The 55,984-nt window shown below is 59.3% G+C and carries 55 protein-coding genes and 1 pseudogene (2 of these 56 cut by a window edge); 25 read left to right on the top strand and 31 right to left on the bottom strand.

The features are described from left to right. Together ACIF4X_RS06350 and pdxH are read left to right on the top strand one after the other, a co-directional pair. Positions 1-392, top strand: partial view of an OmpA family protein gene (locus tag ACIF4X_RS06350; protein ID WP_397481417.1) — the final stretch only. It extends 715 nt beyond the left edge of the window; only the last 392 of its 1,107 coding nucleotides appear in the window; its start codon lies beyond the left edge, outside the window; it ends in the stop codon at positions 390-392. A 24-nt stretch (positions 393-416) separates the two neighbouring features. Next, positions 417-1,064 (top strand): pyridoxamine 5'-phosphate oxidase, encoded by a 648-nt coding sequence (gene pdxH, locus ACIF4X_RS06355; RefSeq protein WP_016986574.1) that lies wholly within the window; start codon positions 417-419, stop codon positions 1,062-1,064. 5 nt (positions 1,065-1,069) lie between these two features. On the opposite strand, the gene ACIF4X_RS06360 is transcribed toward pdxH, so the two are convergent. Then, positions 1,070-1,306, bottom strand: coding sequence for a hypothetical protein (locus ACIF4X_RS06360; RefSeq protein ID WP_397481418.1), 237 nt, complete (start codon positions 1,304-1,306; stop codon positions 1,070-1,072). A gap of 180 nt (positions 1,307-1,486) precedes the next feature. Between ACIF4X_RS06360 and ACIF4X_RS06365 the strand changes: the two genes are divergently transcribed. Next, positions 1,487-1,951 (top strand): glycine zipper 2TM domain-containing protein, encoded by a 465-nt coding sequence (locus ACIF4X_RS06365; RefSeq protein ID WP_008086349.1) that lies wholly within the window; start codon positions 1,487-1,489, stop codon positions 1,949-1,951. A 61-nt stretch (positions 1,952-2,012) separates the two neighbouring features. On the opposite strand, the gene ACIF4X_RS06370 is transcribed toward ACIF4X_RS06365, so the two are convergent. The 6 genes from ACIF4X_RS06370 to nhaA all read right to left on the bottom strand — a co-directional run bounded on the left by ACIF4X_RS06370 (position 2,013) and on the right by nhaA (position 6,187). Then, positions 2,013-2,270 (bottom strand): hypothetical protein, encoded by a 258-nt coding sequence (locus ACIF4X_RS06370; protein ID WP_397481419.1) that lies wholly within the window; start codon positions 2,268-2,270, stop codon positions 2,013-2,015. Further along, positions 2,267-2,497: a hypothetical protein gene (locus ACIF4X_RS06375; protein ID WP_397481420.1), complete on the bottom strand. Its 231-nt coding sequence runs from the start codon at positions 2,495-2,497 to the stop codon at positions 2,267-2,269. Before ACIF4X_RS06375 ends, ACIF4X_RS06370 begins: the two co-directional genes overlap by 4 nt. After that, positions 2,494-3,681 (bottom strand): colicin E3/pyocin S6 family cytotoxin, encoded by a 1,188-nt coding sequence (locus ACIF4X_RS06380; RefSeq protein ID WP_397481421.1) that lies wholly within the window; start codon positions 3,679-3,681, stop codon positions 2,494-2,496. Before ACIF4X_RS06380 ends, ACIF4X_RS06375 begins: the two co-directional genes overlap by 4 nt. A 189-nt stretch (positions 3,682-3,870) precedes the next feature. After that, the gene (locus ACIF4X_RS06385) at positions 3,871-4,611 is read right to left on the bottom strand and encodes a zeta toxin family protein (RefSeq protein WP_397481422.1); all 741 of its coding nucleotides are present in this window, start codon (positions 4,609-4,611) and stop codon (positions 3,871-3,873) included. Further along, positions 4,608-4,877, bottom strand: a complete 270-nt coding sequence (locus tag ACIF4X_RS06390) for a hypothetical protein (protein WP_093438738.1) — start codon at positions 4,875-4,877, stop codon at positions 4,608-4,610. The genes ACIF4X_RS06385 and ACIF4X_RS06390 overlap by 4 nt, the downstream gene beginning before the upstream one ends. Before the next feature lie 122 nt (positions 4,878-4,999). Further along, entirely contained in the window at positions 5,000-6,187 is a 1,188-nt protein-coding gene (gene nhaA, locus ACIF4X_RS06395) for a Na+/H+ antiporter NhaA (protein ID WP_397481423.1), read from the bottom strand. 250 nt (positions 6,188-6,437) lie between these two features. On the opposite strand from nhaA, the gene ACIF4X_RS06400 reads away from it, so the two are divergent. Further along, positions 6,438-7,532: a PLP-dependent cysteine synthase family protein gene (locus ACIF4X_RS06400; RefSeq protein WP_397481424.1), complete on the top strand. Its 1,095-nt coding sequence runs from the start codon at positions 6,438-6,440 to the stop codon at positions 7,530-7,532. A gap of 133 nt (positions 7,533-7,665) precedes the next feature. On the opposite strand, the gene ACIF4X_RS06405 is transcribed toward ACIF4X_RS06400, so the two are convergent. From ACIF4X_RS06405 to ACIF4X_RS06415, 3 genes are all read right to left on the bottom strand, one after another. Further along, complete coding sequence (locus ACIF4X_RS06405; RefSeq protein ID WP_397481425.1) at positions 7,666-9,279, bottom strand: NAD(P)/FAD-dependent oxidoreductase; 1,614 nt, start codon at positions 9,277-9,279, stop codon at positions 7,666-7,668. Positions 9,280-9,376: 97 nt separating this feature from the next. Beyond that, positions 9,377-10,030: a COG3650 family protein gene (locus ACIF4X_RS06410; RefSeq protein WP_397481426.1), complete on the bottom strand. Its 654-nt coding sequence runs from the start codon at positions 10,028-10,030 to the stop codon at positions 9,377-9,379. Positions 10,031-10,089: 59 nt separating this feature from the next. After that, a complete protein-coding gene (locus tag ACIF4X_RS06415) occupies positions 10,090-10,689 on the bottom strand; it encodes a short chain dehydrogenase (RefSeq protein WP_397481427.1) in 600 nt (199 codons plus the stop codon). A 104-nt stretch (positions 10,690-10,793) separates the two neighbouring features. Between ACIF4X_RS06415 and ACIF4X_RS06420 the strand changes: the two genes are divergently transcribed. Next, positions 10,794-11,708 (top strand): LysR family transcriptional regulator, encoded by a 915-nt coding sequence (locus tag ACIF4X_RS06420; protein WP_064119785.1) that lies wholly within the window; start codon positions 10,794-10,796, stop codon positions 11,706-11,708. Positions 11,709-11,719: 11 nt separating this feature from the next. On the opposite strand, the gene ACIF4X_RS06425 is transcribed toward ACIF4X_RS06420, so the two are convergent. From ACIF4X_RS06425 to ACIF4X_RS06440, 4 genes are read right to left on the bottom strand one after another with little or no spacing between them, the layout of a single operon-like run. Next, positions 11,720-12,196, bottom strand: a complete 477-nt coding sequence (locus ACIF4X_RS06425; RefSeq protein WP_397481428.1) for a DoxX family protein — start codon at positions 12,194-12,196, stop codon at positions 11,720-11,722. After that, positions 12,193-12,951 (bottom strand): DUF2063 domain-containing protein, encoded by a 759-nt coding sequence (locus tag ACIF4X_RS06430; protein WP_397481429.1) that lies wholly within the window; start codon positions 12,949-12,951, stop codon positions 12,193-12,195. Before ACIF4X_RS06430 ends, ACIF4X_RS06425 begins: the two co-directional genes overlap by 4 nt. Next, positions 12,948-13,835, bottom strand: coding sequence for a DUF692 domain-containing protein (locus ACIF4X_RS06435; RefSeq protein WP_397481430.1), 888 nt, complete (start codon positions 13,833-13,835; stop codon positions 12,948-12,950). Before ACIF4X_RS06435 ends, ACIF4X_RS06430 begins: the two co-directional genes overlap by 4 nt. 25 nt (positions 13,836-13,860) lie before the next feature. Further along, complete coding sequence (locus ACIF4X_RS06440) at positions 13,861-14,166, bottom strand: DUF2282 domain-containing protein (RefSeq protein ID WP_007918537.1); 306 nt, start codon at positions 14,164-14,166, stop codon at positions 13,861-13,863. A gap of 305 nt (positions 14,167-14,471) precedes the next feature. On the opposite strand from ACIF4X_RS06440, the gene ACIF4X_RS06445 reads away from it, so the two are divergent. Both ACIF4X_RS06445 and ACIF4X_RS06450 read left to right on the top strand, forming a co-directional pair. Then, a complete protein-coding gene (locus ACIF4X_RS06445) occupies positions 14,472-15,767 on the top strand; it encodes a DUF2599 domain-containing protein (RefSeq protein WP_397481431.1) in 1,296 nt (431 codons plus the stop codon). A gap of 33 nt (positions 15,768-15,800) precedes the next feature. Further along, positions 15,801-17,036 (top strand): DUF2599 domain-containing protein, encoded by a 1,236-nt coding sequence (locus ACIF4X_RS06450; RefSeq protein ID WP_397481432.1) that lies wholly within the window; start codon positions 15,801-15,803, stop codon positions 17,034-17,036. Positions 17,037-17,225: 189 nt separating this feature from the next. Here the strand turns inward: ACIF4X_RS06450 and ACIF4X_RS06455 are convergent. The 5 genes and pseudogenes from ACIF4X_RS06455 to ACIF4X_RS06475 all read right to left on the bottom strand — a co-directional run bounded on the left by ACIF4X_RS06455 (position 17,226) and on the right by ACIF4X_RS06475 (position 22,225). Then, positions 17,226-17,927, bottom strand: a pseudogene (locus ACIF4X_RS06455) (ABC transporter ATP-binding protein). Further along, positions 17,927-18,694: a high-affinity branched-chain amino acid ABC transporter ATP-binding protein LivG gene (livG, locus tag ACIF4X_RS06460; protein WP_077571419.1), complete on the bottom strand. Its 768-nt coding sequence runs from the start codon at positions 18,692-18,694 to the stop codon at positions 17,927-17,929. Before livG ends, ACIF4X_RS06455 begins: the two are co-directional and overlap by 1 nt. Beyond that, positions 18,691-19,947 (bottom strand): high-affinity branched-chain amino acid ABC transporter permease LivM, encoded by a 1,257-nt coding sequence (locus tag ACIF4X_RS06465; protein WP_397481433.1) that lies wholly within the window; start codon positions 19,945-19,947, stop codon positions 18,691-18,693. The genes livG and ACIF4X_RS06465 overlap by 4 nt, the downstream gene beginning before the upstream one ends. Next, entirely contained in the window at positions 19,944-20,867 is a 924-nt protein-coding gene (livH, locus tag ACIF4X_RS06470; protein ID WP_034154997.1) for a high-affinity branched-chain amino acid ABC transporter permease LivH, read from the bottom strand. The genes ACIF4X_RS06465 and livH overlap by 4 nt, the downstream gene beginning before the upstream one ends. 230 nt (positions 20,868-21,097) lie before the next feature. Further along, complete coding sequence (locus ACIF4X_RS06475; protein ID WP_034154998.1) at positions 21,098-22,225, bottom strand: branched-chain amino acid ABC transporter substrate-binding protein; 1,128 nt, start codon at positions 22,223-22,225, stop codon at positions 21,098-21,100. 352 nt (positions 22,226-22,577) lie between these two features. Here ACIF4X_RS06475 and ACIF4X_RS06480 point away from each other — a divergent pair, with 352 nt between their 5' ends. Beyond that, the gene (locus ACIF4X_RS06480; RefSeq protein ID WP_397481434.1) at positions 22,578-22,898 is read left to right on the top strand and encodes a DUF2288 domain-containing protein; all 321 of its coding nucleotides are present in this window, start codon (positions 22,578-22,580) and stop codon (positions 22,896-22,898) included. Between the two features lie 303 nt (positions 22,899-23,201). On the opposite strand, the gene ACIF4X_RS06485 is transcribed toward ACIF4X_RS06480, so the two are convergent. Then, entirely contained in the window at positions 23,202-25,400 is a 2,199-nt protein-coding gene (locus ACIF4X_RS06485) for a hypothetical protein (RefSeq protein ID WP_007918508.1), read from the bottom strand. Positions 25,401-25,596: 196 nt separating this feature from the next. Between ACIF4X_RS06485 and ACIF4X_RS06490 the strand changes: the two genes are divergently transcribed. Further along, positions 25,597-26,493 carry an NAD(P)-dependent oxidoreductase gene (locus tag ACIF4X_RS06490; protein ID WP_397481435.1) on the top strand — a complete coding sequence of 299 codons (897 nt, stop codon included), beginning with the start codon at positions 25,597-25,599 and terminating at the stop codon, positions 26,491-26,493. On the opposite strand, the gene ACIF4X_RS06495 is transcribed toward ACIF4X_RS06490, so the two are convergent. Continuing rightward, on the bottom strand, positions 26,384-28,666 hold the full coding sequence (locus tag ACIF4X_RS06495; protein ID WP_397481436.1) for a putative bifunctional diguanylate cyclase/phosphodiesterase: 2,283 nt from the start codon (positions 28,664-28,666) through the stop codon (positions 26,384-26,386). The genes ACIF4X_RS06490 and ACIF4X_RS06495 overlap by 110 nt on opposite strands. A gap of 149 nt (positions 28,667-28,815) precedes the next feature. Beyond that, positions 28,816-29,184, bottom strand: a complete 369-nt coding sequence (locus ACIF4X_RS06500; RefSeq protein ID WP_064119770.1) for a YkgJ family cysteine cluster protein — start codon at positions 29,182-29,184, stop codon at positions 28,816-28,818. 301 nt (positions 29,185-29,485) lie between these two features. Between ACIF4X_RS06500 and ACIF4X_RS06505 the strand changes: the two genes are divergently transcribed. Continuing rightward, the gene (locus tag ACIF4X_RS06505; RefSeq protein WP_397481437.1) at positions 29,486-30,835 is read left to right on the top strand and encodes a spinster family MFS transporter; all 1,350 of its coding nucleotides are present in this window, start codon (positions 29,486-29,488) and stop codon (positions 30,833-30,835) included. A gap of 246 nt (positions 30,836-31,081) precedes the next feature. On the opposite strand, the gene rapA is transcribed toward ACIF4X_RS06505, so the two are convergent. Next, positions 31,082-33,928, bottom strand: a complete 2,847-nt coding sequence (rapA, locus tag ACIF4X_RS06510; protein WP_397481438.1) for an RNA polymerase-associated protein RapA — start codon at positions 33,926-33,928, stop codon at positions 31,082-31,084. 252 nt (positions 33,929-34,180) lie between these two features. Here rapA and ACIF4X_RS06515 point away from each other — a divergent pair, with 252 nt between their 5' ends. Beyond that, entirely contained in the window at positions 34,181-34,522 is a 342-nt protein-coding gene (locus tag ACIF4X_RS06515) for an aspartate-semialdehyde dehydrogenase (protein ID WP_397481439.1), read from the top strand. On the opposite strand, the gene ACIF4X_RS06520 is transcribed toward ACIF4X_RS06515, so the two are convergent. The 3 genes from ACIF4X_RS06520 to ACIF4X_RS06530 all read right to left on the bottom strand — a co-directional run bounded on the left by ACIF4X_RS06520 (position 34,492) and on the right by ACIF4X_RS06530 (position 37,126). After that, a complete protein-coding gene (locus ACIF4X_RS06520) occupies positions 34,492-35,703 on the bottom strand; it encodes an aminotransferase class V-fold PLP-dependent enzyme (protein ID WP_397481440.1) in 1,212 nt (403 codons plus the stop codon). The two genes, ACIF4X_RS06515 and ACIF4X_RS06520, sit on opposite strands and share 31 nt — an antisense overlap. Beyond that, complete coding sequence (locus ACIF4X_RS06525) at positions 35,700-36,170, bottom strand: RidA family protein (protein WP_397481441.1); 471 nt, start codon at positions 36,168-36,170, stop codon at positions 35,700-35,702. The genes ACIF4X_RS06520 and ACIF4X_RS06525 overlap by 4 nt, the downstream gene beginning before the upstream one ends. Positions 36,171-36,259: 89 nt before the next feature. Next, positions 36,260-37,126, bottom strand: a complete 867-nt coding sequence (locus ACIF4X_RS06530) for a LysR substrate-binding domain-containing protein (RefSeq protein ID WP_397481442.1) — start codon at positions 37,124-37,126, stop codon at positions 36,260-36,262. 182 nt (positions 37,127-37,308) lie between these two features. On the opposite strand from ACIF4X_RS06530, the gene ACIF4X_RS06535 reads away from it, so the two are divergent. Both ACIF4X_RS06535 and ccoM read left to right on the top strand, forming a co-directional pair. Beyond that, positions 37,309-37,470, top strand: coding sequence for a hypothetical protein (locus tag ACIF4X_RS06535; RefSeq protein ID WP_397481443.1), 162 nt, complete (start codon positions 37,309-37,311; stop codon positions 37,468-37,470). Positions 37,471-37,615: 145 nt separating this feature from the next. Further along, on the top strand, positions 37,616-37,729 hold the full coding sequence (gene ccoM, locus ACIF4X_RS06540) for a cytochrome c oxidase subunit CcoM (RefSeq protein WP_003222396.1): 114 nt from the start codon (positions 37,616-37,618) through the stop codon (positions 37,727-37,729). A 1,024-nt stretch (positions 37,730-38,753) separates the two neighbouring features. On the opposite strand, the gene ACIF4X_RS06545 is transcribed toward ccoM, so the two are convergent. Continuing rightward, positions 38,754-40,229, bottom strand: a complete 1,476-nt coding sequence (locus ACIF4X_RS06545; protein WP_397481444.1) for an inorganic phosphate transporter — start codon at positions 40,227-40,229, stop codon at positions 38,754-38,756. Between the two features lie 374 nt (positions 40,230-40,603). Further along, the gene (locus ACIF4X_RS06550) at positions 40,604-40,804 is read right to left on the bottom strand and encodes a hypothetical protein (protein WP_008080067.1); all 201 of its coding nucleotides are present in this window, start codon (positions 40,802-40,804) and stop codon (positions 40,604-40,606) included. A 204-nt stretch (positions 40,805-41,008) separates the two neighbouring features. On the opposite strand from ACIF4X_RS06550, the gene ACIF4X_RS06555 reads away from it, so the two are divergent. The 12 genes from ACIF4X_RS06555 (at position 41,009) to pcaC (ending at position 52,475) form a co-directional block, all read left to right on the top strand. After that, complete coding sequence (locus tag ACIF4X_RS06555; protein WP_397481445.1) at positions 41,009-41,182, top strand: hypothetical protein; 174 nt, start codon at positions 41,009-41,011, stop codon at positions 41,180-41,182. 275 nt (positions 41,183-41,457) lie between these two features. Next, positions 41,458-42,300, top strand: a complete 843-nt coding sequence (pcaR, locus tag ACIF4X_RS06560) for a pca regulon transcriptional regulator PcaR (RefSeq protein WP_007917109.1) — start codon at positions 41,458-41,460, stop codon at positions 42,298-42,300. Positions 42,301-42,594: 294 nt separating this feature from the next. Next, entirely contained in the window at positions 42,595-43,941 is a 1,347-nt protein-coding gene (locus tag ACIF4X_RS06565) for an MFS transporter (protein WP_194933816.1), read from the top strand. A 262-nt stretch (positions 43,942-44,203) separates the two neighbouring features. Next, the gene (locus ACIF4X_RS06570) at positions 44,204-45,061 is read left to right on the top strand and encodes a CoA transferase subunit A (protein WP_141129393.1); all 858 of its coding nucleotides are present in this window, start codon (positions 44,204-44,206) and stop codon (positions 45,059-45,061) included. Then, positions 45,061-45,840 (top strand): CoA-transferase subunit beta, encoded by a 780-nt coding sequence (locus ACIF4X_RS06575; RefSeq protein WP_397481446.1) that lies wholly within the window; start codon positions 45,061-45,063, stop codon positions 45,838-45,840. The genes ACIF4X_RS06570 and ACIF4X_RS06575 overlap by 1 nt, the downstream gene beginning before the upstream one ends. Then, positions 45,837-47,042, top strand: a complete 1,206-nt coding sequence (gene pcaF / locus ACIF4X_RS06580) for a 3-oxoadipyl-CoA thiolase (RefSeq protein ID WP_397481447.1) — start codon at positions 45,837-45,839, stop codon at positions 47,040-47,042. Before ACIF4X_RS06575 ends, pcaF begins: the two co-directional genes overlap by 4 nt. Positions 47,043-47,078: 36 nt before the next feature. Then, complete coding sequence (pcaH, locus tag ACIF4X_RS06585; protein ID WP_397481448.1) at positions 47,079-47,783, top strand: protocatechuate 3,4-dioxygenase subunit beta; 705 nt, start codon at positions 47,079-47,081, stop codon at positions 47,781-47,783. Between the two features lies 1 nt (position 47,784). Further along, a complete protein-coding gene (gene pcaG / locus ACIF4X_RS06590; protein WP_397481449.1) occupies positions 47,785-48,351 on the top strand; it encodes a protocatechuate 3,4-dioxygenase subunit alpha in 567 nt (188 codons plus the stop codon). A 210-nt stretch (positions 48,352-48,561) separates the two neighbouring features. Further along, a complete protein-coding gene (locus ACIF4X_RS06595; protein ID WP_095049154.1) occupies positions 48,562-49,857 on the top strand; it encodes an MFS family transporter in 1,296 nt (431 codons plus the stop codon). Between the two features lie 46 nt (positions 49,858-49,903). After that, complete coding sequence (locus ACIF4X_RS06600) at positions 49,904-51,268, top strand: 3-carboxy-cis,cis-muconate cycloisomerase (protein WP_397481450.1); 1,365 nt, start codon at positions 49,904-49,906, stop codon at positions 51,266-51,268. A gap of 12 nt (positions 51,269-51,280) precedes the next feature. Beyond that, entirely contained in the window at positions 51,281-52,072 is a 792-nt protein-coding gene (gene pcaD / locus ACIF4X_RS06605; protein ID WP_397481451.1) for a 3-oxoadipate enol-lactonase, read from the top strand. A 10-nt stretch (positions 52,073-52,082) separates the two neighbouring features. After that, positions 52,083-52,475 carry a 4-carboxymuconolactone decarboxylase gene (gene pcaC / locus ACIF4X_RS06610; RefSeq protein WP_397481452.1) on the top strand — a complete coding sequence of 131 codons (393 nt, stop codon included), beginning with the start codon at positions 52,083-52,085 and terminating at the stop codon, positions 52,473-52,475. A 130-nt stretch (positions 52,476-52,605) separates the two neighbouring features. Here pcaC and ACIF4X_RS06615 read toward each other — a convergent pair whose 3' ends face one another. From ACIF4X_RS06615 to emhC, 3 genes are all read right to left on the bottom strand, one after another. Continuing rightward, complete coding sequence (locus ACIF4X_RS06615; protein ID WP_397481453.1) at positions 52,606-53,412, bottom strand: methyltransferase domain-containing protein; 807 nt, start codon at positions 53,410-53,412, stop codon at positions 52,606-52,608. A gap of 268 nt (positions 53,413-53,680) precedes the next feature. Then, on the bottom strand, positions 53,681-54,940 hold the full coding sequence (locus ACIF4X_RS06620) for an OprD family porin (protein ID WP_397481454.1): 1,260 nt from the start codon (positions 54,938-54,940) through the stop codon (positions 53,681-53,683). A 377-nt stretch (positions 54,941-55,317) separates the two neighbouring features. Beyond that, a protein-coding gene (gene emhC, locus ACIF4X_RS06625; protein ID WP_397481455.1) for an efflux RND transporter outer membrane subunit EmhC crosses the window boundary here: on the bottom strand, positions 55,318-55,984 show its 3' end. 794 nt of this gene lie beyond the right edge of the window; 667 of the gene's 1,461 nt are visible here — the last part of the coding sequence; its start codon lies off the right edge, out of view; it ends in the stop codon at positions 55,318-55,320.

A 55,984-nucleotide genomic window follows, 5' to 3' on the forward strand; every position in this document is an offset into this window, starting at 1 on the left:
GCGATCGCCTGATGTTGCGCGGCATGGGTTCCGAAGCCCCGCGTGCAGCCAACGACAGCGTTGAAGGCCGTGCTCTGAACCGTCGTGTCGAACTGCTGGTGACCCCACAAAACACCATGGTTGCCCTGCTGAGCAAATACAACATGCCAGCACCGAAGCCAGTGACCATGGTTGCGGCGCAAGACGTCAAGCCAGTCGCCAAACCGGTGACCCCGGCTCCTGCGGCGAAAAAGGCCGCTGTGCCGGCAACCAAAAAGGCTCCGGCCAAGAAAGCCGCTGCCAAAGCACCAGCTAAAAAGGCCCCGGCCAAGGCTCCAGCGAAGAAAACCACACCAGCCAAAGCCGCCGCGACCGACAAGAAAGTCGCCGCGACCGATACCACCAAGAAGTGATCCGCTAACGAAAAGGAATGCGCCATGACCCAGGCTCTGGCAGATATGCGTCGTGATTACACCCGGGATGGTCTGACCGAGGCGCAAGCCCCGGCCGAGCCGTTTGCGTTGTTCCACCAGTGGTTCGCCGACGCGGTGAAAACCGAACAGGCGCCGGTGGAAGCCAACGCCATGACCCTGGCCACGGTCGACCAGGATGGGCGGCCGCACTGCCGCATTCTGCTGCTCAAGGGCCTGGACGAGCAGGGCTTTACCTTCTTCACCAATTACGACAGCGCCAAGGGCCAGCATCTGGCGGCCAACCCGTTCGCCGCCATGACCTTCTTCTGGCCAACCCTCGAACGTCAGGTGCGCATCGAAGGGCGGGTGGTGAAGGTCACGCCTGCGGAGTCCGATGCGTATTATCAGGTGCGTCCGCTGGGCAGCCGTCTCGGTGCCTGGGCATCACCGCAGAGCCGGGTGATCAACGGGCGCGGTGAACTGGAAGATTTGCTCAAGGCCACCGAGCAGCGTTTCTCCGACACGCAACCCGACTGCCCTGAACACTGGGGCGGTTACCGCTTGCTGCCGGAGCGCATCGAATTCTGGCAGGGCCGTCCGAGCCGTCTGCACGATCGCCTCAACTACCGTGTGCAGGGCGCCGACTGGATTCTTGAACGTCTGGCACCCTGAGCAGTCTACCGAGCGGGATAGCCTGCCGCAGCGGTCTCGAGCCACTTCGGCAGATCCCGGCGCTTGATTTTCTGGGTCTGAGCGTTCGCCAACTGTTCGAGCATGAAGGCGCGTTTGTCTTCGTCCTTTCCGGCCAGCGACAACGCCAGATCCCGATCCATCCAGCGCTTGATCCGTACGTACAACCACCCATGGAAGTACAAACCGGCGGCAGTGGTGACGACGATGATGAAGTAATCCATGAAAATCCTTGGTGTCGGTGGCGCAGATTTGCCAATTTGGCGCTACTGTAGGGGCTATGTCAGGGAAACCTTGCAGGCGTCTGTACCGCGCCTGAATGAAAGCCAATTTATCCGGGCTGCGTCGTGACAGGCGTCAAGCAGCGGAGTTTAATGAATATATGTTCCTTTGGAGTTGATGCTATGCGTAAGTCTGTTCTGCTGGTTGCTTCCTTTTCCACGATGGCGATGTTGCTTACCGGCTGCCAATCGAGCCTGACCGGTGACTCCTACTCCCGTGACGAAGCGCGTCGCGTGCAGACGATTCGCATGGGCACCATCGAATCCCTGCGCCCGGTCAAAATCGAAGGCACCAAAACCCCGATCGGCGGTATCGCCGGTGCAGCGGTGGGTGGCGTCGGCGGTAGCGCCATCGGTGGCGGCAAGGGCAGCATCGTTGCTGCGGTCATCGGTGCGGTGGCGGGTGGTCTGATCGGTTCGGCGACTGAAGAAGGTCTGACCCGTACTCAAGGTGTGGAAATCACCGTGCGTGAAGACGACGGCAGCATGCGTGCCTATGTGCAGCAGGTTCAGGAGAATGAAGTGTTCCGCGTTGGCGAGCGCGTGCGCATCTCCACCGTTGGCGGGACCAGCCGCGTTTCGCACTAAGCGGAATGCAGGGTAAAGAAAACCCCGATCAGGTGACTGGTCGGGGTTTTTTTTAGGATATTTACTCGCTTCCATAACAACCCATTTGAAAATTGTATTTAGAGTCGTAGAAAGATCGACCGATTAAGGTTTCCAATTGCTTTATCTGCTCCTGGTCGAGGTCATAACCAAAGATTTCGTCTTCGGGATTGACCCAATGCATGATTACTCTGAGCCGCTCAATGTTTCCATCGGGAACGGGGATCTCGAAAACTAACCGAGCTGTGCGTTTATTAAATGCCTCGACGGTGTGGTTCAGCTTGAAGTTGCCATAAGTCATTCGATGCATACCAACTGAATTATATGAGTTGCGTCCAAGAGCTTTTCTCCAGTCCAGTCCTCCAAAATTTTGATCTGCTCTTCGTCTAAATCAGAGCCATCGAACTCATCTTCAGGTTGTTGCCAGTTCATCAGCGCCTTCAATGCTTCCTCGTGATGCGCCGCGATCTCTACGGTCAGGAGCAAATTCTCAGTCTTTCGATCGAATACCTCTATTACATGCTTCATTTTTCTACTCTCCTTGTGGAATCGGCAGGCTTTGTTTGTTTCCCTGTTTTCGGGTCGTATTCTCCAAGATGTTTTCCTTGCTTGGTGTATATCTCAACCTTGCCATGCTGAGAGTCCCATTCGTAAATTTTCCCCGATGCATCTTTCCAACGTCTTCGCTTTTTTCCTCCACCGCGAACGGAGGTTTTCAGTGGTGCAGGTTTCACGTCTGGAAAGGCCGGCAGCGAAACAGGTGCGGGGTGGTATTTGAAATCTTTAGGAACGTTTAAGACTATATATACCGGCTGAACCAACGAGCCAGGTGGAAAAACCAGAATAAAATCCCGATACTCCGGCGGATAAACCGGATTAACCAGAATCCCGTCCGCCGCTTTCGTCGGCGGATACACCCAGATATTCGGCGCTTGCGGTGCAGCTTCCAGCGCGGGAGTACCAAGGATGTCCGAGCCATCCACGGCAGGCGTCCAGATCAGTTCTACACCTTCGCCCAAGTCAGCAATGAACTGGCTGCCACGCAACTTGAACTGCACGACATCAACCATTTCCCAATCGCGATTCTTGCCGGTGTAGAAGCCGTAACCTTTCAGGCTGCCGTCGGCCTGTTGTTCGATCCTCAGTCGAACACGCGTTCGCGCCTGTTCAAGTCCGCGCAACTGCTCGTCGGTATACAGCGCACTGTCGCCAAGATTCGATGGCATAAACAACGCAACCAAACCAACCAAAGGCGCAACAGCCGCGCTGGGTACCACGGCGGGCAGTGCTTCAAACACCGATCCCGCCAGAGCCAGACTGCCAAATCCGGCCGGAATAGCGGTTGCGCCGATTTTCTTGAGAGGAACTGCGCCGTTTTCATCAGCCTCACGAGCGCCCAGCAAGATCAGCTCGCCGTAATCCTTCAGGCTGTCGGTCGGCACCATCCCCGAAGGACTCGAGTAATCGATAATCGCATCCGGCAATTTGCAGGACTTGGCGAATACGCAGCCAGCGCGAACGGGATCGGCTTTTTTGACCGCCACCTCACGGCTGCGCTCGAAAGCCTCCTGCCGCGCCAGCATGGCGTCGTAAGCGTTTTGTCTGGCGTCGCGCTCGGCCAGTTCCGTGGCTGTCATGTAGCGGTAGGTCACGTGATGCCCGTCGCCTTGCGGTGCATTTTGAACCCGAGGAATGTCCTTGTTGCCAGCCACTGATCGTCCTTTCGTTCATCCATCGTCAGCCCTTCGCAAAGGGCTGCGCAACGTTAACGAAGCAGGAAAATGATGGCTGTAGGACGCGTCGCTAAAGACGTGCGGATTGTTCGACGGATGCTGATCTGTAGATAGGCTGTTGTTCGAGACTCAGAGGACTGAGCCCGCAGGAAAAATTTGTTCAGCGCACTACAGTAATTTGTCGAGCACGAACTCTTTGAACCAAGGAGGCTGAGTATCTGATTTTATTTCAATCAGCTCGCCATCAGTGATCTCCGCAATCTGCGTGAGGCCTTGGTTACCTTCATCCGAGTTATCGAATATGTACGCTCTGTTCGACGTCAGGATGGCATCAGATAGAAGCTCCAAAGATCTCCAGTACCGCGCTTCTATTTTTTCAGGGGGAACGCTGTGCCCGCCTTGTGATACTCGATAGGCAACCCTGGCAATGTTGATCTGGGGATCGGCTGTAGCGACGTAGTAAACATAAACCCGGTAACCGGAAGCATGAGCTTCGGCGAGCAGTTTGACCTTGTCAGAGGACGACATGACAGTTTCAAACGTAAAGCTGATTCGCTCTTTGATCAAAGATCTTCGTATGAAGTCGGAAAGGGTTGATGCGACGTACGAGTCGATTACAGTATTTGCGAAGCTAAGCCGTTCACCGTCGATTGTCAGGGAATCCAGCTTTGCCAATGAGTGAGGGGATTTCTTGAGTAGAGCGTGCTCACGAAAGAATTCGAAGATGTGTTCTTTGTGAGCTTCGATGCGATAGGAGGTGAAGTCAAAATACCCTGTATCTTTGATTGAACGTTCTATGTCATCAGGATTTATGTAGTTTCCCAGCAAATGCGCGGGAACCAGTCGATTGAAGGTGCTTTTTCCTGACCCGTTCGGGCCGGCGAATATCCGTATTCTCGGTGTGCTCAAGAATTAACCTGTTTCGAGGATTTGTTGATGTGCAGGCGGGTGCCGCTTTTCAGGTTTCCGTAGGTACCGATTGTGCGCAAAACAACGGAACTCTTCTCTGTCACTTCAAACAGCTGACCATCTTTAGCAACGAGCACAGCAGCGCCATTGGCGAGCGCCATCTTGTAGGCGTTGCTGAATGCCTTCAGAGCGATGTCCGGAATCCGAGACTCCTGTATGGAAATCTGATCGTCCGTCATTGGGCGTTTTTCTGCTTTACGTGACATGGATGACTCCAGAATCGCTGCTGAGAAGGTGCGGCTGTCGGCTAAAGATATAGCACACTTGCAAGGTTCAGAGCCAAACCCCTCTGGATAGAAGGGCTTCGACTTTTGTAGAAAAATGCGTCTCAAGCGTTTTGCAGAGTATTGCGGCGACTCGCCGCCGCCGTCACCGCATAACCAATCAGCGCCGCCAGAATCGACCCGGTCAAAATCCCCATTCGGTCCATCCCGGCGTAATCACTCACGCCCGGCTCAAACGCCAGCGAACCAACGAACAGGCTCATGGTGAAGCCGATCCCGCAAAGAATCGCCACGCCCATGACCTGGCCCCAGTTGGCGCCTTGGGGCAGGGTGGCGATGCCGATCTTCACGGCCAGCCAGGTCAGGCCGAATACACCGACGGTCTTGCCCAGCAGCAGGCCTACCGCAATGCCCATTGGCACGTGGTGAGTGAAGCTTTCGACGGTAACACCGCTGAGCGACAGGCCGGCGTTGGCGAAGGCGAACAGCGGCAGAATGCCGTAGGCCACCCACGGATGCAGCGCATGTTCGAGGGTCAGCAGTGGCGACGGCTCGGCGTTTTTCGTGCGCAATGGAATGCAGAAGGCCAACGTCACGCCAGCCAGCGTGGCGTGGACACCGCTCTTGAGGACGCAAACCCACAGGATCAATCCGATGATCATGTACGGCCCAAGCTTGACCACCCCGAGCCGGTTCATCGCCACCAGCGCCGCGATGCACGCTGCCGCCAGGCCCAGCGACAGGGTCGACAGTTCGCCGGAATAGAAGATCGCGATGATCACGATGGCACCAAGGTCATCAATGATCGCCAGGGTCATCAGGAACAGTTTCAGTGACACCGGCACGCGCTTGCCGAGCAAGGCCAGTACGCCGAGGGCGAAGGCGATGTCGGTCGCGGTCGGAATCGCCCAGCCATCAAGGGCTGCCGGGTTGTCACGGTTGAGGAACCAGTAGATCAGCGCCGGTACCAGCATACCGCCGATCGCAGCCGCACCGGGCAGGACGATCTGCGACGGCTTGGACAATTGGCCGTCGAGGACTTCGCGCTTCACTTCCAGGCCGATGAGCAGGAAGAACATCGCCATCAGACCGTCGTTGATCCACAGCAGCAGGGGTTTGGCGATTTTCAACGCACCGATCTGCGCCACCACCGGAGTGTCGAGCAGGCCGGTGTACAGCCACGACAGTGGCGAGTTGTTGATAATCAAAGCCAGGATGGCTGCGGCGATCAATAACAGACCGCTGGCAGCTTCCAACTGAAAGAAACGCGTGAGAGTGCTACGCAGAGGCAAGGTCGCTCTCCATCGATAAAGTCAAAAGGTGGGACACCCTAACCCGTACTGTTAGTTGTTAAAACAAAAGTTATATTCTTTTTTGTTATATGTCGTTACAAGGTGTCTGGCTCAAGCCACGCTGAGCCTAGCAGTTGCCTGACATATTGAGACTCAGCTGTATCTGTGCGCGCTATCGGAATTTTCCTAAGCTGATGAGTGAGCCTTTCGAACAGCTTCATCTCCTGCCGATTCAACGAGAACCATCACCATGAGCGACAACCGACAGTGGGCCCGCGAAGCGATCCGCATCATCGAAGCGGATTTTCAGCGCAGCGCCGACACCCACCTGATTCCTTTGCCGCTGCCGGGTTTTACGGGCATCGAGTTGTATTTCAAGGATGAATCCAGCCATCCCACGGGCAGCCTCAAACATCGCCTGGCCCGTTCGTTGTTCCTCTATGCGCTGTGTAACGGCTGGCTCAAGCCCGGCGCGCCGGTGATCGAGGCGTCCAGCGGTTCAACGGCGATTTCCGAAGCGTATTTCGCGCGGATGCTGGGCCTGCCATTTATTGCGGTGATGCCGGCGACCACCTCCAAAGAGAAGATCGCGCAGATCGCGTTCTACGGTGGCCAAAGCCATCTGGTGAAAGATCCGACGCAGATCTACGCCGAATCCGAACGTCTGGCCCGTGAACATGGCGGCCATTTCATCGACCAGTTCACCTACGCCGAGCGCGCGACCGACTGGCGGGCCAACAACAACATCGCCGAATCGATCTTCCAGCAGATGCGCTATGAGAAACATCCGGAACCGAGCTGGCTGATTTCCAGCCCCGGCACCGGCGGCACCACGGCAACCCTTGGTCGTTACGTGCGCTATCGCCAGCACTGCACCCGCGTGTTGTGCGCCGATGCCGAGCGCTCGGTGTTCTTTGATTACTACCAGACCGGCGACGCCGATTTGCGCCTCGATTGCGGTTCGCGCATTGAAGGCATTGGCCGGCCACGCGTTGAGGCGTCGTTCCTGCCCAAGGTGATCGATGCAATGGTCAAAGTGCCGGACGCCTTGTCGCTGGCGGCCATGCATTATCTGGCGCAGCGTCTGGGACGGCATGTCGGCGGGTCGAGCGGGACCAATCTGATTGGTGCGCTGATGGCGGCGCAGCAGATGAAAGCGGCGGGGGAGTCGGGGTCAATCGTGGCGATTCTGTGTGATGGTGGCGAGCGGTATGCCGACACTTATTACGATCAGGATTGGCTGAAGGCTCAGGGGTACGAGTTGGCTGGGTTGATCGAGGCAGTGGCGGCGAGCGCCGAGCGTGGGGAGGCGCTGCCGACTTCAGTCCTGCGTGCAAACATCTGACACACTGAAATCAACTGTGGGAGCTGGCTTGCCAGCGATAGCGGAGTGTCAGTCAACAATTAGTTGAGTCTGAGTCCGTCATCGCTGGCAAGCCAGCTCCCACAGGGTTTTGTGTTGGGTCAGCTAATGCTGATCAGGCTTCGAGGCCGAGAATGTCCCGCGCTACAGCTTCAGCAATGCGAATCCCGTCAACACCCGCCGACAGAATCCCGCCCGCGTAACCCGCGCCCTCACCGGCAGGGAACAAGCCCTTCACGTTCATGCTTTGCAGCGTTTCGTTACGGGTAATCCGCAATGGCGATGAGGTGCGCGTCTCGATGCCAGTCAACACCGCATCGTGCAGCGAGTAACCGCGAATCTGCTTCTCGAACGCCGGCAACGCTTCACGAATCGCTTCAATTGCAAAATCCGGCAAAGCCAACGCCAAGTCACCCAGCGCCACGCCAGGCTTGTACGAAGGCTCGACTTCGCCCAGTTCAGTCGAAGGAATGTCATTGATGAAGTCGCCAACCAACTGTGCCGGCGCCTTGTAATCGCTGCCACCCAGAATGAACGCGTGGGATTCCAGACGTTCTTGCAACTCGATACCGGCCAGCGGGCCGCCCGGATAATCGACTTCCGGGGTAATGCCAACGACGATGCCGGAATTGGCATTGCGCTCGTTACGCGAGTACTGGCTCATGCCGTTGGTGACCACGCGGTTCGGCTCGGAAGTCGCCGCGACCACGGTGCCGCCCGGGCACATGCAGAAGCTGTAGACCGAACGGCCGTTTTTGGCGTGGTGCACCAGTTTGTAGTCGGCAGCGCCGAGTTTCGGGTGGCCGGCGTACTTGCCCAAGCGCGCACGGTCGATCAGCGATTGCGGGTGTTCGATACGGAAACCCACCGAAAACGGCTTGGCTTCCATGAATACGCCACGGCTGTGGAGCATGCGGAAGGTGTCGCGGGCGCTGTGGCCGAGGGCCAGAACCACGTGTTTCGAATGCAGGGTTTCGCCGCTCGCCAGTTGCACGCCGACCAATTGGCCGTCTTCGATCAGCACGTCGCTGACGCGTTCCTGGAAGCGCACTTCGCCGCCCAGTTCGCGGATCTGCTCGCGCATGTTTTCAACCATGCCGGTCAGACGGAACGTACCAATGTGCGGCTTGCTGACGTAGAGGATTTCTTCCGGCGCGCCGGCCTTGACGAACTCGTGCAGGACTTTGCGCCCGAGGAATTTCGGATCTTTGATCTGGCTGTACAGCTTGCCGTCGGAGAACGTCCCCGCGCCGCCTTCGCCGAACTGCACGTTGGACTCGGGGTTGAGCACGCTTTTACGCCACAGGCCCCAGGTGTCCTTGGTGCGCTGACGCACTTCGGTGCCACGTTCGAGAATGATCGGTTTGAAGCCCATCTGTGCCAGGAGCAGGCCGGCGAAGATTCCGCACGGGCCGAAACCGACGACGATCGGGCGCTGGCTCAGGTCGCTTGGCGCCTGGCCGACGAACTTGTAGCTGACATCCGGCGCCACGTTGACGTTACGGTCGTCGGCGAACTTGCCCAACACCTTGGCCTCGTCGCGCACTTCGAGGTCGATGGTGTAGATGAAGCACAGTTCGGAGGACTTTTTGCGCGCGTCGTAGCTGCGCTTGAACAAGGTGAAATCGAGCAGATCATCGCTGGCGATGCCCAGACGCTGCACGATGGCAGGGCGCAGGTCTTCTTCGGGATGGTCGATTGGCAGCTTGAGTTCAGTGATTCGTAACATGGCGAGGATCCGGGTTCGCGGGGCGCACAACTGCGCCAAGGCGTTTGAAGGCCGCGATTATAAGCCGCAAAGGCCGGATCCGGTGAGGCTAAAACGCTCAGTCGTTGCGCGATCCGCCGAAATACCCGCAACCGCGTTGCACCTGGCCGTCGATGCGCAACTCGGCGCTCATGTGCTGCACGCTACCGCTGCTGCTGTCGACGCAGCGCTGCGGCGCGACCCATAACTCGATGCGCTGGTTGTTGGCTTCACTGCTCAGATTGAAGCGGCCGTCGCCCAGTTGTTCTTCAACATACGGCACGGCGAGTGGCGGCTGGCCTGCGCGATCAATGACCATGCCTTTGCCGCTGACTTTGACATTCCATTCCGGGCCATGACCGGCGGCGCGCAGGATCAGCAGTTTGAAATTCGGATCATCACAGGCAGTGCCGGAGCGCTCGACGCGATACAGTTGGGTCAGATCGAGCCGATCACCGGTGACTTTGCCGCGAACATCGGCAAACAGTTTGCCTTGCTCGTCGGCGAGCGTTGCCGCCTCTTGCAGAATGCTGGTGCCACCGATGTCATTGACCACCAGTTGGCGTTGGTCCTGACACGGCTGGAACACCAGTTTGCCGTCAGCGGCGGTCAGTTGACCCTGCATCCGTGTCTGCCCGACGTGCGAGGCACTTTCTCGCTGGCCATCGAGCAACTGGCAAGCGGCAAACAACGGCAGCAGGGCAACAAGAACTAACGAACGGGCAACACGCATCTTCGGCTCTCCAGACAAGTGCCGCCACGTTACGCAGCCTGACCGTTCATCACAAGGGTTTAGCCCACGTGAAATGTCTGACCTGTCTGCAGGCCTTCGACACTTTTCGCGTAGGCCAATGCCACATCTGCCGCAGGAACCGGTTTGTAACCACGGAAATACGGGGCGTAACTGCCCATCGCTTCGAGCAGTACGGTCGGGCTGATCGAGTTCACCCGCAAGCCGCGCGGCAGTTCGATGGCTGCGGCGCGCACGAAGCTGTCCAGTGCGCCGTTGACCAGCGCTGCCGACGCGCCGCTGCGAATCGGATCGTGGCTGAGCACGCCGGTGGTGAAGGTGAACGAAGCACCGTCGTTGGCGAACTCACGGCCGATCAGCAGCAGATTGACCTGGCCCATCAGTTTGTCTTTGAGGCCGAGGGCAAAGCTGTCTTCAGTCATCTCAGCCAGCGGTGCGAAGGTTACGTTGCCGGCAGCGCACACCAGTGCATCGAACTTGCCGGTCTTTTCGAACAGCTTGCGGATCGATGCGCTGTCGCTGATATCCACCTGCAAGTCACCGCTGTTGCGGCCGATGCGGATGACTTCGTGGCGTTGCGAGAGCTCTTTGTCCACGGCCGAACCGATGGTGCCGCCAGCGCCTATCAACAGAATTTTCATCGTGCTTTGCCTCAATTGATTGAACGAGTTTCCAGTCTAGAGTGGTTTTTTCTGCGGATAAGCGTGCTAATGGGCAACCTTTGGTTTTCAAATGGAAACAATCCATGAGCGAAATGGATGATCTGGCGGCGTTCGCTGTGCTGATCGAGGCCGGCAGTTTCACCTTGGCGGCGCAGCAGTTGGGCTGTAGCAAGGGGCAGTTGTCCAAGCGCATCAGCCAACTGGAAGCGCGATTTGCCGTGGTGTTGCTGCAACGCACCACCCGACGCTTGAGCCTGACTGCCGCCGGGGCGGCATTGTTGCCGCAGGCCCAGGCGCTGGTCGTCCAGGTGGAACGGGCGCGTCAGGCCCTGGCGCGACTGAAAGACGACATGGCAGGGCCCGTGCGAATGACGGTGCCAGTGTCGCTGGGGGAAACCTTCTTCGATGGTCTGCTGCTGGAGTTTTCGCAGCAATACCCCGAAGTGCAGATCGAGCTTGAGTTGAATAACAGTTACCGCGAGCTGTCACGGGACGGTTTTGATCTGGCGATCCGTAGCGAGGTGGCCAATGATGAGCGACTGGTGGCTAAACCGTTGCTGGCCTGGCAGGAAATGACCTGCGCCAGCCCGGCCTATCTTGAGCGCTTCGGTGAGCCGCTGACGCCACAGGCTCTGGCCGAGCATCGCTGTCTGCTCAACAGCCACTACAGCGGTCGCGAAGAATGGCTGTATCACCAGCAGCATGAATTGATGCGGGTGCGGGTGTCGGGGCCGTTCGCCAGTAACCATTACAGCTTGCTCAAGAAAGCCGCACTGGCGGGCGCCGGGATTGCGCGGTTGCCTTCGTATCTGCTGCAAGCGGAATTGGCGGACGGACGCTTGCGCTGGTTGCTGCGTGATTTTCAGACCCGACGCATGCCGATGTATCTGGTGCATCCGTATCAGGGCGGACTGCCAAAACGCACGCAGGTGTTGGCGGATTACTTGATCGGCTGGTTCAAGCGCAGCGGCGAGGCGCTGGATCGACTTCAGCGCTGATCTTATGAACATCAGTTGGCGAAGCGGCGGGCGATCAGATGATCAATCGACAACTTACCGGGCCCGGTCGTCATCAGGTACAGCAACACCGCTGCCCACGTGCCGTGAGTCGGATAGGCATCCGGATACACAAACAGTTGAATGGTCATCGTCATCCCCAACAGCGCCAGTGCTGAAAACCGCGTGGCGAAGCCGATCAGGATCAGCAGCGGAAAAAAGTGCTCGGCAAAAGCGGCCATGTGCGCGGCGATCTCTGGCGACAGCAGCGGCACGTGGTATTCGCTTTTGAACAGTGGAATGGTCGAGTCGGCCAAGCGCGGCCAGCCAAGTTGAAAGGTGCCGTCGATCAAATCGATGGCCAGCCCTTCGACCTTGGTCTGCCCGGACTTCCAGAACACCGCTGAAATCGAGAAACGTGCAATGAAGGCGATCAGGCTGTGGGGGATTTTCTCCAGCAGCGCGATGGCGCGGGTGATGAGGTTGTTCATGGCAGTTCCTTGTTGTTCAGGTGAGTGATGACGTTGCGAGCGATCAGCAAGCCGAGGGTTTGCGCGAGGTCGAACTCAGGGCTGTTTTCAGCCGCTGCCAGCAGTGTCTGGCCATCGATCAGGTTGCGGATAAACCTGCTGGCACCGGGGTCGAGGGCAAACACTTCGACGTCCAGGCCATTGCGCAACACCATGGCGTGTTGCCTTTGGTGGACGTCGATTCCCTCCAGCGTCGAGTCGTGCTGATGTGCGCCCCAGATCGCAACCACGGCAAAGGCTGAGTCGAGCAGGTACAGGGAGGGATGAAGGTTGAGGCGCAGTTCACTCAGCGTTTGCGCATCAGTCAGTGCTGCTGTGATTTCTTCTGGCCGGACAGGCAGGGCGTCGGCCGCGTGATAGGCGAGGGTACGCAGGTGCTCAAGGCGTGCCACGTCGGCCAGATAAGGTACGCCGCCGGCCGGTTCAAACGCTGCAATGAAGTCCGCGAACGCTTCGCCGTAGCAACTCATCAACGGACTTTGCGGCGGTTGCTGTTGTACGAAAACGGCCGCCATGGCACGGAAGAATTCGTCGCCCACCAATTGCGCAACCACCGGATAGCTGTCGCCCAACGCATTGATCAGCGAACCTTGCACGTTATTGCGATACACCGCGAAACGGCTCGCCGGATCAGCGCCGTTGGCACTGCACAGGCCTTCGGGGCAAGGCAGCCGCGTGTCGATGAGCGCTGCAGCGAAAGCGCGTTGAGTGCTCATGTGCGTGCTCCGGCATCCAGCAAAAGCGCGTCAGCTTGCTGAGCTTCCGCCAGTAGCACCTCGAACGCTGGCACTTGATTGTCGCGCTCGATCAACGTTGCTATCGGGCCAATACGTTGCAGCAATTGCCGGTACAAAGCCCAGACGGCTTGATCGATGGGCGCGCCATGATCATCGATCAGCAAACGGTCGCCGAGGCTGTCGCAATCTTCGGCAAACCCGGCCAGATGAATTTCGCCCACCGCATGTAGCGGCAGGGCATCGAGATACGCCAATGGATCACGCTGATGGTTCACGCAGGAAACGTAGACATTGTTGACGTCCAGCAACAGGCCACAGCCGCTGCGGCGGATGACCTCGGCGATGAAATCTGCTTCATCGATGGTCGAGCGCTGGAACGCCAGATACGTCGCCGGGTTCTCCAGCAGCATGGGGCGTTTGAGTGTGTTCTGCAGCTGATCGATATGCTCGCAGACGCGGTTCAGCGTCGGCGTGTCATAGGCCAGCGGCAGCAGGTCATTGAGAAACACCGGGCCGTGGCTCGACCACGCCAGGTGTTCGGAAAAAGAGTGCGGTTGATAGCGCCGAATCAGTTCGGCCAAACGTTTGAGGTGCTGTTGATCCAGCGGCCCTTCAGCACCGATGGACAACCCGACACCGTGCAGCGACAGCGGATACTGTTCGCGGATCAAACCGAGAAAATGATGAAACGGACCGCCGGCCACCATGTAGTTTTCGGCGTGGACTTCGAAGAAACCGATGTCTGGTTGTGAACCGAGCACTTCACGAAAGTGCCCGGTCTTGAGCCCCAGCCCGGCACGGGCCGGAAGCCCGGTGAGGGCTGCCTGAGTGCAGGAGCGGGCATGGTCATTGATTGTGAGCATGATCGTCACTCAGGCAGACCAATGATCAGGACTTGGCTTTGAAGGCTTCCATCTGACCGAAACCGGTCGGCGAGGTCTTGCTCTCAGTGGTGGCGCAGGTGCCTTTCGGTACGAGTTTCCAGGCGTTTGCCTGGTAGTCCATTTTCGATGTACCGGCACATGTGGTGCCTGCACCAGCGGCACAATCGTTATGGCCTTTCATGGCCACGCCGAAGCATTTTTCCATGTCGGCATCCGCGGCGTGGACGGTCGATACAGCGGCCATGCTCAGGGCAGAACCGAGGGCCAGAACCAGGGCAGTGGCGGACAGGGTGCGAGTGGTAGCAGTCATGATGTTTCTCCAGTCTTGGTCAGGGTTTCTACAAGCGGTTTGTGCTTGCTTACCCCACTAGAGAAAGCTCACTGCGATGCGTTACAGCGCTGCGCAAATTATTTTTAAATAACCTGCAGGCTGAATTTGTGTTCTGTCCCGACGGACTGCCGAGGCTGCTCTATAGTCAACTCGAAGGCCCCTTTGCCCGGGCCGATTTACCAGGATGGTATCTCATGAAAAAGGATCGCTCAGACTCCGCTGTGCTATCGCGCCGGACTTTATCTTTTGCTCTGGCCTGCGCATTTCCCTTGTGGTTCAGTTCGGTGTCTGCCCAGCCCGTGTCCGATCCGCAGGACACCCTCAAGCGCATCAACCTCAACTACAACACCCTCAAGGATGCTTGTCAGGAACCCGACACCGGTGCCGCGCGGGGCCTCTACTATTGCAGTGGCGTGACTTTGCGCATGGTCAACGACGGGCCGTTCAACCCTTGGGATTACAGCCCCTACGCGATCAAGATTGGCGCGACGTCCTACTCGTGGATCCGCAAGGATCTGAGCACGCGAATCCTCATTCATCCGGCCGGTTTCATCCTGCGCACGCCTACCGATGCGGCAGCGCTGAAGTTGCCGGTCAAGGAGCAGGGATTCACCTGCATCTACGCTTTTGATGGCGGCACCGGGCCTGAGCGCAAGTGGTTCGGCTGCGGTTTCTTCGACAGCCGTGAGCCGCCGCGCGCCGCTCAAGGCACGATGAGTAATCGTAATGCTGCGCTGGCCTACGGCACCTGTGCCGAGGCGGGGGTCAGTACCGCCGAGCAATGGACGCAGAAATACACCGGGCTGATGAAGGGACCGATTCAATACGGCCAGTGCTCGTGGAACGCGGAAAAACCCAGCGACTGGAAGGCGATGATCCGGGTCCACGAATCACGGCCGAAAACCACCAACAAGGATCCCTTTGCCTTCAGCGCGCAGGTCAACGAGTTCATGTTGAAGAACGCCACGGCGAGCAACGACGGCAGCGAAAACATGAAGTACATCGATGCCTTTATCTACAACGTCAACAGCACACAAAACTTCGCCACTCGTGGTGATCAGGCACCTCCCAAACCCGAGAACGGTCTGAACAGCGCTCGCAATTTCCAGAAAAAACTCCAGGCCCGAGGCTACAGCGTGCCAATCCTGCGGCTGGATTTCACCAAGCCCGCCGAACATCGTTTCAGCTACGTCGCGGCCGATCAGGCGATCGACCTTGGCGTGGCGAGCGGCACCCCGCCGCCACCGCTTGCACCGCCATACATTGCTTCGGCCGACTGGATCAAACGTTACGACCCGGGCACCCGCAAAGATGAATGGAGCCTGAGCATCGTGCCCACGGCGGCGGGGCGAGCCTTGCCCAACGAACAACTTGACGCGATCTACCAGCAACTGTTCGCCCTCAAAGGCGCCGACAGCAACTGGCGCGACAACGAAAAATCCGTCGGCAGCATGCGTCAGCAATTGAGTTGCGTCCTGGTCAATTACCGCGCCAAGACGCCATGGAATCTCGAGCCGTTTCGCCCGGCCCTGTCGGACAGCGAGACTCGGGCAGCGGGGTGCAATCCGGTCCCGCGTTGAAGGTGTGTTTGGCTAATCAAGGAGATGCAAGCCATGCAAAAACGTTTGAACAGGATCGCTCCATTGCTCATGTTCCCGCTGCTGATTCAGGCGACGTGGGCGCATGCCGAGTCGTGCGACGAAACGCTGAAAAAGGTCGAAACGTTGTACAACAAAACCGTCGACAGTTGCGGGCAGGACCCCGCGTCAGACTGCTCCGGGCTGCTGGTGCGAGGCACGCACCGGGCGGATCCGGCGAAGGGGCAGAAATGGGACGTGTGGAATCCCAGCCCCAAAGCCGTGGAGCTGGGGACGTTCGCCGCCTCGTATATGCGCGCCGATGGCATCAGCTATGAAGACCCCGGCATGAGCACGCAGAATGGCTACCTCATTACGCCAAGGGATCTGATTCGCGACCCCGAGACGCCGGTGCACGTGTACTGCGCTTTCCCCAATGACGCCTGGACCGACTATCGCACTGACCGCGGTTGTGGCGACAACAAAAACACTGGGCCGGCCGAAGCGGTTTGTCAGGCCATGAAGCCACCGATCGCCAGCCCGAATGCCTGGGTCGCGCATTTCACTCAGTTCAATAACAACCGGCAGCAAGATCAGTTGCAGTGTGGTTTCAACATGCGCAATCCGATGAGCAGCAAGGAGCGGGTCGACGCCTTTCGCAACTTCATGGGCGCGCGCAAAGTCATCAACGGCCGCGAGTTTCAAACCCAGACCGAACTGCGTCTGGGCAACCCGAAGACCGACGAACTGCCAGTTCTGGCGTTTTTCTACAGCGATCAACGCGGCTTGAACGACGCCTTGGCCAATCAGCGCGACTACAAGGCGAAGACCGGCAAGGACCGCAATATCATCAAGATCGACTTTCCGCGAACCCCGACCGCCAAGGCCACGTTCTCGTGCGTGCAAAGCGCACCGGCGGCGCCGCAGTTCTGTGAGAAGTACATCGAGTCGAGCACTTGGGTACAACGCCCCGATCCGAAACTGGGGCCGAACACCTGGTCGCTTTCGGTGGTGCCGACCGCTTGCGGGCGCGCGATCAAGGATGACCAGACCGACCGGATGTTTGCCGAGCTGTACAACAAGCACAAGGACGATCAGCAGTGGCGGCAGTACAGCGTCAATGGCGGGTCACTGCGTCGGCAGATGGTCTGCCACCTCGCAGCTACCTACGACGGCAAGCCTGTGCGCAACAAGCCGGAGTGGAACCTTGAGCCGGCACGTCCTTATGTCGATCAGGCTACAGCGGTAGCACAGCACTGCAACCCGTACTAAGCGGTCGCTACAACTCTCCATTGTGGGAGCGAGCCTGCTCGCGAAAGCGGTGTGTCATTCAGCAAATGTGCTGACTGATACTCCCTCTTCGCGAGCAGGCTCGCTCCCACAGGGGAATTGTGGTGAATCCAGGATTGGCGGAGGAAAAAAAACGGCCCGAAGGCCGTTTTTTTTGTTGGGCGAAACATATCAACCGCCGAGGTACGCCTCGCGTACTTTCGGGTCGGTCAGCAGCGCTTCACCGGTGCCTTGCATGACCACGCGGCCGTTCTCCAGCACGTAGGCGCGGTCGGCGATTTTCAGCGCCTGGTTGGCGTTCTGCTCGACCAGGAACACCGTCACACCATCCTTGCGCAGCATTTCGATGATGTCGAAAATCTGCTGGATGATGATCGGTGCCAGGCCCAGTGACGGCTCGTCGAGTAGCAGCAGTTTCGGCTTGCTCATCAGCGCACGGCCGATGGCGAGCATTTGCTGTTCGCCGCCGGACATGGTGCCGCCGCGCTGGTTGAAGCGTTCTTTCAGACGCGGGAACAGGCCGAGAACCTTGTCCATTTGCTCCTGATAGTCGCCCTTGTCGGTGAAGAAACCGCCCATGGAGAGGTTTTCTTCAACGGTCAGACGGGCGAACACCCGACGACCTTCCGGCACCACCGCGATGCTCTTGCGCATGATCTGCGACGAGTCCTGGCCGACCAGTTCCTCACCCATGTAGCGGATGCTGCCGCTGTGCGCCTGCGGCGAACCGCAGAGCGTCATCAGCAGCGTTGTCTTGCGTGCTCAGTTGGCGACGATCTTGGTCTCTATCTCGCCATGACTGAGTTCTTCTTTGACGCTGTGCAGGGCCTGGATCTTGCCGTAGAAGGTGGAAACGTTTTCGAACTGCAGCATTACGCTTCCCCCAGGTAGGCTTTGATCACTTCAGGATTGTCGCGGATCTGTTCCGGCGTGCCGTCAGCCAGAGGCGTGCCCTGGTTGATCACGACGATGTGGTCGGAAATGCTCATGACCAGTTTCATGTCGTGTTCGATCAACAGCACGGTGACGTTGTGCTCTTCACGCAGGACGCTGATCAGCGCCTTGAGGTCTTCGGTTTCCTTCGGGTTCAGGCCGGCGGCCGGTTCGTCGAGCATGAGGATCCGTGGACGGGTCATCATGCAGCGAGCGATTTCCAGACGCCGTTGCTGACCGTAGGCCAGGGTGCCGGCGGTACGGTTGGCGAACTCCTTGAGGTTGACCTTTTCCAGCCAGTACTCGGCAAATTCCATGGCCTCGCGCTCGCTTTTGCGAAACGCCGGGGTCTTGAACAGGCCGGCCAGGAAGTTCGTGTTCAGGTGACGGTGTTGGGCGATCAACAGGTTCTCGACCGCTGTCATGTCCTTGAACAGGCGCACGTTCTGGAAGGTGCGCACCACGCCTTTGAGGGCGATCTTGTGGCCCGGCAGGCCTTGAATCGGCTCGCCGTCCAGCAGGATGCTGCCGCCCGTTGGCTGATAGAAACCGGTCAGGCAGTTGAACACGGTGGTCTTGCCCGCGCCGTTCGGCCCGATCAGTGCAACCACTTGTTTCTCTTTGACGGTCAGGGCCACGCCGTTGACCGCCAGCAAGCCGCCGAAGCGCATGCTCAGGTTCTCGACTTTAAGGATCTCGCGGCTCATTTTCGCAACTCCATGTGTGGGCGTTGCATCGGCAGCAGACCTTGTGGACGCCAGATCATCATCAACACCATCAGCGCACCGAACATCAACATGCGGTACTCGCTGAACTCACGCATCATTTCCGGCAACAGGATCATCACCACGGCAGCCAGAATCACACCCAGCTGCGAGCCCATGCCGCCCAGCACCACAATGGCGAGGATGATTGCAGACTCGATAAAGGTGAACGACTCCGGGGTCACCAGACCCTGACGGGCAGCGAAGAAGCTACCGGCAAAACCGGCAAAGCTCGCACCGAGGGTGAACGCCGACAGCTTGATGATCGTCGGATTCAGACCCAGTGCCCGGCAGGCGATTTCATCTTCACGCAGCGCTTCCCACGCACGGCCGATCGGCATGCGCAGCAAGCGGTTGATGATGAACAGCGCTGCCAGCGCCAGCAACAACGCGACCAGGTAGAGGAAAATCACCTTGTTGATCGAGTTGTATTCGAGGCCGAAGTATTCGTGGAAGGTCTGCATGCCTTCCGCCGCCTTACGCTCGAAGGTCAGGCCGAAGAACGTCGGTTTCTCGATGTTGCTGATGCCGTTCGGACCGCCAGTGATGTCGGTCAGGTTACGCAGGAACAGACGGATGATCTCGCCGAAGCCGAGGGTCACGATCGCCAGATAGTCACCGCGCAGGCGCAACACCGGGAAGCCCAGCAGGAAGCCGAACGTCGCCGCCATCAGGCCGGCAATCGGCAGGCAGATCCAGAAGCTCAAGCCATAGTAGTGCGACAGCAGCGCGTAGCTGTAGGCGCCGACGGCGTAAAAGCCGACGTAACCGAGGTCGAGCAGACCGGCCAGACCGACGACGATGTTCAGGCCGAGGCCAAGCATCACGTAGATCAGGATCAGCGTTGCGATGTCCACCGCGCCACGCGAGCCGAAGAACGGCCACACCAGTGCACCGATGATCAGCGCAATGATGAAGTAGCGTTGCGTGGTCGGCAGGGTCAGGAAGTTGCTGGCCTTGGCCGGGATCAACGGCAGGCCCGGCGAGGACTTCCACGCCTTGCTGATCTGCTGATTGAACAACACCCGCAGGAACATCAGCACCGAGCAGATGGCGATGGTCGCCAGAATCATCGGGCTGGTGTTGTGCACTTCGAGGTTGATGCCGACGATGGTCAGTTTCAGACCGAGTACCGGGTAGGCCACGGCCCACACCAGCAAGGCACTGAACAGTGCCTGTTTAAGATTCCTAGTCATACTTTCTCAACCTCCGGACGGCCCAGAATGCCGGTCGGGCGGAACAACAGCACCAGAACCAACAAGCCGAAAGCCACGACGTCCTTGTACTGGTCGCCGAAGATATCGGCGCCAAACGCTTCCGCCACCCCAAGCACTAACCCGCCGAGCATGGCGCCGGGGATGCTGCCGATACCGCCGAGTACCGCTGCGGTAAAGGCTTTGAGGCCGACGAGGAATCCGGCGTTCGGGTTGATTACGCCATATTGCATGCTCAGCAGCACGGCCGCGATGGCCGCCAGCGCAGCACCAATGACGAAGGTCAGGGCGATGATGTTGTTGGTGTTGATGCCGAGCAGGTTGGCCATCTTGATGTCTTCGGCGCAGGCGCGGCAGGCGCGACCCAGGCGAGAGCGGGAGATGAACAGCGTCAGGCCGAGCATGGCGACCAGGGTCACCACGAACACCACGATTTGCATGTAGGAAATCAGCACTTCATGTGCGCCACCTGGCCCGAAGGAAATGTTCCCGGGGATCAGGTTGGGGATGGATTTGTCCTTGGAGTCTTGCGCCAGCAGAACCGTGTTCTGCAAGAAGATCGACATGCCGATGGCGGAGATCAGCGGGATCAGACGGTTGCTGCCGCGCAGGGGGCGGTAGGCGATCCGTTCGATGCTGTAACCATACGAACTGGTGACAACGATGCTCGCGATGAACGCTGCGGTCATCAACAGCGGGACGTTGTCGATTCCCATCATGGCCAGCCCGGCGATGGCGATGAACGCCACGTAGGAACCGATCATGTACACCTCGCCGTGGGCGAAGTTGATCATTCCAATGATGCCGTAAACCATCGTATAGCCGATGGCAATCAGGGCATACGTGCTGCCAATGGTCAGACCATTAACCAGCTGCTGGAAGAAGTGATAGAGGTCAGGCATTACAACGCTCCTAAAAACCTGATACGCATTTCACTGGTGGAGTCATTTTCCCGCCCGGCCCCGTGGATCTATATCCACTTCGAATCCGGGTTTTGCCAGCGAACCGCTGATGACGGTTTTGAGATTTTCAGGTGGGGAGACTGGCGGATCACGCCAGCGCGGCCCATACATTCGTAAAACAAAGCCCACGGCACGCCGTGGGCTTTATTGGCAGTCAGTCAGGCAGCGCCTTACTGAGGCGAAACTTCAGTTTTTGGTTTGCCGAAGTGCCACTCGTAAACCACAAATTTGAAGTCCTTCAGGTCGCCCTTGGCGTCGAAGCTCAGGTCGCCAGTCGGGGTTTTGAAGGTGCCGGCGTGAATGGCTTCGGCCACTTTGGCAGGGTCTTCGGATTTGGCCGCGGTGATACCACCGGCAATCACTTCAACCGCCGAGTAGGAAGGGAACACGAACGGGCCGCTCGGGTCTTCTTTCTTCGCCTTGAATGCATCCGCCAGGGCGATGTTGGCCGGATCCTGGTCGAAGGATTTCGGCAGGGTTACCAGCAGACCTTCGGAAGCGTCTTTGGCGATCTGCGAAATGGAGTCGTTACCCACGCCTTCCGGACCCATGAACTTGGCTTTCAGGCCTTTTTCGGCCGACTGACGCAGGATCAGGCCCAGCTCCGGGTGGTAGCCGCCGTAGTAAACGAAATCGACGTTGGCTTGCTTGAGTTTGGCGATGATCGAGGAGAAGTCCTTGTCGCCGGCGTTGACGCCTTCGAACACGGCAACCTTGGTGCCTTTCTTCTCGAGGGTCGCTTTGACGGCGGTGGCGATGCCTTCACCGTATTGCTGCTTGTCGTGCAGGACGGCCACGATTTTCGGTTTTACGTGATCGGCAATGTAGTTACCGGCGGCAGGGCCCTGGGCGCTGTCCAGACCGATGGTACGGAAGACCATTTTGTAACCACGGGCGGTAATGTCCGGGCTGGTGGCAGCCGGGGTGATCATGATCACGCCTTCGTCTTCGTAGATGTCCGAAGCCGGTTGAGTGGAGCTGGAGCACAGGTGACCGACCACGAACTTGACGCCGTCGTTGACGACCTTGTTCGCGACCGCTACCGCTTGTTTCGGATCGCAGGCATCGTCGTATTCAACGGCTTCGAGTTTCTTGCCGTCGACGCCGCCCTTGGCGTTGATTTGCTCAATGGCCATTTTCGCGCCGCTGAACTGCATGTCGCCGTACTGGGCTACTGGACCGGTTTTAGGACCGGCGATACCGATTTTGATGGTGTCAGCTGCGAACGAATGGCTGGCAACCCCGGCCAGAACCATAGCGGCAAACAGTTTGGAAATCTGCTTAGTAGCCTTAGTCATAGTGCTCCACTCTTACTGTTGTAATTTTTTTGAGTTCTGGCGCCGTAGCAGCAGAACCGGGTCAGATATCTTTGCGATACCCTCCGGAAATGCCCCCGGCAACTGTACCGGTACAGTGTAGAGCGCCGGTTGTCAGCCTGGGAAGCGGGCGCCGAGGGGCAAAACTTGGGGGTGTCGCATTTTTGAATGAAAAAGACAGAATTGCGGCGGGGCGTTCGTGGGTATATATCCCAATCAGCAGCATTCCTTGGCGTTCCTGCTCTTTTCGTTCGGTACAGCCATTTGCAACCGGGTTTTGCTGGCGGACCACCAACGTTATTATTCGCGTCGATTTCTTTTCCGGACAGCACCCATGAATCAAGAACCTAGCACCCTCTATGCCAAGCTGCTTGGTGAAACCGCATCTATTACCTGGAAAGAGTTGGAGCCGTTCTTCGCCAAGGGTGCCCTATTGTGGGTCGACCCTACGCTTGATTTGATCGCTGCCGCCGAGGCCGTGGCGTCGGATGAAGGCGAGAAAGTGGCTGCCTGGCTGGCCGAAGACAAGGTCGCCAAGCTCTCTGAAACGCGGGCGCTGGATCTTTTTGAACGCGATCCATCGTTGTGGGCGGTGGTGGTTTCGCCGTGGATTCTGATCCAGGAAAGGGCGGGCGTCGCCAGCGATGCCCCTTGATGGTGCGTCCGCTGATCGGCGAAATGTGTGTAGCGGAGTAGCGTGATGGCACGTTGCCGTAGAGAAACACCACAAGCGAAGGTGGCCTCACGGTGACGTAAACGTAACGGGAACAGTTTAGTGAGCAGCCTAACGGCTGCTTAATTGTTTCTGGATATTGAAGAGGCTGAAATCTGCAGTGAGTTTCAGGGCCTCATCGCTGGCAAGCCAGCTCCCACAGGTTTGGTGTTGTTCACAAAATTTGTGTTCACCCGGACCTTGTGGGAGCTGGCTTGCCAGCGATAGGGGCGACTCGGTCTTCGATCAGACCGAGAACGACTTGCCGGTATGGTTATTCAGGGAAATAACCTTGGTCTTGCCAATCCGGTGACGGTAAATCTCACGCAGGTATTTGATCGACTTCTTCACGCAATCACGCGACAGACGAATGTCGTTGATCGAGACAAACTTCTCTTTGTCGTTGATCAGCTCGCGGTACTTCTTCTCGTACATTGGCTTGATCGCGTACCAGTTGGTGTCGAGGATCTTCGCCGGGTTCTCGAACTCGTTGAGCAGGTCGTCGATGCGGTCTTCGTCGAATTCTTCATTGATGATGAAGTCGAGAATCGAGTTGTCCAGGGTCTCGTCGAAACGGTACGGGTTCTTCGCGAAGCAGCGCTTGATGAACGCCACGATCAGGGTCAGGAAGTCATCCGACAGGCACGGGCTCTTGGCGATCAATGTGGTCAGCGACAGGTTGGCCGAAGCACCGATCACCAACGCGTAACGCTTTAGCGTGGTGTTGGGGAACAGGCTGTTGAGGTGGGTCTTCAACCGATTCAGGTCCATGTACGACAACTTGTAGTCTTTCGGCAGCGAAACGATCGAGACCACCGACGAGCAGTTCTTGAAGAAGTGCAGGTCGTGCAGCGCGGCAGCGTCGTAGCCGGAATTCTTGTACTGCTCAAGCGAAGCGCGATAACGCTTGGATTCGATCGGCAACAGGCTGATGCCTTCGATCGCCTGCGTCACTTTGTTGAAGTGCGGCAGGTCAATCGAGCGGAAGAACAGGTCGTCGATGTTCAGGCGCTGCGGCTCTTTGTCGAACACCTTGAATTTGTCGCTGCTCGGCGGCGGCGTTTCCGGCACCACCGATTCGGCGTAGGCAATTGCCACCGGGCCGGCGAGACTCATGAACAGGTCGTTGGCGTCGAGGCGAATGGTTTCGCCGATGTCGATGCCGGCGCGGCGGAAGTAGTTCTGGTCGTAGTCAGTGGTGACTGCCTGCGCCGTCAGAATGTTGAAGATCTGCTGCGAGATGTACTGGTTGGCGTGCTTTTCCATGGCATTGACATCAATGTTCTGGATGTTGCCGTCGTCGCTCTCTTCGGCGTAACGCATGATGTCGTTGGAGATCAGCATCATTGCGTTCCATGGGCGGATACGGCCCATGACGCTGGCTTCGCTGCTGTCTTCATTAGCGAAGTTGTAAGAGAAATCCCATTCTTCCGAGAGGTATTTGCACAACAAGCGACCGGCGTTGATGTGCAGCGCCTCGGACATTTCGCTGCGATGGTCGGAAATGTTCGGCAGCACGCAGATGCCGCTGGTGAAGATCGGCTCGAACACGAACGAATGACCGCTCTTGCCGTCATGCTCGTCCATGGGCTTGGTGTCGAACGTCTTGTTCATGTACGAGTGCTGCTGGGCCAGGCCGAATTCCGAAGCCATGCCGGAACCGGTACCGCCGCCGGCACTGAAGATCGAGAAATACAGGCGCGACTGGTTGGCCTTGATGCCGCAGCTGTCGATCAGGTACGAGTGGATCATTTTCCAGTCAGGGCTGGAGAAACGCTGGGTGTCCTTGTTGAGGATGATCTTCGCCAGGTACTGGCCAAGGATCGGCGCGTTACCGGCGCCACCGGCGTGGACCTCGGACAAGTCCATGATCTTCATTTTGCTGTAGTCGCGCAGGAAGCCGCTTTTCTCGCCTTTGCGCGAGAAACGGATGCGCCCGGCGATGTCCTTGTCGAGGTCGCCGAGCATCACCAGCGGCTCGACCAGAAACACCGGTTTGGTCGATTTGTTCGGACCGATGCGCAGGTTGTTCTTGATCCACTGTGCCGGGCTGTAGCCCTTGTCGGCCAGTCGGCGATCCGCCGCGCGGTCTTCATTGTTGAATTCGTTGAGGTAGAACTTGCGTGCGTTGTACACCAGCTCCGCGACGTCGAGGGCGATGTTCGAGCCGCAGCGACCGAGGCCGATCAGGCACACCGAGGGGAATTCCTGATCGTTGTGCTGCTCGTTGTCGCCTTCCAGATGCGGCGGGCGCGGGAACACCAGATCACGCAGGCCGTCGAGGTTGTCGAGGATGCGGTCGGTATTGGTTTCGGTGAAGTACAGGTATTGCTGAGTCGACAGCGGGCGCGACGGGACCAATGGCTTCGACGATGAAGGGCTGTTGGCAGCGGGGCTTAACGTCAGATCGGATACCGCAGTGGCGGGATTGTTTTTAGAAGTCATTGTGCGCCATATACCTGGACTGGGTTGGCTCGCGGGCCAGTTGCCTGCGAACCTCACGGAATAAGATCTCGCGTCTTTTGTGCGCGAATTGAGCCCGAGCATCAGGGTTTTGGCCTGACTGTCGCTGGGGGGAATCCTTTCCTGATCGTTGATGAATCGGCCATTATTCGGCGATCTTTAATCGAAAAGAGGCAAAATGATGTCAACGCTACCTTCGTTGGGGTTCGCCGGAATCGGTCTGATGGGCCTGCCCATGTGCCGGCGTCTGTTGGCCGCGGGTTACCCGCTGACCGTGTGGAACCGCAACCCGGCCAAGTGCGCGCCACTGGTCGAGGCCGGTGCCCGACAGGTCGCAAGCCCGGCGGAACTGTGCGCACACGCCGACGTGGTGATGTTGTGTCTGGCCGACACGGCGGTGGTGCGCGAAGTCGTGTTCGGCCCGAACGGTGTCGCCGAAGGTGCGAAAAAAGCCCAGTTGCTGGTGGATTTTTCCAGTCTGGAACCGACGGCCACGCGCGAAATGGCCGCCGAACTGCTGGAGAAAACCGGCATGGCCTGGCTGGATTCACCGGTGTCCGGCGGCGTGGTCGGTGCCGAGGCCGGTAGCCTGGCGATCATGGTCGGTGGCGAAGTGGCAGATCTTGAACGCGTGCGTGCAGTGCTGCTCAAACTCGGTCATCGTGTCACGCACATGGGCGGTATCGGTACCGGGCAAGTGACCAAGGCCTGCAACCAGATGATCGTCGCCTGCAATGCGCTGGTCATCGCCGAAGTGGTGGCGCTGGCCGAGCAGGCGGGCGTTGATGCAAGTCTGATCGCCGAAGCGTTGGCCGGCGGTTTTGCCGATTCGAAACCGTTGCAGATCCTCGCCCCGCAAATGGCCGAAAGCCGTTTCGAGCCGATCAAATGGCACGTGCGTACGCTGCTCAAGGACCTCGACACCGCCGTCAAATTTTCCCGCGAACAGGGTTCGGCGACGCCGATCAGCGGATTGGCCGCACAACTGATGCGCCTGCATGGGGCGCAAGGTTATTTGGCGCAGGATCCAGCGACACTGGTGCAAATGTACCGCGCGCCAGAATCAACGGATTGACCGCGTGTGAATGTTTGCGCTGATTGATTTCTTCCAGCACCGGGCGCAGTTCGTCCAGCGGCACCGGGCGGCTGAGCAGGTAGCCCTGAATGAAGTCGCAGCCCGAGCGTTCCAGAAACTCGTACTGCTCCAGGCTTTCCACGCCTTCGGTGACCACCTGCAAATGCAGAGTGTGCGCCATGACGATGATCGCCTGGACGATCTCCATGTCGGCGGTTGCCGTGGGAATGTCGAGGATGAACGAACGGTCGATTTTCAAGGTGTTGAGCGGCAGGCGCTTGAGGTAGGCCAGCGACGAATAGCCGGTGCCAAAGTCGTCGATCGACAGCGACACACCGAGCGCACGGATCTGTCGCAGCAGCACCAGGGTGTTGGCAATATTGCCCATCAATGCGTTTTCAGTGACCTCCAGTTCCAGCCGTTCCGGCGCGACCCCCGCGCTGTGCAACGCATTTTCGATTTCAATGGCCAGTTCTTCCCGTGCGAGGTTGAGCGGTGAGCAGTTCCAGGCGATTTTCAATTCTTCGCAGCCATGGCGCGACAGTTCACCCAGATCCTTGCAGGCGCGGCGCAGCACCCAGTTGTCCAGTTCGGCGATCAAGCCGTTGTTTTCGGCAATCGAGATGAAACGATCCGGGGTCAGCAAGCCATGCAGCGGATGCTGCCAGCGAATCAGCGCTTCAAGCTTGGTGACGCGGCCGGTTTTCAGTTCGAAGATCGGTTGGTAATACAGCATCAAACCGTTTTCTTCGCGCAGGGCATGGCGCAGTTCTTCTTCCAGTTGCAGTTCGAAGCTGGCGCGGGTCTTGAGGTTGGAACTGAAGAAATGCAGACCGTTGCGTCCTGCACCCTTGGATTGATACAGCGCCAGATCGGCGTGCTTGAGCAGTTCCTCGCAGGTGGTGCCATCCTCCGGAAACAGGCTGATGCCGATGCTGGTGGTCATCACCATGCGGCGCCCGGCCAGTTCGATCGGCTCCTTCATCTTGAGCATGATGCGCTGGGCCATATTGCGGGCTTCTTCACGCTCACGCAGGCTGATGAGGATGCAGAACTCGTCACCGCCGAAACGCGCGACCACGTCTTCATGGCTGCGCACCGAACCTTTGATGTGATTGGCGATGACCTTGAGCAGTTCGTCACCGGCGTCATGGCCGAGGCTGTCGTTGATCCGCTTGAAGTGATCGATGTCGAGAAACATCACCGCGAGCATGCCGCCTTCGCTGGTTTTCTGACTGAGCTTCTCGGCGAATATCTGGTTGAAACCGCGACGGTTGATCAGGTTGGTCAGCGCGTCATAGTTGGCCACTTGCTGCAGTGACATGCGCGCCTGATCGAGTTGGCTGAGCAAGGCGTTGACCCGACGCAGGTCGTGCTCCTTGTTCTGCAGTTTCTTGTCGGCCAGCGCGGCGCTGATCGCGCTGCCAAGGATCAGCAAAGTGATCAGCGCGACCGTAAGCCCCAATTGCAGGTGGCTGGTTTCGGCTGCTATCGACGGCAAGCTGTTTGCCGGCAAGACCAGATTCAGCGCAGCCATGCCGGTGAAATGCATGCTGAAAATGCCGGCACCGAGGATCAGTGCTGCGGCGTACTTGAGTATCTGATGCACCAGGCCACTGCCTTCGCGCAAATAGCCGGCCACCCACAGCGCGGCGAAACTGGCGCCGATGGCGATGGCGATCGACAGTACGAACAGCGCCGGTTGGTAATAAGCGGTAGCGTTCGATTCCATCGCCGCCATGCCGACGTAATGCATGCCGGCGATGCCCAGACCAATGACGATGGCGGTTTTCAGGTATTGCACAAAACTGGGCTGCGCTTCACTCAGCGTGTGCATGGCCAGCCACGAGGCGAGCAGGGCGATCAGCAGGGAAAACAGGGTGATGGGCAGGTCGTACTGAATTTCAATCGGTGCCTGAAATGCCAGCATGCCGATGAAGTGCATCGCCCAGATTCCCCCGGCCAGGCACGTCGCACCGATCCAGCGCCAAAGCCTTTGCGAGCGCAGATCTTCGGCGTGGCCAACCCGCTCCGCCATATCGAGGGTGGCAAAACTGGCCGCGCAGGCAACCAGATAGGCCACCAGCACCAGCAAGGGATTATGTGTGCAATCTAAAATGACCTGCCCGCTCTCCGGCAGCTCGGTAACAAACTGCAAACCAAGCCACTCCATAGCATGCCCCATTTCTGAAGTCGTCCTTACTGCGCGGTCAACGCAGGCGAATGACTGGAGTATAGAGGCGGTTTTTGCTGTGGAAGGGGTAGTGGCACATTGGCGCTAATGATTTCGGCATTAGCGTCATAGCGATTGGCGCTAAAAGCTTAGGCGATCTGTTCGAAAGGGATTTGCGCCCAGTCCGGTTGCAGGGGCGGCAAACCGAAACGCGCACGGGCCTTGTCGCAATCGACATTTTGTTCGCCGTTTTCCCATGATGACTCGAATTCGCGGCAGGGGCTGGAGCGCAATTCATAAATCGAGCACTTCACCTCGCTGCCGACTTCGCCGACCAACGCCGTGCAACGCGGCGATTTACAGTCGGTACCGTTCATCGCCACGCGACTGGGACTGATTTGCGTAACCAGTTCATCGGGCACCGTGCCACCGGAGGAAGCGCACTCGCCCCAAAAGAAAGACACGCGAAAATGGGAACAACAGGCACCGCAATTCAGACACGGACTGGCTTCGGACATGGACGGGGGTATCAAAGGGATTGATCGGGAGATCCGGACGGATCCGGCCGCCATTCTAGGCTTCGCCACAGACTTGGGAAGGGGGGCGCGAAACTATTTTTTTGTGGCAAGGTTTTGCCGCAAAAGCCCCGGTTTTCGGGGGATTGCAGACTTATCAAGGGCTTACGTTTCGTTACAGTGGCATGAGCCGATATCAGGCAGACGAATGATCACAGACAGCTTCCGACGGGCTGACTAGATTGCAGGTTCCGGGCTCGGATGCGTTGGCAGTGAAGCCCTATAACAATAAAGAGACGGACCCATGCAGAACTCGACCCAAGCGGCGAATGCCTGGCGCATTCTGTTCCTGCTGTTCCTCGCCAACCTGTTCAACTTCTTCGACCGCACCATCCCGGCGATCATCATCGAGCCGATCCGCATGGAATGGCACCTCAGTGACTTCCAGTTGGGGATTGTCGGTACCGCATTTACCATTGTTTACGCGATTGCCGGCCTACCCCTAGGGCGGATGGCCGACACCGGTTCGCGCAGCAAATTGATGGGCTGGGGCCTGGCGACGTGGAGTGCGCTGACGGCGGTCAACGGGCTGGTCGGCAGTTTCTGGAGTTTCCTGATCGTGCGCATGGGCATCGGCATCGGCGAGGCCAGTTATGCGCCCGCGGCCAATTCGCTGATTGGCGATCTGTTTCCGGCGCATCGGCGGGCGCGGGCGATGGGCATTTTCATGCTCGGGTTACCGCTGGGATTGTTGCTGGCGTTCTTCACCATCGGTGCGATGGTCAAGGCGTTCGATAGCTGGCGTGCGCCGTTCTTCATTGCAGCGGTGCCGGGGTTGATCCTGGCAATCTTCATGTTCTTCATCAAGGAGCCGAAGCGCGGCGCGGCGGAAACCGTGCAAGTGTCTCAAGAGAAAGTCGACAGGCCGATCCGCCGGATTCTGGCGGTGCCGACCTTTCTCTGGCTGGTGCTGGCCGGGTTGTGCTTCAATTTCGCGACCTATGCCTGCAACTCGTTTCTGGTGCCGATGCTGCAGCGCTATTTCCTCATGCCATTGCAGGAAGCGGCCGTGGCCACCGGCATGATCGTTGGCGTGACCGGGCTGGTCGGGTTGACGCTGGGTGGCTGGATTGCTGACAAGATTCACCAGCGTGTGGCCAATGGGCGGCTGTTGTTCGCGGCGTTCAGTCTGATTATTTCGACGCTGTGCACGGCGTGGGCGCTGCATGCCGGGCGTATCGAGATCGGTGTGTTTGTCGCGGTGTTCAGCGTTGGCTGGCTGTTTGCCTACAACTTCTACACCTGTGTTTACACGGCGATTCAGGACGTGGTCGAACCGCGTTTGCGGGCGACGGCGATGGCGTTGTTTTTTGCCGGGTTGTATTTGCTCGGCGGTGGGTTGGGGCCGGTGGTGGTCGGTGGCTTGTCCGATCATTTTGCGCACACGGCGATGTTGTCGGCAGGTGCCGAGCAGATGACCGAGGCGTTCAAGGCGGTCGGGCTGCATGATGCGATGTATTTGATTCCGGTGGCGCTGTTTTTGACGATGGTGTTTCTGTTTCTGGCGGCGCGGTGTTTTGTGCGCGATGCGCAGCGGATGAAGGAAGGGTTGGTTGCTGTGGTTGAGCCAGAAGTTGCAGTAGCGACTGCTTAAGATCAAAAGATCGCAGCCTTCGGCAGCTCCTACATGGGAATGCGGTTTCCTGTAGGAGCTGCCGAAGGCTGCGATCTTTGCTTGATCGTTCCCACGCTCTGCGTGGGAATGCAGCCCGGGACGCTCTGCGTCCCTTTCCAGAGCTGGAACGCGGAGCGTCCCTTGAGGCATTCCCACGCAGAGCGTGGGAACGATCGGCCCGCATCACTGCGGGCCTTCTTGTTTTCAGCGATGGGGCAGGGCGGTTTAGCCCGCCACCAGCACCCGAATCGCTTCCAGTCGCAACGCCGCTTTATCCAGCATCGCCAGACCCTGCTCACGCTGTTCACGCAGCGCCACCAGTTCGCTGTCACGCACGGTCGGGTTGACCGCTTGCAACGCGGTCAGGCGCGCGAGTTCTTCGTCGGTGTCGGCCGCCAGGCGGCGACGGGCCTCGGCCACGCGCTCGGCGTGACGCGGGGCGATCTTGTCTTCACCAGCGTTGATCCGTGGCGTCAGCTGATCGCGCTGGGCCTGGATGAACTTGTTGGCGCTGGCACGTGGCACGCTTTCCAGCTGATCGTTCAGCGTTTCAAACGAGACGCGAGCCGACAGGTCGTTGCCGTTGGCATCGAGCAGGCAGCGCAGGGCGGCCGGCGGCAGGTAACGGCCCAGTTGCAGCGAACGCGGCGCTACCACTTCGCTGACATACAGCAATTCCAGCAGCACGGTGCCCGGTTTCAGCGCCTTGTTCTTGATCAGCGCGACGGCGGTATTACCCATCGAACCGGACAGCACCAGGTCCATGCCGCCCTGCACCATCGGGTGTTCCCAGGTGATGAACTGCATGTCTTCACGCGACAGCGCCTGGTTGCGGTCGTAAGTGATGGTCACACCTTCGTCGTCGCCCAGCGGGAAGCTGGCGTCGAGCATTTTCTCGCTCGGCTTGAGGATCAGGGCGTTTTCCGAATGGTCTTCGCTGTCGATGCCGAACGCGTCGAACAGGGTTTCCATGTAGATCGGCAGGGCGAACTGATCGTCTTGCTCGAGGATGTCCTCGACCAGCGCTTCACCTTCGCCGGCGCCGCCGGAGTTGAGCTCCAGCAAACGGTCACGGCCGGTGTGCAGCTCGGCTTCGAGACGCTCGCGCTCGGTGCGCGCTTCGTCGATCAGCGCTTGCCACTCGCTGTCGTCGGCTTCTTCGAGCAGCGGCAGCAGGCGTGGGCCGAACTGGTGCTGCAAGGCGTTGCCGGTCGGGCAGGTGTTGAGGAACGCGTTCAACGCTTCGTGGTACCACTGGAACAGGCGCTCTTGCGGGCTGGTTTCCAGGTACGGCACGTGCAGTTCGATGATGTGCTTCTGGCCGATCCGGTCGAGACGACCGATACGCTGCTCAAGCAGGTCCGGGTGCGACGGCAGATCGAACAGCACCAGGTGGTGAGCGAACTGGAAGTTGCGACCTTCACTGCCGATTTCCGAGCAGATCAGCACTTGCGCGCCAAACTCTTCATCAGCGAAGTAAGCGGCGGCGCGGTCACGCTCAAGGATGTTCATGCCTTCGTGGAACACCGTGGCCGGGATGCCGGAGCGCACGCGCAGGGCGTCTTCCAGGTCCATCGCGGTTTCGGCGTGGGCACAGATCACCAGCACTTTGGTGCGCTTGAGCATTTTCAGCTGATCGATCAGCCACTCGACACGCGGGTCGAATTTCCACCAGCGCTCTTCTTCGCTGGCGTCTGGTTGCGCCTGGAAGCTGACTTCCGGGTACAGCTCGGCGTGATCGCCCAGCGGCAGTTCGAGGTATTCGTCCGGGCACGGTAGCGGGTACGGGTGCAGTTTGCGCTCCGGGAAACCCTGCACGGCGGCGCGGGTGTTACGGAACAGCACGCGGCCGGTGCCGTGGCGATCGAGCAGTTCGCGCACGAGGCGGGCGCTGGCTTCAGTGTCGCCATCGTTGACCGCGGTCAGCAGGGCTTCGCCTTCGTTGCCGAGGAAGCCGTGAATGGTTTTGTGCGCTTCGGCCGAGAGACGGCCCTTGTCGAGCAGCTCCTGAACGGCTTCGGCCACCGGGCGATAGTTGTCGCTCTCGGCGCGGAACGCGGCCAGGTCGTGGAAGCGGTTCGGGTCGAGCAGGCGCAGACGGGCGAAGTGGCTGTCCTGGCCGAGTTGTTCCGGGGTGGCGGTGAGCAACAGCACGCCCGGAATGACTTCGGCAAGTTGTTCGACCAGCGAGTATTCCGCGCTGGCCTTTTCTTCGTGCCAAACCAGGTGGTGCGCTTCGTCGACCACCAGCAGATCCCAACCGGCAGCGAACAGTGCGTCCTGCGCCTTCTCGTCGTCGACCAGCCATTCCAGCGCGACCAGCGCCAGTTGGGTGTCTTCGAACGGGTTGGCGGCATCGCTTTCGATGAAGCGCTCTTCGTCGAACAGCGCGACCTGCAGGTTAAAGCGGCGGCGCATCTCCACCAGCCACTGGTGCTGGAGGTTTTCCGGGACGAGGATCAGCACGCGGTTGGCGCGGCCCGAGAGCAGTTGGCGATGGATCACCAGACCGGCTTCGATGGTTTTACCCAGACCCACTTCGTCCGCCAGCAGAACGCGCGGCGCGATGCGGTCGGCGACTTCACGGGCAATGTGCAATTGGTGCGCGATGGGCTGCGCGCGAACGCCACCCAGGCCCCAGAGCGAAGATTGCAGCTGGCGGCTGGTGTGTTCGAGGGTGTTGTAGCGCAGCGAGAACCACGCCAGCGGGTCGATCTGCCCGGCGAACAGACGGTCGCTGGCCAGGCGGAACTGAATGAAGTTCGACAGCTGGGTTTCCGGCAGGGTGACGGCTTCGTTCTGCCCGTTGAGACCGTGATAGACCATCAGCCCGTCGACGTCGTCGACTTGCTGCACGGTCATTTTCCAGCCTTCGAAGTGGGTGATGCTGTCACCCGGCGAGAACCGCACGCGGGTCAGGGGCGCATTCCGTAGCGCGTACTGGCGGGTTTCGCCAGTGGCCGGGTAAAGCACGGTCAACAAGCGGCCGTCCTGTGCCAGAACGGTGCCTAAACCAAGCTCTGCTTCGCTGTCACTGATCCAGCGTTGCCCCGGTTGATACTGCTGCGCCATGCTGCCTGACTCCCACCTTGAAAAAGCGGGCTATCTTAACGGAATGCAGGCTTCAGGGCCAAAGATTACTGGGTAGGAGATGCCGAACGCTGCGATCTTTTTATCTTGGGGAACACTTGGAATCCGTGTTGTCCCATTAAAAGATCGCAGCCTGCGGCAGCTCCTACACGTGCCAAGTGCGTCACAGATTTGCGACAGATGGCTCAAGGCGTCTTTGCCGCAGCCGATAGCCTGCACACAGGAGACCCTTATATGTTGCCACCGATGCTCCCCCTGAGCGCTGTGCCGATCACTTCCCAGCAGGATCCGATCCGCCAGCGGCCGGACATTCCTCCGGTGGTGCCGGTGCAGGAAAGCTCCAGCGAAAGCACGATCGATCTGCAAAAGCGCGATCCGGAAGAGGATCGCCTGATGGCGCGCGAAGAACAGCGCCGCCAGCAGGAGCGTGATCGGCGCCGCCGCGAAGCCGACGAAGATCCCGAAGAGCATCTGGCCGTGCCCGGCACCGCGCTGAACGCCGACAATACCGTGCCGGTGGTGCCGCTGATGGAAGATCAACCGCGTCAGGGTTTGTGGGTCGATATCGAGATCTGAGGCTGGGCGGCCAGTTCGCTCAGCGCTGTCAGTAATACGTCGATTTCTGCCTCGCTGTTCAGGTAGCTCAGAGAGATCCGCGCAATGTTCTGAAGCCCTCGCGCCTGCATGTCCAGCGGGGTGTAGGCGACACCATTGGCGCCAATGTTGATCCCTCGCATGGCCAGCGCCTGTTTCAAGGCCAGACAATCCCAGCCCTCAAGCGTAAAGGCGATCAGCCCTGATTGCTGATGCTCGCGGCCGAGATCCTGCAATGACAATCCGCGAATGTCCCGCAAGCGTTGGCGCAGCGGGCGGCTCATCTGCTCGATTCGCCGGCGTATGGCCTGCGCACCGATGCGGTTGTGTTCTTCCAGCGCATTGGCCAGTCCGGCCAGTAGCGCCAATGACACTTCACTGGTTTCGAAACGCCGGGCATCCTCGCGCAAGGCAAACCGCTGGCCGTCCCACGGCGCCGAAAGCACGTCGCGCTGCACCGGCAGCAAACGCTGCATGAAGCCCGGCCGCACATAGAGCACAGCGGTGCCGCGCGGGCCTCGAAGGTATTTGCGTCCCGCGCCTTTGAGCACATCGCAATGCAAGGCCTGAACATCGCAAGGTAACTGCCCCAAGGCCTGGCCGGCATCGACGAAGTAGGGGATGCCGTGTCGTTGCGCGACCTGACCAATCTGCGCGGCGGGATTGATCAGGCCACCGTTGGCGGGCAACCAGGTCAGTGCGATCAGCCGCACGTTGTGGTCAATCATCTGCGCCAGTGCCTGCGGATCGACTGCACCGTGGGTGTCACAGGGAATGACGTCCAGACGTGCCCCGGCCTTCACCGCTTCAGCGATGCACGCCAGATTGCCGGCCCACTCATGGCGCCCGACCAGAATCCGCTCACCCGCTTGCCAGGGCCCCAGCGCATTGAATGCCTGACTCCATGCTGCCGAGCCGCTGCTGGCGAAGGCGATGCTCTCGGGTTCGGCATTCAGCATTTGCGCGGCTGCGGTGCGCGCCCGTTGCTGAATCTGCAGATCGGCGGCCTCCATCGGCCCGCCCAGTGCTTCGCGTTGCAACTGCTCGATTATCGCATCGAGGGTGGCCTGACTTGGCAGTGAAGAGCCAGCGTGGTTGAAGTGAATGATCCGCGCGCAGCCGGGGGTGGCTGCCCGCTGGTATTCGACGTCCTCGCTGTTCACGGCGTGAGCTCGAAAATCGCGTCGAGCTCTACCGCGACGCCACTGGGCAGGCTGGCGACGCCGATGGCGGTGCGGACATGCCGGCCCTTGTCGCCCAGCGTGTTGACCAGCAGGTTGGAAGCGCCATTGGCGACCGCGCCCTGACGCTGGAATTGGGGCGTGGCGGCGATAAAAACACCGAGGCGGATAATTCTCACCAGTTTCGATAGGTCATCGCCCAGGGCATCGCTCAGTTGGGCAAGCAAACCCAGTGCGGCGAGTTCGGCAGCGTTGATCCCCTCTGCTTCGCTGATGACTTCACCGAGTCGCCCGATGAATGCAGGTTTGCCATCCAGCAACGGAATCTGCCCTGAGATGAACAACTGGTTCTGACTGACAACGTGGTTGATATAGTTGGCGATGGGCTGGCTCGGTGTTGGCAGGTGCAGGCCGAGTTGTTCGATACGCTCGCGCAGAGATTCGCTCATGTTGAGACCTCCTGAATGAAGGGCCTCAGCATGTTGAAACGAGGGGAGGGCGACAAACGGATAGATTTAATCCGATGAATCGAAATGGCTCATGCGTCGGCGGCTTCATCCAGCCATTGGCTGAAACACGCGGCCGGCGCGGACAAGGGCCGCTCCGGCGTCACCAGCCAATAGCCGATGTCACCCCGTAGCGGCGCGGTATCAAAGGCCGGCACCAAGGAGCCTTCCTTGAGGCGGCGAGCGATCAGGCATTGCCGTCCCATGGCGATGCCCTGACCGGCGACGGCTGATTCGACCACGATGTTGTAGTCATGCAGCATGACGCTCGGCACCTGAGCCAGATCGATGCCGCTGTGCTGGCTCCAGTCAGTCCATTCGAACGGTTGCAGCGATTTGGCCATCAACAGGGGACCGTTTTGCACACCCGTTCGCTTGAAGGCCGGGCTGCACACCGGTGTCAGCGTTTCGGTCATGAAGCGTCGGGCCTGTACGTCCGGCCAATGGCCCTTGCCGTAACGAATGGCCAGATCGACTTCGCCACCCTTGACGTCGGCCAACTGCACGGCGGGGATCAGTTCGACATGGATGTCGGGGTGTCTGGCCCGGAAGTCGCTGAGTCGCGAGGCCAGCCACAAGGTGGCAAACGACGCCAGCAGGCCGATTCGCAAGGTCGTGCGTTGATTGCCGCGCAATTCGCGGCTGGCGGCGGCGATGGCGGCGAGTGCCGGTTCGATCTGGCGATAGTAGGCTGCGCCGGCGGGTGTCAGGTCGATTGCGCGGGTACGCCGGACAAACAGTCGCTGATCCAGAAATGCTTCGAGTTTGTGTACCTGATGGCTGATCGCACTTTGCGTCACCGACAACTCGTCGGCGGCCTTGATGAAGCTCAAGTGGCGGGCGACGGCTTCAAAGACGCGCAAGGCCATCAGCGGTGGCAGATCCTGGTGCAAAGGCACGGCAAACATCCTCGGGTTTGGCGCAAAGCGCAGATTCTGCGGGCAAAACTGTTATTCGGTACATCAATTGTTGCCTGTCGTCACTGGCAATGGCTGGTCAGTGCCAGCGTCAGGCGGCATTATTGGCGCAGTCCTGCCGGTGATGTGGCAGTTGTGATTCATTCAAGTGATGTAATGACGCCATGAGCCAAGACGACAAACTGATTGACCTGGGCGCTGAACGCGCCAAGCGCGTGCATGACCTTAACGAGAAGCGTCTGAATGAAGTGCGCCAGGCGTTCGAGCAGGCCATGCCGTTGGGAAAAACCAAGAAAAAGTCGAAAAACAAGCCGAAAAAGCGTTGATCTTCCCCTGCGTCCGTTGATGCAGGTCATTTAATTTCCCTCCTTCTACTCCCTTCGTTGCTGGTATTGATCCCGGTCAATTTGTGCGCCTGTGTGTTTGGTAACTTAGTTCCATCGCAGCAGAGCAGGGGCCAGGAGGCCAGTCATGTTTTTCGATAACGTGGTGTTTGCCGGGGTCCTGACTGTAGGGCTGATGGTTCTGTTTTTTGCAGGGTTTGGATTTTTTATCTGGAAGGACGCGAATAAGCGCAAGAAGTGATTCTTCTGGATTGATGAGCACGCAAGGCATTTTGGGGCGACTTCGGTTGCCCCTTTTTTTTTTGTGTCTTGGCGGCCTTTGGGCCGACCAGGTTCTTGGGGCTTTGGTGAATATCCGTTTTTTCGGGTGTTGCCACTGGCGGTTTCGCCCTTACGGCGACTCACTTTTTTTCAAACGCCAAAAAAAGTAAGCAAAAAACGCTTGCTCCTACGTGCGGCCCGCTCGCTGGGGCTCGGGGTTCCTTCGCTCCGGGATCGATCCGGGCGCAGCGCCTACGGTTTGCTTCGCTGCACCTCCTCTCGCTGTGTTTGGCTGCGCCAAACGGTCGCTGCGCTCCCACGCCCGGATCAATCCCTCCACTCAGCCTTCCGACGTCGCCCTACAGATCAAGAGCTGCAGCCGAGCTAACGCTCATCCTGTTGAGTGGTGAAGAGCGGGGCGTGGTCGGCTTTGGTTATTGTGGTGTTCTCGCCCCTCACCCCAGCCCTCTCCCGAGGGAGAGGGAGCCGATTTTTGGGCTTTTCAAAATGCGCGTTCGACGCGGTATCGCACGTCGGCGTAGCTCGCCCAAACACCACGATCAGTTCCCTCTCCCTCCGGGAGAGGGCTAGGGTGAGGGGTTTTTGATCTGGCTTTTGATCTTGCTCTGGCTTTGGCTTTTGATTTTTTGCCCCATCGGCAGGCCGAGCGGAGGTGTTCATCCGGGGGTAGGCGCGCAGCGCCGTGCGGCGCAGCCGCATTCATCGAGAGGAGGTGCAGCGAAGCAAACCGTAGGCGATGCCCCCGGATGGACACCGTAGCGAGGGAACACTGAGCCTCAGCGAAGTGCCGTACGCCAGGGGCCAAGCCTTTTGGTTCCTTTTTGGCGTTTGAAAAAGGGACTCGCTGTAAGAGCGAAACCGCCAGCGGCAGCACCCGCAAAAACGGATATGCCCCCAATCCAATCCAATCCCAAATCCAAAACCCCAAACAAAAAAAAGGCGCGATCCTCTCGAGTCGCGCCTTTCTCATGTACCGCTATCTATCAACTACCCAACGCCTTCGACGCCAGCCAGAACAACCCGGCCGACAGCGCAACCGTCGCCGGCAGGGTCAACACCCACGCCAACAGAATGGTGCGAACCGTGCCACCCTGCAGGCCGCTCTTGTTGGCAACCATGGTGCCAGCCACGCCCGAAGACAGCACGTGAGTGGTCGACACCGGCAGGCTGAAGATGTTGGCCATACCAATCAAACTGGCAGTCGTGATCTGCGCCGCCATGCCCTGAGAATAGGTCATGCCTTGCTTGCCGATCTTCTCGCCAATGGTCAATACAACGCGTTTCCAGCCAACCATGGTGCCCAGGCCCAAGGCCAGTGCAACCGCCAGAATCACCCAGAACGGGGCGTATTCAGTGGTGGTGGTCAGGTCTTTGCGCAGCTTGTCGAGGTCAGCCTTTTCACGGGCTTCCAGGCCAGGCAGCTTGCCAACCTTCTTCGCGGTGTCGTCCAGGCAGAGCAGGTAACGACGCACTTCGATGCGGCTATCCGACGACAACGAGTGGTAGTCCGCTACGCCTTTAAGCGTGTGCAGCAGGGCGCTGATGGTTGGTTCGGTCTGCTGCGGGTTGCAGCGGAACTTCTCCGGCAGGTCGCCTTCAACGCTTTTGCCCAGGGCCAGGAATTCACCCAGCGAATCGGCATTGCGCTGGTAGAACTGGCTCAGGTGCAGGGTCGCATCGCGGGTGCGTTCGATCTGATAGGTGGTGCTGTTCAGGTCGAGGACGAACTGCGCCGGGACGATACCGATCAACACCAGCATGATCAGGCCGATGCCTTTCTGGCCATCGTTGGAACCGTGCACGAAGCTCACGGCCATGGCCGAGATCACCAGGACCAGACGGTTCCAGAATGGCGGATGCTTCTTGTCGTCGATCTTGCGGCGCTGTTCCGGTGTCTTGTGCATCTTCGACAGCGGGCGCCACCATTTCAGGCCGATCAGGATCAGCGCGGCGATCAGGAAGCCGGCCATCGGCGAGAACACCAGCGAGGCGCCAATGTCGATCGCTTTCTGCCAGTTCACGCCGTCGGCCAACGGAATATCGTTGATCAGGGCGTTGGCCAGGCCGACACCGAGGATCGAGCCGATCAAGGTGTGCGAGCTGGAAGCCGGGATACCGAAGTACCAGGTGCCCAGGTTCCAGGCGATTGCCGCGGCGAGCAACGAGAACACCATCGCCAGGCCATGGCCGGTGTTCACATTGATCAGCAGTTCAACCGGGAGCAAATGGACAATGGCATACGCCACGCCAACGCCGCCCAGCAGCACGCCGAGGAAATTGAACACACCGGAAAAGAACACCGCCAGGTGGGGCGGCATGGCTTTGGTGTAGATAACAGTGGCTACCGCGTTAGCGGTGTCATGAAATCCATTGATGAACTCGAAGGCGAGGACAAACGTCAGGGCGAGCAAGAGGCTCACAAGCACCCAAGCATCCAGTCCGCTGAATAAATCGATCATGAAGGTTTTCTGACCCGGTCGTAAGGGGGCGCGATTATGCCAGAAAAGACTGGAAATCGATCCCCTACCTGCTCATCGGTTACACACTTCTTCGATTTAATTTGTTGCAGCGCATGAAAACCCAGCGCAGCGCAGGGTTTTTCAAGTCATTGATTTACTTGGTAAAAGGCTTGTTTCGTAGGCGATTTCATCGTCGCGGAGAGGGCTCGAACGCTTGTCTGAAATATCTGTGAAACCTGTAGGACGCCCGTCCTCAGTCTGCCAGACCGGATGATGGCCGCTGCCCGCGGGTAGCGGGCGCGCAAGGCATCGTCGTTCCACCGCGCTTGTAACCGGTGTGGACGTAAAACCTTTAACGATCCAAAAACTGTGGCTCAAGGCTCTTCAGCTTTGAGTTCCTTTTCGATCTTTTCGATTTCTTGCTTGAAGACCTGATCCTGAACGGTCGGGCGTTTACGCCACGCTTTGCGTTCCGGTTCGGGCTGAGCGGCGTAGGTGGTGACTTCCCCGCCGTAAACTTCCTTGTAACGTTGTTCCTGGCGCTCAAGTTCCGCGCGCAGTTCGTCTTTCGTCACAGTGCTACCTGTATGAGTTGAGTTAAGTGTCTGGTGAAACGCACTGCAACAAATCGATTGAACGAAGCCACCGAGCAGCCAAGACCCGGACAGGCATTGGTGTATTCGGTGGGGCGATCAAGACTTCCGTGTTACAGGCGGCTACGGCACCAGATAAAAACTGACGCAGCATCAGTTTCCTGTTTCGGCGAGCGCAGGCGTTGCATGAGTGATGCGCGTCAGGCGCTGGCCGGGCTGTTGGCGATGGACATCGCCGCAGCGGGTGACGACCTCGGCGTTTACAAACGAGGTGCCACTGAGGTGCATTATAGCGGTCGATTCAGGAATGACTATCTTTGCCAAGTTAAAAACGGTTCTGGATGTGTGATTGTTTTGTGACTCGCAACTTTTGTCGCTAGTTGAAGTGCGGGGTGGCCTTTATTGGGCGAGCGATCGGTTTTTGGCGCCATTTAGTCGAACAACTAAGGCCGTGATTCGGATAACGAGAGAAGTTGAGTAAACCCCAGAGAAGGGCTTGAGGCGACCGCAACAGTTGATTGCGATTATCGGTCGGCGGTTCGATAATCGCCCAATCTTGCAGGTCCGACGCTTGTGCATTGGTCGGCGAGCCGCTTGTATAGCCCATTGATCCGTGCCGGATAAAAGGACAAGAAATGAACGATCAAATGCGCAACTCTTTCACCTCCGTGGCGCCGCCGATCGTCGCGTCGCCGGCCAAACGTATCCAGGCGCTGACCGGTGATCCGGACTTCATGACCTCGCTGGCCCGTGGTCTGGCGGTGGTGCAGGCATTTCAGGAGCGCAAGCGCCATCTGACCATCGCGCAGATCAGCCACCGTACGGAAATTCCTCGCGCCGCCGTGCGCCGTTGCCTGCATACCTTGATCAAACTCGGCTACGCCACCACCGACGGGCGCACCTATTCGTTGCTGCCCAAAGTGCTGACCCTCGGTCATGCGTATCTGTCGTCGACGCCGTTGGCGGTGTCCGCCCAGCCCTACCTCGACCGCATGAGCGAGCAACTGCACGAAGCCTGCAACATGGCCACACTGGAGGGTGATGACATTCTCTACATCGCGCGCTCGGCGACCACCCAGCGGCTGATTTCGGTGGACCTGTCGGTGGGCGGTCGTTTGCCGGCGTACTGCACATCGATGGGCCGGATACTGCTGGCAGCACTCGACGATACGTCATTGCGTGAATACCTCGACCACGCCGAACTGGTCGCCAAGACCAGCCGCACGATCCATACACCTGATGCGTTGCTCGAATGCCTGCAGGAGGTGCGGCAGCAAGGCTGGTGCATTGTCGATCAAGAGCTGGAACAAGGCCTGCGTTCGATTGCCGTGCCGGTCTACGACGCTTCCGGCCAGGTTGTTGCGGCGCTCAATGTCAGCACCCACGCCGGTCGCGTCAGCCGTACCGAGCTTGAGCAACGCTTCCTGCCGGGCCTGCTCAGCGCCAGCCGCGACCTCAGTGCGCAATTGTTCGCCTGAGGAAGCTGTTCGATAAACGCACAGTGTTGCGTTTATCGAATTGACGCTAAAACCCTCGGATCATTAATGTCGCGGCAGCGTCATCCGGCGCTGATGTGAATGAGCCCGCCGGACTGCCGACTCCCATAATAATGACAAGAGGCAACTCACCATGCGCATGCTCCCCGACTGTCTCAGCCCCATCCCCTGTTGCCGGGTTCACCGCAACGCCTGATCCAGACCTTCTATTCTTGTGACCGCGCCGCTCTCTGGCCGGCCGCCGTTCGACTGCGTTTTTTGCGTGGAATAAAAATAATGAACCAGCCTCAGTCCGCTGTGGGTAACTGCCTTGACGTGCAGACCTTCATCAATGCCCAACCGATCTCGCGCTATCAGTGGCGGGTGGTGATCCTGTGTTTCCTGATTGTCTTCCTCGATGGCCTCGACACGGCGGCGATGGGTTTTATTGCCCCAGCGTTGTCCCAGGATTGGGGCATCGACCGCGCCAGCCTTGGCCCGGTGATGAGCGCGGCGTTGATCGGCATGGTCTTCGGTGCACTCGGTTCCGGCCCTTTGGCTGACCGCTTCGGGCGAAAAGTCGTACTCGTCGGCGCCGTGGTTCTGTTCGGTGCCTTCAGCCTGGCGTCGGCCTACAGCACTAACGTTGAACAACTGTTGGTGCTGCGTTTCCTGACCGGTCTGGGTCTGGGCGCCGGCATGCCCAACGCCACCACGCTGCTCTCGGAATACACTCCGGAGCGCAAGAAATCGCTGCTGGTGACCAGCATGTTCTGCGGTTTCAACCTCGGTATGGCCGGTGGCGGGTTTATTTCCGCCAAGCTGATTCCGGCATTCGGCTGGCACAGCCTGCTGCTGATCGGCGGGATCTTGCCCCTGATCCTCGCGGTGGTGCTGCTGTTCTGGCTGCCGGAATCGGCGCGTTACCTTGTCGTCCGTAACCGTGGCACCGACAAAGTCCGCAAGACTCTGGCACCGATTGATCCGGTCACTGTGGCTCAGGCTTCCAGCTTCAGTGTGCCGGAACAAAAAACCGTCAAGGCGCGCAATGTGTTCGCGGTGATCTTCTCCGGCACTTACAGCACCGGCACCTTGCTGCTGTGGCTGACCTATTTTATGGGCCTGGTGATCGTTTATCTGCTGACCAGTTGGCTGCCGACGCTGATGCGAGACAGTGGCGCGAGCATGGAACAAGCCGCGTTCATCGGTGCATTGTTCCAGTTTGGCGGTGTATTGAGCGCTGTGGCTGTGGGATGGGCGATGGACCGCTTCAATCCGCACAAGGTCATCGGCACTTTCTACCTGCTGGCCGGGGTCTTTGCCTACGCGGTGGGGCAGAGCCTTGGGAATATCACCTTGCTGGCGACGTTGGTGCTGGTGGCGGGTATGTGCGTGAACGGTGCGCAATCGGCGATGCCGTCGCTGGCGGCGCGGTTCTACCCGACTCAGGGGCGTGCGACCGGGGTCTCGTGGATGTTGGGGATTGGTCGCTTTGGCGCGATTCTCGGGGCGTGGATGGGCGCGACCTTGTTGGGCCTGGGCTGGAATTTCGAGCAGGTGCTGACGGCGTTGGTGATTCCGGCGGCATTGGCCACCACTGCGGTGGTGATCAAAGGCATGGTCAGTCATGCGGATGCGACCTGATATTTCGATGTAAAGCGAAAAGATCGCAGCCTTCGGCAGCTCCTACATGTGAACGCGTAACCCTGTAGGAGCTGCCGAAGGCTGCGATCTTTTGCAGGCAACACGAACCGATAGGTTGACAACAATCTGTTCGATAAACGAACACTCAGTCGATTATCGGATTGTTTGGCGATTTTCCCAGGCTTAATCTTCAGTGACTCCGGCGCTGAACCTCGCGCCTTTTTATCACTGGCGATTCATTACAAAAACAGGAGCCCGCTCCATGGCTGAGATCCTTTCGCTGCACGACGCGGTGAAGCAGTTCGTCAACGACGGTGACACCGTCGCACTCGAAGGCTTCACTCACCTGATCCCTACGGCAGCGGGTCATGAAATCATTCGTCAGGGCAAGAAAGATCTGACGCTGGTGCGGATGACGCCTGACCTGATCTACGACCAACTGATCGGCGCCGGTTGCGCACGCAAACTGATTTTCTCCTGGGGCGGTAACCCGGGCGTGGGCTCGCTGCACCGTCTGCGCGACGCGGTCGAGAAGCAATGGCCGCACGCTCTCGAAATCGAAGAGCACAGCCATGCCGACCTGGCGAATGCCTACGTGGCTGGCGCCTCCGGCTTGCCGTTCGCGGTGCTGCGAGCCTACGCCGGTTCCGACCTGCCGAAGGTCAATCCGCTGATCAAGTCCGTGACCTGCCCGTTCACCGGTGAAGTGTTGGCGGCAGTACCGTCGGTGCGTCCGGACGTGACCGTGATCCACGCACAGAAAGCCGACCGCCAGGGCAACGTGCTGCTGTGGGGCATTCTCGGCGTACAGAAAGAAGCCGCACTGGCCGCCAAGCGCTGCATCGTTACCGTCGAAGAAATCGTCGACAACCTCAACGCACCGATGAACTCCTGCGTATTGCCGACTTGGGCCCTGAGCGCGGTCTGCCATGTGCCCGGTGGCGCACATCCGTCCTACGCCCACGGTTACAACGAGCGCGACAATCGTTTCTATCAGGCGTGGGATCCGATCGCCCGCGACCGTGAGACGTTTACCGCGTGGATCAACGAATACATCCATGGCTGCGCTGACTTCAGCGCGTTCCAGGCCAAGTTGGCCGCTGCTTCGGAGGCCAAGTAATGACTTACACCACCAATGAAATGATGACCGTCGCCGCAGCCCGTCGCCTGAAGAACGGCTCGGTGTGCTTCGTCGGCATCGGCCTGCCGTCGAAAGCCGCCAACCTCGCGCGTCTGACTTCTTCGCCGGACGTGGTGCTGATCTACGAATCGGGCCCGATTGGCGCCAAGCCGAGCGTGCTGCCGCTGTCCATCGGTGACGGCGAACTGGCGGAAACTGCTGACACCGTGGTACCGACCGGTGAGATTTTTCGCTATTGGTTGCAGGGCGGGCGCATCGATGTCGGTTTTCTCGGCGCCGCGCAGGTCGACCGTTTCGGCAACATCAACACCACCGTGGTTGGCGATTATTTCTCGCCGAAAGTGCGCCTGCCGGGTGCCGGTGGCGCGCCGGAGATTGCCGGTTCGGCGAAAAGCGTGTTGATCATCCTTAAACAATCGGCGCGTTCGTTTGTCGACAAGCTCGATTTCATCACCTCGGTCGGTCATGGCGAGGGCGGCGATTCACGCAAACGTCTGGGCCTGCCGGGCGCCGGCCCGGTCGGGATCATCACCGACCTGTGCATCATGGAGCCGGAAGCGGGCACCCACGAGTTCGTGGTCACCGCGCTGCATCCTGGCGTTACCCGCGAGCAAGTGGTCGCGGCCACCGGTTGGGCGATACGTTTTGCTGACAACGTTGAAACTACCGCTGAACCGACCGACGTCGAACTGACGGCGCTGCGTGATCTTGAAGCACGCACTGCCGCCGCCCACGGTCAGGCACCGGGAGAAGCATGATGCGCGACGTTTATATCTGCGACGCGATTCGCACGCCGATCGGCCGTTTCGGCGGCGGTTTGTCTGCCGTTCGTGCCGACGATTTGGCCGCTGTGCCGATCAAGGCCCTGATGGAGCGCAATCCATCGGTGGACTGGAGCGCCATCGACGAAGTGTTTCTCGGCTGCGCCAACCAGGCCGGCGAAGACAACCGCAACGTTGCGCGCATGGCGCTGCTGCTGGCCGGCCTGTCGGAGACGGTGCCGGGGGTGACCCTCAATCGTCTTTGCGCTTCGGGCATGGACGCGATCGGCACCGCGTTCCGCGCGATTGCCAGCGGCGAGATGGAGCTGGCAATTGCCGGTGGCGTCGAGTCGATGTCCCGTGCGCCGTTCGTGATGGGCAAGGCTGACGCAGCGTTTTCGCGAAACATGAAGCTGGAAGACACCACCATCGGCTGGCGCTTTATCAACCCGTTGATGAAGGCGCAGTACGGCGTCGATGCGATGCCGCAGACCGCGGACAACGTCGCCGACGACTATAAAGTGTCGCGCGCCGATCAGGACGCTTTCGCCCTGCGCAGTCAGCAACGTACCGCCGCCGCGCAGGCCGCAGGCTACTTCGCCGAAGAAATTGTTGAAGTACGGATTGCCCACAAGAAGGGCGAAACCGTAGTTAGCCAGGATGAACATCCGCGCGCCGACACGACGATTGAAGCACTGACCAAACTCAAACCCGTCAACGGCCCGGACAAAACCGTTACCGCTGGCAATGCCTCCGGCGTCAATGACGGTGCCGCTGCGCTGATTCTCGCTTCCGCCGAAGCCGTGAAAAAACACGGCCTGACCGCCCGCGCCAAAGTGCTCGGCATGGCCAGCGCCGGTGTGGCACCGCGTGTGATGGGCATTGGCCCGGTGCCGGCGGTGCGAAAATTGATCGAGCGCCTGGGCGTAGCCGTCAACGATTTCGACGTCATCGAACTCAACGAAGCGTTTGCCAGCCAAGGCTTGGCGGTGCTGCGTGAATTGGGCCTGGCGGACGATGCCGCGCAGGTCAACCCGAACGGTGGCGCCATTGCCTTGGGTCACCCGTTGGGCATGAGCGGTGCACGTCTGGTGCTGACCGCGCTGCATCAGCTGGAAAAAACCGGTGGCAAGAAAGGTCTGGCGACCATGTGCGTCGGTGTTGGCCAAGGTCTGGCCCTGGCCATCGAACGCGTCTGACGCAAGCCGTGACGAATAAGAACAGAGGAAAGCGACATGTCTGACAAGCCTGGTTACCGTCGTCCGCAGGAAGGCACGCAGCCTGAGTACCTGCACCCGACGTATCAATCCACCAACCTGCGCTCGCCGTCGAAGCCATTGGTGTTTCTGCCGCACTCGCTGTCGGAAATCACCGGGCCGATCATCGGCGCCGAGCGTGTGGGCGACACCGATAACGACCTGACCGCCCAGCATGAAGGCGAGCCGCAGGGCGAACGCATCATCATTCACGGCCGCGTGCTCGACGAAAATGGTCTGCCGGTACCGGGAATTCTGGTGGAGATCTGGCAGGCCAACGCCGCCGGCCGCTACAACCACAAGCGCGACCTGCACGACGCGCCGCTGGACCCGAACTTCACCGGCACCGGCCGCACCGTCACCGACGCCGATGGCTGGTATCAGTTCCAGACCATCAAGCCCGGCGCGTATCCGTGGGGCAACCACCACAACGCCTGGCGTCCGGCGCACATCCACTTTTCGCTGTTCGGGCCAAGCATCCTTACCCGTCTGGTCACACAAATGTACTTCCCGGGCGATCCGCTGCTGGCGTATGACCCGATCTACAACTGCGTGCCGGACACCTCGGCCAAGGAACGCCTGATCGCCCGTTTCGATCTGGAAAAAACCATTCCGTCCTACGCCCTCGGTTATCGTTGGGACATCGTGCTGCGCGGGCGTGAAGCCACGCCGATGGAGAAATAAGATGACGCTGACTGCGACCACGTCCCACACCGTCGGACCGTACTACCACATCGGCCTGACCTGGCTGAACCGTGAAGACCTCACCGTCGAGCAAACCCTCGGCGAGCGCGTGGCGATCACCGGGCAGGTGGTGGATGGCAACGGCGATGTCGTCAACGACGCTATGCTCGAAGTCTGGCAGGCCAACGCCGCCGGTAAATACGACCACCCGGAAGACGAGCAGGACAAGCCGCTCGATCCGAACTTTGAAGGCTTTGGCCGGGTGCCGGTGGATGCGGAAGGGCGGTTTCGTTTCACCACGATCAAACCGGGTGCAGTTGAGGGCTTGAAAGGTTCGACCCAAGCGCCGCACTTGGTGGTACTGGTGTTTGCGCGCGGGTTGGTGAAGCACTTGCTGACGCGGATTTACTTTGAGGGCGAGCCGGCCAACGTTGATGATCCGTTGCTCGAATGCGTCCCGGCTGAACGTCGCACGACCTTGCTGGCGAAGAAGGATGCGTCGGGTGTTTACCAGTGGAATGTGATTCTGCAAGGCACCGATGCCGAGACCGTGTTCTTCGATTATTAAGATCAAAAGATCGCCGCCTGCGGCAGCTCCTACATGATCGTTCCCACGCTCTGCGTGGGAATGCCGCTAGGGACGCTCCGCGTCCACTGTGACGCGGAGCGTCACCGGATGCGTTACCACGCGGAGCGTGGGAACGATCGATATAGGATGTGGAACGGGACTGTTGCAAAGTATGTCTAGACTCTCACTGTCCCTATCGAGTGAAAAACAATGACAACCACCACCTCCCATTACACCGGTGAAGAGCGCAGCAAGCGCATCTTTGCCATTGTCGGCGCCTCGTCCGGCAACCTCGTCGAATGGTTCGACTTCTACGTCTATGCCTTTTGCGCGATCTATTTCGCCCCGGCGTTTTTCCCCTCCGACAACCCGACGGTGCAGTTGGTCAACACCGCTGGCGTGTTCGCTGCCGGCTTCCTGATGCGCCCGATCGGTGGCTGGATTTTCGGTCGCGTTGCCGACAAGCACGGTCGCAAGAACTCGATGCTCATCTCGATTCTGATGATGTGCTTCGGCTCGTTGCTGATTGCCTGCTTGCCGACCTATAAGGACATCGGCGTCTGGGCACCGGTCTTGCTGTTGTTCGCACGCTTGCTGCAGGGCCTGTCGGTCGGCGGCGAGTACGGCACCACCGCGACCTATATGAGCGAAGTCGCCCTCAAGGGCCAGCGCGGATTTTTCGCCTCGTTCCAGTACGTGACGCTGATCGGCGGGCAACTGTTGGCTGTGTCGCTGGTGGTGGTTTTGCAGCAATTCCTCACCGAAGAAGATCTGCGCGCCTACGGCTGGCGGATTCCGTTTGTGGTCGGTGCAGTGGCGGCGCTGATTTCGCTGTTCCTGCGTCGTTCACTGAAAGAGACCACCAACAAGGAAACCCGCGCGCACAAAGACGCTGGCAGCATCAGCGCACTGTTCCGCGATCACAAAGCCGCGTTCATCACCGTGCTCGGTTATACCGCCGGTGGTTCGCTGATTTTCTACACCTTTACCACCTACATGCAGAAGTATCTGGTGAACACCGCCGGCATGCACGCCAAGACCGCCAGCTACATCATGACCGGCGCGCTCTTCCTTTATATGTGCATGCAGCCGCTGTTCGGCATGCTCGCGGACAAGATCGGCCGACGTAATTCGATGCTCTGGTTCGGTGCACTCGGCACGTTGTTCACCGTGCCGATTCTGCTGAGCCTGAAAAGCGTCAGCAGCCCGTTCCTCGCGTTTGTGCTGATCACCGTGGCGCTGGCGATTGTCAGTTTCTACACCTCGATCAGTGGCTTGGTGAAAGCCGAAATGTTCCCGCCGGAAGTCCGCGCCCTCGGCGTCGGTCTGGCCTATGCGGTGGCGAATGCGATCTTCGGCGGCTCGGCGGAATTCGTCGCCCTGAGCCTGAAGAACATCGGCATGGAAAACTCCTTCTACTGGTACGTGACGGCCATGATGGCGATCGCCTTCCTGTTCAGCCTGCGCCTGCCGAAACAGGCGGCGTACTTGCACCACGATCTCTAACCCGATGCGCGCGGGCCACCTCGGCCCGCGCCGGCAAGGACTGTTTATGACTCAGCGACCGGGCAATCAATTGTTCGATGCCTACTTCACTGCCCGCGATATGCGTGAAGTGTTCTGCGATCAGGGCCGCGTGCAGGCGATGCTCGACTTTGAAGCGGCGTTGGCCCGGGCCGAGGCGCGGGTGGGTTTGATTCCGGCGTCTGCTGTTGCTCCGATTGCGGCGGCGTGCAATGCGGGACTGTATGACTTCGCGACGCTGGGCGAGGCGATTGCCACGGCCGGCAATTCGGCAATTCCGCTGGTCAAGGCGTTGGGCAAACAGATCGCCGCAACGGATGCCGAGGCCGAACGATATGTGCATTTGGGCGCGACCAGTCAGGACGTGATGGATTCCGGGCTGGTGCTGCAATTGCGTCAGGCGCTGGAACTGATTGAAAGCGATCTGGCGCAACTGGCCGATTCACTTGCCGCTCAAGCACAACGCCATGCAGCGACGCCGTTGGCTGGACGCACCTGGCTGCAGCACGCGACGCCGGTCACCCTCGGCATGAAAATCGCGGGATGGTTGGGCGCCGTGACTCGCAGCCGTCAGCGTCTACGCGAACTCAAGCCGCGTCTGCTGGTGCTGCAATTTGGCGGCGCGTCCGGCACGCTCGCGGCACTTGGCGCGCAGGCCTTGCCAATCGCTGAAGCCCTGGCCGAAGAACTGCAACTGAGCTTGCCCGAACAACCGTGGCACACCCAGCGTGACCGCGTGGTGGAGCTCGGCGCGGTGCTCGGTTTGATCGCCGGCAGTCTCGGCAAATTCGGCCGCGACATCAGCCTGTTGATGCAGACCGAAGCCGCCGAAGTGTTCGAGCCATCGGCGCCGGGCAAGGGCGGCTCGTCGACCATGCCGCACAAACGCAATCCGGTCGGCGCGGCGGTGTTGATCGGCGCGGCGACGCGGGTGCCGGGTCTGGTGTCGACGCTGTTCAGCGCGATGCCGCAGGAACACGAACGCAGCCTTGGCTTGTGGCATGCCGAATGGGAAACCTTGCCGGAGATTTGCTGCCTGGTTTCCGGTTCGTTGCAACAGGCACGCTTGCTGGCCGATGGCCTGGAAGTCGATGCCGAGCGCATGGCGCGCAACCTCGAATTGACCCAGGGGCTGGTGCTGGCCGAAGCGGTGAGCATCCTGCTTGCGCAACGGGTCGGCCGCGACACTGCGCATTACTTGCTTGAGCAATGCTGCAAACGCGCGGTGGCCGAGCAGCGCCATTTGCGCGATGTGCTGGGTGACGAACCGCAAGTCACCGCCGAGTTGAGCTGCGCTGAACTCGATGATCTATTGAACCCCGCCCATTACCTCGGTCAGGCGAAAACCTGGGTCGAGCGCGCGGTGGCCGAACACAACGCATTGTCTGTCTGAAAGGAGAGGGCTGTGGCTTTCGTTCAACTCGCCGATGGCGAACTGCACTATCAAATAGAGGGCCCGGTCGATGCGCCGGTGCTGGTGTTGTCCAACTCGCTGGGCACCGACCTGCACATGTGGGACGCGCAGATGCCAGTGTTCACCGAGCATTTTCGCGTGCTGCGTTTCGACACCCGTGGCCATGGCCAATCGCTGGTGACGCCGGGGCCTTACAGCATCGAGCAACTCGGGCACGACGTCCTTGGTCTGCTGGATGCGCTGCACATCGAGCGCGCGCATTTCTGCGGATTGTCGATGGGTGGCTTGATCGGTCAGTGGCTGGGGATCAATGCCGGGCATCGGTTGAACAAGCTGATCGTCTGCAACACGGCGGCAAAGATCGGCGATCCGTCGGTGTGGAATCCACGCATCGAAACTGTACTGCGTGACGGCGCGGCGGCGATGGTTGCCCTGCGTGATGCGTCGATTGCTCGCTGGTTTACACCTGATTTTTCCGCTGCACATCCGGCGGTCGCCAAGCAGATTACCGACATGCTTGCGGCCACTTCGCCTGAGGGTTACGCGGCCAACTGCGCGGCGGTGCGTGATGCCGATTTCCGCGAGCAACTGGCGTCGATCAACGTGCCGCTGCTGGTGATTGCCGGTACGGAAGATGCGGTGACGCCGCCGGCCGGTGGGCATTTCATTCAGGAGCATGTGCGCGGTGCCGAATACGCCGAGTTCTATGCGGCGCACCTGTCCAACGTGCAGGCTGGCGCGGATTTCAGTGATCGCGTGTTGGCGTTTTTGCAGGCTAAGTGAGGAAGTTTTTGTGGACGAGAAACAACGTTACGACCAAGGCATGCAAGTGCGCCGCGCGGTGTTGGGCGATGCGCATGTCGATCGCAGCCTGACCACGCTGACCGAGTTCAACTCGGAGTTTCAGGAAATGATCACCCGGCATGCCTGGGGCGATATCTGGACGCGTCCGGGGCTGCCTCGGCACACGCGCAGTTTGATCACCATCGCCATGCTGATCGGCATGAACCGCGAAGGCGAGCTGAAACTGCATTTGCGTGCGGCAGCCAATAATGGCGTGAGCCGTGGCGAGATCAAGGAAGTGATCATGCAGAGTGCGATTTATTGCGGGATCCCGGCGGCGAATGCGACGTTTCATTTGGCCGAGTCGGTGTGGGATGAGCTAGGTGTTGAATCCCGGGATTGACGGCGCCTGAGCTGACGCCATCGCTGGCAAGCCAGCTCCCACAGGGATCTTCAGTGATCGCAGATTTTGTGAACACCTGAAAACCTGTGGGAGCTGGCTTGCCAGCGACAGCGGTAGTGGCCGCGACAAATCAGACGATGGCAACAATAAATATCCGCTTGAACGCAAACAGCGTATGCCCGTCCGCCTCCTGTGGATAATGCTTATGCACCCGCATCAGATAGTGATAGATAAACCGCGCCTGTTCCGCTGAATCCAGCGCCTGCATCACCGGCCGCAGCGCCGAGACCTTCACCCAGTCGTACACCGGCGACTTGCCGTCGACCACCTGCAACTGCTCGGTCTCCCAGATATCCAGCGACGTGGTCATGGGCGCAAGCAAACGGTAGTAATCCTCCAGCGCCAACAACGGCCGTGAAGCCATGCGCTGACGCAGTTCAGGTGTGCCCAATGGCGTGCCGCCCGGGCCGGCGTCTTCGAGGGTGTCGAGCATCAGTCGATACCACAGGGCATCGCGCCAGTCCGGCATGTGCGCCGCCAGACAGCCGCCGGGGTTGAGGTGGCCAAGCAGGCGTGGGAGCAACGTTTCATGGCCATCGATGAAGTGCAGCACGGCGGCGGCCAACAGCAGATCTGCGGGCTGCTCGGGTTGCCAGTCGAGCAGATCGCAATGTTTCCACAACGCTCTGAACGGCAGGCAGCGCGCTTCAGCGAGCATCTGTGCCGAGCTGTCGATCCCCTGCAACTGCGCGCGCGGCCAGCGTTTGGCCAACAACTGCGTGGCAATGCCGGTGCCACAGCCGAGGTCGTAAATGCGTTGCGGGTTGTGCAGGTCGACACGGTCGAGCAATTCATTGACCGGTCGTTGCCTGAGACGGGAAAACTGTTGGTACGCCTTGGCGTCCCAGTCGGGTGTTGCTTTGACGCGAGCGATCATTGAGGTGGTCCTCCGGTGATCATTGGTGTCTTCCGATGACAACCTGGCTCACAGCTTGAGGACCGACTACGGCGACGGAAGCGGAAAGGTGAAGCACCTGAGTCCTTCAGGTTTTGTCACTTTACCTCCCGGCCAGTAAAGTGCCACTTCTCCTGACCAATGGCGAGAATTCCAATGTAGGAGCTGCCGAAGGCTGCGATCTCTTGATCTTAAAAACAAGATCAAGAGATCGCAGCCTTCGGCAGCTCCTACAGGGTTGGATCGGTGTTTAGAGGAGGCTGATCGGGTAGCTGACGATCAGGCGGTTCTCGTCGAACTCGTTGTTGCTGAAGTCACGACGCATGGTCGAGTTGCGCCATCTGACGTTCAGATCCTTCAGCGCGCCGCTCTGCACGGTGTAGCCCAGTTCCGATTCGCGGCCCCACTCCTTGCCGTCGGTGATCGTCCCGGTGTGCACATTGTCACCGCTGATGTAGCGGTTCATCAGGGTCAGGCCGGGCACGCCCATGGCGGCGAAGTTGTAGTCGTGACGCAACTGCCAGGAGCGTTCCTGCGCATTGTCGTAGCTGGCGTTGTAGCTATCGTTGGCGAGCGTACCGCCGCTGGTGCCGTTGACCCGCATCCACGCGCTGTCGCCGGTGAGCTTCTGCAGGCCGACGTAGAAGGTGTTGCCGCCGTATTTGGCCGAAAACATCCCTGACCAGGTCTTGTTGTCGAGTTCCCCTGCGCGGGCGCTGCCGTCATCCTTGCCGTAGAAGAAACCGAGGTTGGCGCCCAGCGTCCAGTCGCCGAGCGGCTGGCTGTGGATCAGGTTCACATATTGCTGGCTGTAAATGTCCTTGAGTTCGGCGTTCCATAAACCGATCTGCGTGCGTTTTTCGTTGAAAACGTATTCACCGCCCTGAAAATTGAAGCGATCAGAGGTGAACGCCGCTTTGCCGGTCATCGACATGTCGCTCATGCTGCTGTCGTCGCGCGGGCTGTTGGCGCGGAACTGGCCGCCGTAGAGGGTCAGGCCGTCGATTTCCTTCGAAGTGATCTGGCCGCCGCGGAAAGTTTGCGGCAGCGAACGGCCGTCGTCCGAACGCAGGATCGGCAGCACAGGCATCCACTCGCCGACCTTCACTTCGGTCTGGGAAAATTTGGCCTTGAACGCGACGTTGGTGCGGCCGAAGTTATCCGCCGGGCGACCGTCGTGATCCAGTGGCAACAACTGCGTTCCGCCCGTGCCTTTGCCGCCATCGAGTTTCAACGAGTACAGACCCAGCACGTCCATGCCGAAACCGACGGTGCCTTGGGTGAAGCCGGATTTGGCGTCGAGGATGAAGTTCTGCGTCCACTCTTCAGCCTTGCCCTGAGCCTTGGTCGGGTTGGTGAAGTTGCGGTTGATGTAGAAGTTGCGCAGATTCAGGTTGACCTTGGCGCCTTCGATAAAACCGGCTTCTTCAGCCGCCACGGGCAGGGCTGCACCAGCCAGAGCGAGGGCGATCAGGCCCGGAATTGCATAGGGTGCAGGGGAGGTTGTCATGGGCTCGGGTCTCTCTTGTTTTTTTAAGGCGAACGGGTGCGCTGCCACCTGTTTTCGGGGTGCAGACATGAAAAGTGTTCAGGGGTGAAACGATGGCGATCAGCCGGACGGGGCAGGGCGCGGGAGCATGGTGTCGAACCTGTTGTTATTGGTTTTGTGGAGCGAATGGTGCGGGGCGCGGATGTTTTGATTCAATTGGTAAAAGCGGGTTTTGGGCGATTATCGAACAGCATTGAAGATCAAAAGATCGCAGCCTTCGGCAGCTCCTACAGGGGGACGCATTCAAATGTAGGAGCTGCCGAAGGCTGCGATCTTTTGATTCTCAGGCAACAAAAAGCCCACCAATCGGTGGGCTCCTTGTGTTCACCTGATGATGATCAGAACAACTTCATCTTCGGCGCTTCTTCTTTCAGCGGTTCGTTTTGCGCGGTTTGCGCATTCCAGCCACCGCCCAGCGCTTTGTACAGGTTGACCGCACTGGTCAACTGCGCGAGGCGGTCGGTGATCAGCGCTTGTTGCGCGCTGAACAGCTGACGCTGGGCATCGAGGAAGGTCAGGTTGCTGTCGACGCCGATGCGGTAACGACGTTCGGCCAGACGGTAGTAATCCTGGTTGGCCTGCACGAAGTCACGCTGCGCTTGCAGCTGCTCGGTGTAGGTCTGGCGCGCGGCCAGGCCGTCGGCGACTTCCTGGAAGGCCGTTTGAATGGACTTCTCGTAGTTCGCCACGCCAATGTCCTTCTGGATCTTGGCGGCGTCGAGGCTGGCGCGCAGGCTGCCGGCATTGAAGATCGGCAGGTTGATCTGCGGCTGGAACAGCCACGTCCCCGACCCCCCCTTGAACAGGCCGGACAGATCCGGGCTCAGACTGCCCGCGTTGGCGGTCAGGCTGATGCTCGGGAAGAACGCGGCACGGGCCGCGCCGATGTTGGCGTTGGCCGCTTTCAGGTTGTACTCGGCTTGCAGAATGTCTGGGCGACGTTGCAGCAAGTCCGAAGGCAGACCCGGCGGTACATCGCTGAGCAGGTCATCGGCCAGCGGTTTG

Source organism: Pseudomonas sp. NPDC085632 (assembly GCF_044541255.1).
Lineage (GTDB): Bacteria > Pseudomonadota > Gammaproteobacteria > Pseudomonadales > Pseudomonadaceae > Aquipseudomonas.

Coding starts and splice junctions, on each gene's coding strand:
- pdxH (WP_016986574.1), top strand. CDS start 417: ATGACCCAGGCTCTGGCAGATATGCGTCGTGATTACACCCGGGATGGT.
- ACIF4X_RS06360 (WP_397481418.1), bottom strand. CDS start 1,306: ATGGATTACTTCATCATCGTCGTCACCACTGCCGCCGGTTTGTACTTC.
- ACIF4X_RS06365 (WP_008086349.1), top strand. CDS start 1,487: ATGCGTAAGTCTGTTCTGCTGGTTGCTTCCTTTTCCACGATGGCGATG.
- ACIF4X_RS06370 (WP_397481419.1), bottom strand. CDS start 2,270: ATGACTTATGGCAACTTCAAGCTGAACCACACCGTCGAGGCATTTAAT.
- ACIF4X_RS06375 (WP_397481420.1), bottom strand. CDS start 2,497: ATGAAGCATGTAATAGAGGTATTCGATCGAAAGACTGAGAATTTGCTC.
- ACIF4X_RS06390 (WP_093438738.1), bottom strand. CDS start 4,877: ATGTCACGTAAAGCAGAAAAACGCCCAATGACGGACGATCAGATTTCC.
- ACIF4X_RS06400 (WP_397481424.1), top strand. CDS start 6,438: ATGAGCGACAACCGACAGTGGGCCCGCGAAGCGATCCGCATCATCGAA.
- ACIF4X_RS06405 (WP_397481425.1), bottom strand. CDS start 9,279: ATGTTACGAATCACTGAACTCAAGCTGCCAATCGACCATCCCGAAGAA.
- ACIF4X_RS06410 (WP_397481426.1), bottom strand. CDS start 10,030: ATGCGTGTTGCCCGTTCGTTAGTTCTTGTTGCCCTGCTGCCGTTGTTT.
- ACIF4X_RS06415 (WP_397481427.1), bottom strand. CDS start 10,689: ATGAAAATTCTGTTGATAGGCGCTGGCGGCACCATCGGTTCGGCCGTG.
- ACIF4X_RS06420 (WP_064119785.1), top strand. CDS start 10,794: ATGAGCGAAATGGATGATCTGGCGGCGTTCGCTGTGCTGATCGAGGCC.
- ACIF4X_RS06425 (WP_397481428.1), bottom strand. CDS start 12,196: ATGAACAACCTCATCACCCGCGCCATCGCGCTGCTGGAGAAAATCCCC.
- ACIF4X_RS06430 (WP_397481429.1), bottom strand. CDS start 12,951: ATGAGCACTCAACGCGCTTTCGCTGCAGCGCTCATCGACACGCGGCTG.
- ACIF4X_RS06435 (WP_397481430.1), bottom strand. CDS start 13,835: ATGCTCACAATCAATGACCATGCCCGCTCCTGCACTCAGGCAGCCCTC.
- ACIF4X_RS06440 (WP_007918537.1), bottom strand. CDS start 14,166: ATGACTGCTACCACTCGCACCCTGTCCGCCACTGCCCTGGTTCTGGCC.
- ACIF4X_RS06450 (WP_397481432.1), top strand. CDS start 15,801: ATGCAAAAACGTTTGAACAGGATCGCTCCATTGCTCATGTTCCCGCTG.
- livG (WP_077571419.1), bottom strand. CDS start 18,694: ATGAGCCGCGAGATCCTTAAAGTCGAGAACCTGAGCATGCGCTTCGGC.
- ACIF4X_RS06465 (WP_397481433.1), bottom strand. CDS start 19,947: ATGACTAGGAATCTTAAACAGGCACTGTTCAGTGCCTTGCTGGTGTGG.
- livH (WP_034154997.1), bottom strand. CDS start 20,867: ATGCCTGACCTCTATCACTTCTTCCAGCAGCTGGTTAATGGTCTGACC.
- ACIF4X_RS06475 (WP_034154998.1), bottom strand. CDS start 22,225: ATGACTAAGGCTACTAAGCAGATTTCCAAACTGTTTGCCGCTATGGTT.
- ACIF4X_RS06480 (WP_397481434.1), top strand. CDS start 22,578: ATGAATCAAGAACCTAGCACCCTCTATGCCAAGCTGCTTGGTGAAACC.
- ACIF4X_RS06485 (WP_007918508.1), bottom strand. CDS start 25,400: ATGACTTCTAAAAACAATCCCGCCACTGCGGTATCCGATCTGACGTTA.
- ACIF4X_RS06490 (WP_397481435.1), top strand. CDS start 25,597: ATGATGTCAACGCTACCTTCGTTGGGGTTCGCCGGAATCGGTCTGATG.
- ACIF4X_RS06495 (WP_397481436.1), bottom strand. CDS start 28,666: ATGGAGTGGCTTGGTTTGCAGTTTGTTACCGAGCTGCCGGAGAGCGGG.
- ACIF4X_RS06500 (WP_064119770.1), bottom strand. CDS start 29,184: ATGTCCGAAGCCAGTCCGTGTCTGAATTGCGGTGCCTGTTGTTCCCAT.
- ACIF4X_RS06505 (WP_397481437.1), top strand. CDS start 29,486: ATGCAGAACTCGACCCAAGCGGCGAATGCCTGGCGCATTCTGTTCCTG.
- rapA (WP_397481438.1), bottom strand. CDS start 33,928: ATGGCGCAGCAGTATCAACCGGGGCAACGCTGGATCAGTGACAGCGAA.
- ACIF4X_RS06515 (WP_397481439.1), top strand. CDS start 34,181: ATGTTGCCACCGATGCTCCCCCTGAGCGCTGTGCCGATCACTTCCCAG.
- ACIF4X_RS06525 (WP_397481441.1), bottom strand. CDS start 36,170: ATGAGCGAATCTCTGCGCGAGCGTATCGAACAACTCGGCCTGCACCTG.
- ACIF4X_RS06535 (WP_397481443.1), top strand. CDS start 37,309: ATGAGCCAAGACGACAAACTGATTGACCTGGGCGCTGAACGCGCCAAG.
- ccoM (WP_003222396.1), top strand. CDS start 37,616: ATGTTTTTCGATAACGTGGTGTTTGCCGGGGTCCTGACTGTAGGGCTG.
- ACIF4X_RS06545 (WP_397481444.1), bottom strand. CDS start 40,229: ATGATCGATTTATTCAGCGGACTGGATGCTTGGGTGCTTGTGAGCCTC.
- ACIF4X_RS06555 (WP_397481445.1), top strand. CDS start 41,009: ATGAGTGATGCGCGTCAGGCGCTGGCCGGGCTGTTGGCGATGGACATC.
- pcaR (WP_007917109.1), top strand. CDS start 41,458: ATGAACGATCAAATGCGCAACTCTTTCACCTCCGTGGCGCCGCCGATC.
- ACIF4X_RS06565 (WP_194933816.1), top strand. CDS start 42,595: ATGAACCAGCCTCAGTCCGCTGTGGGTAACTGCCTTGACGTGCAGACC.
- ACIF4X_RS06570 (WP_141129393.1), top strand. CDS start 44,204: ATGGCTGAGATCCTTTCGCTGCACGACGCGGTGAAGCAGTTCGTCAAC.
- ACIF4X_RS06575 (WP_397481446.1), top strand. CDS start 45,061: ATGACTTACACCACCAATGAAATGATGACCGTCGCCGCAGCCCGTCGC.
- pcaF (WP_397481447.1), top strand. CDS start 45,837: ATGATGCGCGACGTTTATATCTGCGACGCGATTCGCACGCCGATCGGC.
- pcaH (WP_397481448.1), top strand. CDS start 47,079: ATGTCTGACAAGCCTGGTTACCGTCGTCCGCAGGAAGGCACGCAGCCT.
- pcaG (WP_397481449.1), top strand. CDS start 47,785: ATGACGCTGACTGCGACCACGTCCCACACCGTCGGACCGTACTACCAC.
- ACIF4X_RS06595 (WP_095049154.1), top strand. CDS start 48,562: ATGACAACCACCACCTCCCATTACACCGGTGAAGAGCGCAGCAAGCGC.
- ACIF4X_RS06600 (WP_397481450.1), top strand. CDS start 49,904: ATGACTCAGCGACCGGGCAATCAATTGTTCGATGCCTACTTCACTGCC.
- ACIF4X_RS06615 (WP_397481453.1), bottom strand. CDS start 53,412: ATGATCGCTCGCGTCAAAGCAACACCCGACTGGGACGCCAAGGCGTAC.
- ACIF4X_RS06620 (WP_397481454.1), bottom strand. CDS start 54,940: ATGACAACCTCCCCTGCACCCTATGCAATTCCGGGCCTGATCGCCCTC.